At 72.1% G+C, this 57248-nt stretch carries 50 protein-coding genes and 1 pseudogene (2 of these 51 running past the window's edge); 34 read left to right on the top strand and 17 right to left on the bottom strand.

What is annotated here, in order from left to right; all coding sequences use genetic code 11:
- On the bottom strand, window positions 1-1282 hold the 5' portion of the coding sequence (locus NE235_RS08860; RefSeq protein ID WP_252800566.1) for a sugar ABC transporter ATP-binding protein. It extends 278 nt beyond the left edge of the window; only the first 1282 of its 1560 coding nucleotides appear in the window; it begins with the start codon at window positions 1280-1282; its stop codon lies beyond the left edge, outside the window.
- 466 nt (window positions 1283-1748) lie between these two features.
- Between NE235_RS08860 and NE235_RS08855 the strand changes: the two genes are divergently transcribed.
- Window positions 1749-2489 (top strand): DeoR/GlpR family DNA-binding transcription regulator, encoded by a 741-nt coding sequence (locus NE235_RS08855; protein ID WP_252800564.1) that lies wholly within the window; start codon window positions 1749-1751, stop codon window positions 2487-2489.
- 86 nt (window positions 2490-2575) lie between these two features.
- Here the strand turns inward: NE235_RS08855 and NE235_RS08850 are convergent, their stop codons facing one another.
- From NE235_RS08850 to NE235_RS08840, 3 genes are all read right to left on the bottom strand, one after another.
- Entirely contained in the window at window positions 2576-2800 is a 225-nt protein-coding gene (locus NE235_RS08850) for a nuclear transport factor 2 family protein (RefSeq protein ID WP_252800562.1), read from the bottom strand.
- Between the two features lie 189 nt (window positions 2801-2989).
- Window positions 2990-4438 carry a septation protein SepH gene (gene sepH, locus NE235_RS08845; protein WP_252800560.1) on the bottom strand — a complete coding sequence of 483 codons (1449 nt, stop codon included), beginning with the start codon at window positions 4436-4438 and terminating at the stop codon, window positions 2990-2992.
- A 397-nt stretch (window positions 4439-4835) separates the two neighbouring features.
- Window positions 4836-6146, bottom strand: coding sequence for a D-arabinono-1,4-lactone oxidase (locus tag NE235_RS08840; protein ID WP_252800558.1), 1311 nt, complete (start codon window positions 6144-6146; stop codon window positions 4836-4838).
- 145 nt (window positions 6147-6291) lie between these two features.
- Between NE235_RS08840 and NE235_RS08835 the strand changes: the two genes are divergently transcribed.
- The 3 genes from NE235_RS08835 to NE235_RS08825 are packed head-to-tail and all read left to right on the top strand — an operon-like array spanning window position 6292 to window position 9339.
- Window positions 6292-7449 (top strand): lytic transglycosylase domain-containing protein, encoded by a 1158-nt coding sequence (locus NE235_RS08835; RefSeq protein WP_252800556.1) that lies wholly within the window; start codon window positions 6292-6294, stop codon window positions 7447-7449.
- A 34-nt stretch (window positions 7450-7483) separates the two neighbouring features.
- Window positions 7484-8512, top strand: coding sequence for a ferrochelatase (locus NE235_RS08830; protein WP_252800555.1), 1029 nt, complete (start codon window positions 7484-7486; stop codon window positions 8510-8512).
- Between the two features lie 17 nt (window positions 8513-8529).
- Window positions 8530-9339 carry an inositol monophosphatase family protein gene (locus NE235_RS08825; protein WP_252800554.1) on the top strand — a complete coding sequence of 270 codons (810 nt, stop codon included), beginning with the start codon at window positions 8530-8532 and terminating at the stop codon, window positions 9337-9339.
- A gap of 91 nt (window positions 9340-9430) precedes the next feature.
- Here the strand turns inward: NE235_RS08825 and NE235_RS08820 are convergent, their stop codons facing one another.
- Window positions 9431-9601 (bottom strand): hypothetical protein, encoded by a 171-nt coding sequence (locus tag NE235_RS08820; RefSeq protein ID WP_252800552.1) that lies wholly within the window; start codon window positions 9599-9601, stop codon window positions 9431-9433.
- Between the two features lie 158 nt (window positions 9602-9759).
- On the opposite strand from NE235_RS08820, the gene NE235_RS08815 reads away from it, so the two are divergent.
- Both NE235_RS08815 and NE235_RS08810 read left to right on the top strand, forming a co-directional pair.
- Window positions 9760-10413: a response regulator transcription factor gene (locus tag NE235_RS08815; RefSeq protein WP_252800550.1), complete on the top strand. Its 654-nt coding sequence runs from the start codon at window positions 9760-9762 to the stop codon at window positions 10411-10413.
- Window positions 10410-11537: a sensor histidine kinase gene (locus NE235_RS08810; RefSeq protein WP_308206045.1), complete on the top strand. Its 1128-nt coding sequence runs from the start codon at window positions 10410-10412 to the stop codon at window positions 11535-11537. Before NE235_RS08815 ends, NE235_RS08810 begins: the two co-directional genes overlap by 4 nt.
- 16 nt (window positions 11538-11553) lie before the next feature.
- On the opposite strand, the gene NE235_RS08805 is transcribed toward NE235_RS08810, so the two are convergent.
- Together NE235_RS08805 and NE235_RS08800 are read right to left on the bottom strand one after the other, a co-directional pair.
- Window positions 11554-14361 (bottom strand): ABC transporter substrate-binding protein, encoded by a 2808-nt coding sequence (locus NE235_RS08805; RefSeq protein WP_252800548.1) that lies wholly within the window; start codon window positions 14359-14361, stop codon window positions 11554-11556.
- 45 nt (window positions 14362-14406) lie between these two features.
- Entirely contained in the window at window positions 14407-15990 is a 1584-nt protein-coding gene (locus NE235_RS08800) for a serine/threonine-protein kinase (protein WP_252800546.1), read from the bottom strand.
- 332 nt (window positions 15991-16322) lie between these two features.
- Between NE235_RS08800 and NE235_RS08795 the strand changes: the two genes are divergently transcribed.
- Both NE235_RS08795 and NE235_RS08790 read left to right on the top strand, forming a co-directional pair.
- Window positions 16323-16619: a DUF4193 domain-containing protein gene (locus NE235_RS08795; protein WP_252778476.1), complete on the top strand. Its 297-nt coding sequence runs from the start codon at window positions 16323-16325 to the stop codon at window positions 16617-16619.
- 72 nt (window positions 16620-16691) lie between these two features.
- Complete coding sequence (locus NE235_RS08790; RefSeq protein WP_252800889.1) at window positions 16692-17435, top strand: hypothetical protein; 744 nt, start codon at window positions 16692-16694, stop codon at window positions 17433-17435.
- 250 nt (window positions 17436-17685) lie between these two features.
- Here NE235_RS08790 and NE235_RS08785 read toward each other — a convergent pair whose 3' ends face one another.
- Window positions 17686-17994 (bottom strand): DUF4235 domain-containing protein, encoded by a 309-nt coding sequence (locus NE235_RS08785; protein ID WP_252800544.1) that lies wholly within the window; start codon window positions 17992-17994, stop codon window positions 17686-17688.
- A gap of 118 nt (window positions 17995-18112) precedes the next feature.
- On the opposite strand from NE235_RS08785, the gene valS reads away from it, so the two are divergent.
- On the top strand, window positions 18113-20641 hold the full coding sequence (gene valS, locus NE235_RS08780) for a valine--tRNA ligase (RefSeq protein ID WP_252800542.1): 2529 nt from the start codon (window positions 18113-18115) through the stop codon (window positions 20639-20641).
- A gap of 10 nt (window positions 20642-20651) precedes the next feature.
- On the opposite strand, the gene NE235_RS08775 is transcribed toward valS, so the two are convergent.
- From NE235_RS08775 to NE235_RS08750, 6 genes are read right to left on the bottom strand one after another with little or no spacing between them, the layout of a single operon-like run.
- A complete protein-coding gene (locus NE235_RS08775) occupies window positions 20652-21206 on the bottom strand; it encodes a hypothetical protein (RefSeq protein ID WP_252800540.1) in 555 nt (184 codons plus the stop codon).
- Window positions 21207-21224: 18 nt separating this feature from the next.
- Window positions 21225-21404, bottom strand: a complete 180-nt coding sequence (locus NE235_RS08770) for a hypothetical protein (RefSeq protein ID WP_252800538.1) — start codon at window positions 21402-21404, stop codon at window positions 21225-21227.
- Entirely contained in the window at window positions 21388-21939 is a 552-nt protein-coding gene (locus NE235_RS08765; RefSeq protein WP_252800536.1) for a hypothetical protein, read from the bottom strand. The genes NE235_RS08770 and NE235_RS08765 overlap by 17 nt, the downstream gene beginning before the upstream one ends.
- Window positions 21940-21961: 22 nt before the next feature.
- Window positions 21962-22510 carry a thioredoxin domain-containing protein gene (locus NE235_RS08760; RefSeq protein ID WP_252800535.1) on the bottom strand — a complete coding sequence of 183 codons (549 nt, stop codon included), beginning with the start codon at window positions 22508-22510 and terminating at the stop codon, window positions 21962-21964.
- On the bottom strand, window positions 22507-23052 hold the full coding sequence (locus NE235_RS08755) for a MauE/DoxX family redox-associated membrane protein (protein ID WP_252800534.1): 546 nt from the start codon (window positions 23050-23052) through the stop codon (window positions 22507-22509). Before NE235_RS08755 ends, NE235_RS08760 begins: the two co-directional genes overlap by 4 nt.
- Complete coding sequence (locus tag NE235_RS08750) at window positions 23052-23468, bottom strand: hypothetical protein (protein ID WP_252800531.1); 417 nt, start codon at window positions 23466-23468, stop codon at window positions 23052-23054. The genes NE235_RS08755 and NE235_RS08750 overlap by 1 nt, the downstream gene beginning before the upstream one ends.
- Before the next feature lie 495 nt (window positions 23469-23963).
- On the opposite strand from NE235_RS08750, the gene NE235_RS08745 reads away from it, so the two are divergent.
- The 6 genes and pseudogenes from NE235_RS08745 to NE235_RS08725 all read left to right on the top strand — a co-directional run bounded on the left by NE235_RS08745 (window position 23964) and on the right by NE235_RS08725 (window position 29677).
- Window positions 23964-25220: an AI-2E family transporter gene (locus NE235_RS08745; protein WP_252800528.1), complete on the top strand. Its 1257-nt coding sequence runs from the start codon at window positions 23964-23966 to the stop codon at window positions 25218-25220.
- A 256-nt stretch (window positions 25221-25476) separates the two neighbouring features.
- Window positions 25477-25974: a dUTP diphosphatase gene (dut, locus tag NE235_RS08740; protein ID WP_252800527.1), complete on the top strand. Its 498-nt coding sequence runs from the start codon at window positions 25477-25479 to the stop codon at window positions 25972-25974.
- Between the two features lie 3 nt (window positions 25975-25977).
- The gene (locus tag NE235_RS08735) at window positions 25978-26796 is read left to right on the top strand and encodes a DUF3710 domain-containing protein (protein ID WP_252800519.1); all 819 of its coding nucleotides are present in this window, start codon (window positions 25978-25980) and stop codon (window positions 26794-26796) included.
- 134 nt (window positions 26797-26930) lie between these two features.
- Window positions 26931-27197, top strand: a pseudogene (locus NE235_RS38635) (Uma2 family endonuclease); the annotation flags it as partial.
- Between the two features lie 208 nt (window positions 27198-27405).
- Window positions 27406-27861 carry a VOC family protein gene (locus NE235_RS08730; protein WP_252800517.1) on the top strand — a complete coding sequence of 152 codons (456 nt, stop codon included), beginning with the start codon at window positions 27406-27408 and terminating at the stop codon, window positions 27859-27861.
- A 100-nt stretch (window positions 27862-27961) separates the two neighbouring features.
- A complete protein-coding gene (locus NE235_RS08725; protein WP_252800515.1) occupies window positions 27962-29677 on the top strand; it encodes an IlvD/Edd family dehydratase in 1716 nt (571 codons plus the stop codon).
- A gap of 72 nt (window positions 29678-29749) precedes the next feature.
- On the opposite strand, the gene NE235_RS08720 is transcribed toward NE235_RS08725, so the two are convergent.
- A complete protein-coding gene (locus tag NE235_RS08720) occupies window positions 29750-30922 on the bottom strand; it encodes a YeiH family protein (RefSeq protein WP_252800513.1) in 1173 nt (390 codons plus the stop codon).
- Window positions 30923-30992: 70 nt separating this feature from the next.
- Between NE235_RS08720 and NE235_RS08715 the strand changes: the two genes are divergently transcribed.
- The 12 genes from NE235_RS08715 (at window position 30993) to NE235_RS08660 (ending at window position 48198) form a co-directional block, all read left to right on the top strand.
- Window positions 30993-31901, top strand: coding sequence for a LysR substrate-binding domain-containing protein (locus NE235_RS08715; protein ID WP_252800511.1), 909 nt, complete (start codon window positions 30993-30995; stop codon window positions 31899-31901).
- A gap of 284 nt (window positions 31902-32185) precedes the next feature.
- On the top strand, window positions 32186-32275 hold the full coding sequence (locus NE235_RS08710) for a potassium-transporting ATPase subunit F (RefSeq protein WP_252800509.1): 90 nt from the start codon (window positions 32186-32188) through the stop codon (window positions 32273-32275).
- Window positions 32275-33936: a potassium-transporting ATPase subunit KdpA gene (gene kdpA, locus NE235_RS08705; protein WP_252800500.1), complete on the top strand. Its 1662-nt coding sequence runs from the start codon at window positions 32275-32277 to the stop codon at window positions 33934-33936. The genes NE235_RS08710 and kdpA overlap by 1 nt, the downstream gene beginning before the upstream one ends.
- On the top strand, window positions 33936-36116 hold the full coding sequence (gene kdpB, locus NE235_RS08700; RefSeq protein ID WP_252800498.1) for a potassium-transporting ATPase subunit KdpB: 2181 nt from the start codon (window positions 33936-33938) through the stop codon (window positions 36114-36116). Before kdpA ends, kdpB begins: the two co-directional genes overlap by 1 nt.
- Window positions 36113-37036 (top strand): potassium-transporting ATPase subunit C, encoded by a 924-nt coding sequence (locus tag NE235_RS08695; RefSeq protein WP_308206049.1) that lies wholly within the window; start codon window positions 36113-36115, stop codon window positions 37034-37036. Before kdpB ends, NE235_RS08695 begins: the two co-directional genes overlap by 4 nt.
- 17 nt (window positions 37037-37053) lie before the next feature.
- The gene (locus tag NE235_RS08690) at window positions 37054-39669 is read left to right on the top strand and encodes a sensor histidine kinase (RefSeq protein WP_252800494.1); all 2616 of its coding nucleotides are present in this window, start codon (window positions 37054-37056) and stop codon (window positions 39667-39669) included.
- A 41-nt stretch (window positions 39670-39710) separates the two neighbouring features.
- Entirely contained in the window at window positions 39711-41582 is a 1872-nt protein-coding gene (locus NE235_RS08685; protein WP_252800492.1) for an APC family permease, read from the top strand.
- 85 nt (window positions 41583-41667) lie between these two features.
- Window positions 41668-44172 (top strand): DUF4118 domain-containing protein, encoded by a 2505-nt coding sequence (locus NE235_RS08680; protein WP_252800490.1) that lies wholly within the window; start codon window positions 41668-41670, stop codon window positions 44170-44172.
- Window positions 44169-44843, top strand: coding sequence for a response regulator (locus NE235_RS08675; protein ID WP_252800488.1), 675 nt, complete (start codon window positions 44169-44171; stop codon window positions 44841-44843). The genes NE235_RS08680 and NE235_RS08675 overlap by 4 nt, the downstream gene beginning before the upstream one ends.
- Before the next feature lie 205 nt (window positions 44844-45048).
- Window positions 45049-47037 carry an APC family permease gene (locus NE235_RS08670; RefSeq protein WP_252800486.1) on the top strand — a complete coding sequence of 663 codons (1989 nt, stop codon included), beginning with the start codon at window positions 45049-45051 and terminating at the stop codon, window positions 47035-47037.
- 55 nt (window positions 47038-47092) lie between these two features.
- Entirely contained in the window at window positions 47093-47500 is a 408-nt protein-coding gene (locus NE235_RS08665; protein ID WP_252800484.1) for an OB-fold nucleic acid binding domain-containing protein, read from the top strand.
- Entirely contained in the window at window positions 47497-48198 is a 702-nt protein-coding gene (locus tag NE235_RS08660; RefSeq protein WP_252800482.1) for a DUF3159 domain-containing protein, read from the top strand. Before NE235_RS08665 ends, NE235_RS08660 begins: the two co-directional genes overlap by 4 nt.
- Before the next feature lie 16 nt (window positions 48199-48214).
- Here the strand turns inward: NE235_RS08660 and NE235_RS08655 are convergent, their stop codons facing one another.
- Together NE235_RS08655 and NE235_RS08650 are read right to left on the bottom strand one after the other, a co-directional pair.
- On the bottom strand, window positions 48215-48874 hold the full coding sequence (locus NE235_RS08655; protein WP_252778446.1) for a potassium channel family protein: 660 nt from the start codon (window positions 48872-48874) through the stop codon (window positions 48215-48217).
- Window positions 48874-49542: a potassium channel family protein gene (locus NE235_RS08650; protein WP_252800480.1), complete on the bottom strand. Its 669-nt coding sequence runs from the start codon at window positions 49540-49542 to the stop codon at window positions 48874-48876. The genes NE235_RS08655 and NE235_RS08650 overlap by 1 nt, the downstream gene beginning before the upstream one ends.
- 171 nt (window positions 49543-49713) lie before the next feature.
- Here NE235_RS08650 and NE235_RS08645 point away from each other — a divergent pair, with 171 nt between their 5' ends.
- The 7 genes from NE235_RS08645 to NE235_RS08615 all read left to right on the top strand — a co-directional run.
- The gene (locus NE235_RS08645; protein ID WP_252800478.1) at window positions 49714-51753 is read left to right on the top strand and encodes an APC family permease; all 2040 of its coding nucleotides are present in this window, start codon (window positions 49714-49716) and stop codon (window positions 51751-51753) included.
- Window positions 51740-52993 (top strand): class I SAM-dependent RNA methyltransferase, encoded by a 1254-nt coding sequence (locus tag NE235_RS08640; protein WP_252800476.1) that lies wholly within the window; start codon window positions 51740-51742, stop codon window positions 52991-52993. The genes NE235_RS08645 and NE235_RS08640 overlap by 14 nt, the downstream gene beginning before the upstream one ends.
- A gap of 77 nt (window positions 52994-53070) precedes the next feature.
- Complete coding sequence (locus tag NE235_RS08635) at window positions 53071-53478, top strand: PaaI family thioesterase (protein ID WP_252800474.1); 408 nt, start codon at window positions 53071-53073, stop codon at window positions 53476-53478.
- A gap of 171 nt (window positions 53479-53649) precedes the next feature.
- A complete protein-coding gene (locus tag NE235_RS08630; RefSeq protein ID WP_252800471.1) occupies window positions 53650-54021 on the top strand; it encodes a hypothetical protein in 372 nt (123 codons plus the stop codon).
- A gap of 257 nt (window positions 54022-54278) precedes the next feature.
- Window positions 54279-56090, top strand: coding sequence for a hypothetical protein (locus NE235_RS08625; RefSeq protein WP_252800469.1), 1812 nt, complete (start codon window positions 54279-54281; stop codon window positions 56088-56090).
- A 45-nt stretch (window positions 56091-56135) separates the two neighbouring features.
- A complete protein-coding gene (locus NE235_RS08620) occupies window positions 56136-57065 on the top strand; it encodes an LLM class F420-dependent oxidoreductase (RefSeq protein ID WP_252800467.1) in 930 nt (309 codons plus the stop codon).
- 71 nt (window positions 57066-57136) lie between these two features.
- Window positions 57137-57248, top strand: the beginning of a protein-coding gene (locus tag NE235_RS08615) for a serine/threonine-protein kinase (protein ID WP_252800465.1). 1607 nt of this gene lie beyond the right edge of the window; 112 of the gene's 1719 nt are visible here — the first part of the coding sequence; its start codon is at window positions 57137-57139; the stop codon falls past the right edge of the window.

Below are 57248 nucleotides of genomic sequence, written 5' to 3'. Positions count from 1 at the left end.
CGACGCCGCGGGTGGGTTCGTCGAGAAGGAGTATGTTCACCGCGTCCGTCAACCAGCGTGCCAGGACCACCTTCTGCTGGTTGCCGCCGGAGAGCGTTCCGACCTGCTGCGACAGCCCCCGGCTCCGCAGCTTGACCGACTCCATCGCCTTGCCGACCGTTCGTGCACGTTCGCGTTGCCGCAACCATCCGGCCAGGGTGAAGCTCGAGAGCCGGGGCAGCGAGCCGTTGTCCAGCACGCTCATGGACAGCACGGCGCCGGATCCCTTGCGATCCTCTGGAACAAGGGCCATCCCATGACCGATCGAGTCGGCCGGGGAATTGCGCTTGGTGGCTTTTCCGGCGACGGTGATGGTGCCCGCGAGGCTCTTGCGGATGCCGAATATCGCTTCAAGGAGTTCTGTCCGACCCGCTCCCACGAGCCCGGCCAGGCCCAAGATCTCGCCGCGGCGGACCGTCAGCTCCACGGGCTGCTCATAGCCGTGAACGTGGAGCCCGCTGACCTGCAGGGCGACCTCGTCACCGGGCGGGTGAAGCACGGGGAAGAGATCCTCGAGCTCACGGCCGATCATCGCATGGACGATGTCGTCATCGCTGATGTCGGCGAGCGGCCGGTCCGTGACCAGCCGCCCGTCGCGCAGCACGACCACCCGGTCGGCGAGGGCGCGGATCTCTTCCATCTTGTGGGTGGTGTAGAGCATGGCGACGCCCTGCTCGCGGAGTTTGCCGACCACGGTGTACAGCCGTTCGACCTCGCGGTCGGAGATGGCGGAGCTCGGCTCGTCCAACAGCAGGACTTTTGCCCCGCCGCTGGTGCTCTTGGCGATCTCGACCAGTTGACGGAGTCCGACCGGCAGCATCCGCATCGTCGCCTGCGGATCGATCTCGACCTCGAAGACGTCGAGAATCTCGCGCGCCTTGCGTGCCATCGCGCGCCGGTCGAGAAGGCCGGCTCGACTGCGCAGCTCACGGCCGATGAAGAGGTTCTCGTAGACCTTCATGTCCATGATGGGCGCGAGTTCCTGGGGAATGATCGCAACACCCTGCCGGTGCGCTGCCCGGGGATCGGCCTGTGAGAGCGGCTCGCCAGCGATCAGGACCTGACCGTGGTCGGGTTTCACCTGGCCAGAGGCGATTTTCATCATCGTCGACTTGCCTGCGCCGTTCTCTCCTGCCAGCGCGGTCACGGAGCCGGCTTCGAGAGTGAGGGAGACGCCCTTCAGTACGGGCACGCCGCCGAAGGACTTGGCGAGGTCCCGACACTCCAAAGCAACATCTGCCACGACTGATCTCCAGACCCGGGCCTAGCGGCTCGGTGTGCGATATGTCCTGCTCCAAGGCCGGTGGCTTTGTGCGTGCGCAGCTCTGGACACGCGAAGCCAGGAGGTGAGAGTCGACGAGAAGACACCGGATCGGGAGACTCCTCGACGGCGCGCTCCGGTGGGCCGACCAGCACCCTCCGGGTCACCGAACCAGACCTCGTACCTGTTTGTTCGTGTGAACTTCACATGAACAAACATTCCCACGTCAAGGGTTCGTGACCTATTCGTTACATATCTCTTCGGTCGTGCGCGGGTGAGATCATGGCGACGTTGGCCTGGTCACCTGCTCAATGGGGGTGCTCGGGCTAGGGTGGCGGCCTGTCCCGGCATGTCTCGGTTTGGTTAAGGGAGTGTCCAGCCGAGATCGATTGTGTGATATTTGACAGGCTAAGACAGTGAACGGAGGCGTATGGTTGTCAGGAGCACCGTGGATCTAGAAAGCAGGCGGCAGGCGCTGGCCGACCTGTTGTCGTCCAACGGCAGTATGCGCATCGAGGATCTGGCCGCCCGTTTCGAGGTCAGTACCATGACGATCCGCCGGGATCTCCAGGCGCTGGAGGATGAGGGCCTGGTTCGCCGCGTTCGCGGCGGCGCGGTCAGCGGAGCGCAGCCGTTCGAGGCGCGCGAGCACCGGGCTGGACGGGCGAAGGAGCAGATCGCGCGCAAGCTGTCTGCTCTGGTGCCCTCCGGGGGGGTGGGGATCTGCATGGACGCCTCATCGACCCTCTGTGTCCTCGCCGGAGCGATGCCGGCAGCCGAAAACCTGTCGGTGGTCACCGACGGTATTGAGACGTTCCTTACGCTGAGTCGCGACCCGCGGATGCATGCCTACCTGACGGGCGGTCAGAAGGACCCGAACGCCGGTAGCCTCATCGGCCCGGTCGCCTCGTTCGCCCTGAGGCAGTTCTCATTCGCCCGAGCCTTCCTGTCCGCTGCGGCGGTCGATCCCCACTTCGGCACCAGCGAGTTCAGCGCTGAAGAATGCGAGATCAAAAGGCTCATGGCCGAGCTATCGGACCACGTCGTGATGGCTGTGGACTCACAAAAGCTTGGGACGGGGGCGGCCGCTCGCTGCCTACCGTGGGACAGCATCGACCTGCTGGTGACCGAACTCGACGTCATGGACGCGAGGCTTGACCCCTATCGAGACCACGTGGAACTCCTCTGACCGGCGTCCCGCTCGCTCGCGATCGTGAGGGACGCGGGCTCACCGGCCACCGGATCTAAGCGGGCGAGACAGTGATCGCTGACGACTCAGCCGCCCAGGGGAGACCTGCGGGCGAGCACCTTGCGGTGGCTGATCCGCCAGCCGTCCTTCACGCGCACGATCACGTCCTCATAGGTCATGCTTCCGCTGGTGCCGTTCGCGTAGATGCCGATTCCCTTCGACCGTGCGTGCACGCGGTCGTCGGCCTGCCCATCGAGGACCACGTTCGTGAGGTGGTGGCCGACTGGATCGCGCTCGCCGACCTTACCCATGCCACTACGCCGACGCCCCGGGCGGCTTGAAGCGGGCGCGCATCAGCGTCTCGATCGCCGGGATCATCGCCCGCGGAGCGGGCGTACCCGGCAGTGCGCGGAGTGGCTCAACGTGAGCTACCGCCATCACCCGCCCATGTCGGTGACCTCCGTGGCGGAAGCCGTGGGCGAACGGTGCTTCCCGCCTGGTTACTCGGGGCGGCGGGCGCCGAACATGATCTCGTCCCAGGACGGAACCGAGGCGCGCTTGCTCCGCGCCCGCTTCCGCGCCGGTGGGCGCTTCTCCTGAGCGGGCGGTGCGGCGGGTTTCGCCGTGGCGGCCGCCGCCGGACGGTCGGCGACCTTCTCCGCCGGCTTGTCGGCGGGCTTCTGCGCGGCCGGCTTGGCGGCCGGCTTGGCCGGGGCGGGCTTCGGAGCCGGAGCCGGCTTCGGCGGAGCGGGTTTCGGCACGGCGGGCTTGGCCGCGGCGGGCGGTTCGGCGGCGCGCGGCTTGGGCGCGGCGGGACTCTGCGCGGCCGGCTTCGAGGCGGCGGGCCGGGGAGCCGGCGGCTCGGCCGCGGCGGACTCCCGCTCGGTACGATCCGGCTGCTCGGGTCGCTTCGGCTCCTCCAGCCGCGTCGACGCGGCCGGTTCCGATTCGGCAGATTCGGCCGACTCGACCGACTCGGCCGCTGCCGGCTCGGCCGGGGGCTGTGCGGCAGGGGCCTGCTCCGCGGCGGGCGGGGCGGCAGGCTCGGGCTTCGCGGGCTCGGGGGCGGGAGCCGGGCGCTCGGCGGCCGGGGCGGGCCTCGGGACGGACAGTTCCTGCGGCCTGGCAACGACCTCCGGGCGGGCCTCACGGGGACGCGGGGCGAGCGCGGCCGGCTCGTCGGTGGCCGGCTTGGGGATGTCCCGGACGGCCGGCGGCTCGGCCGGCGGCTCTTCGCGCAGGTCCGGCATGGGAACCGGAGCGGGCGGGGGCGGCGGAGCCTGGCCGCGCGGCTCGTCGCGGACGGGGTCACCGACGACCTTCATGGCGCGGCGCGGCAGGAACGGGGTGACCGTGTCGTCGGAGGACTCCTCGACGTCGAGCGAGGACAGGCGCGCGGCCTCGTCGTTCACGGCCGAGAGGTGGCGGCGGCGCGGGTCGTAGGACCACTCCGCCGAGTAGGGACGGCCGTCGTAGTAGAAGGCGAGGCTGACCCGCCAGGTGGAGTCCTCGCACTTGCGGGAGTCCCACTCGACCTCTTCGAGGTCGATGCCGCGCCGGCCGAGGCGCTCCTCGACGATCTCGCCGAGGGCCGGGGCGGGCGAGGGCTCTCCGGGGCGGCGGATGGGCACGCGCTGCGCCTGCTGCGCCATGTACTCGCGCTCCTGGAGAACCGGTCCCTCGAACCAGCGGACGCGCTCTACTGGGATGCCGGCCGTCTCGGCGATCTCCTCCGCGGTCTCTCCAGCGCGGATGCGAGCCTGGATCTCCTTGGGACGCAAGGGACTCTCCACTTCGATCTCGTACTGGCCGAGGCGGGAGAAATGTCCACGGACCACAGCGCGCAGCCGATCATCGATAGGCAGCGTGAACCGGGTGCCCCGTCCCGCGGTGGCGAGGACGAGGTACGACCCGTCCTCGCTGACCGCGACGAGGCGCAGCTCCTGCATGCGTGTCCTTTCGTGCCCTGTCCGACGCGGCTCGGGGCGCATGCGTGCCCTTCCCCAGGTCCTACCAGTCTCGCGTCAGGACGCACCTGCCCGCCAGCACCGTACCCGGCATGTCCGAACATCGCCGCCCTCGCGACGTGATCCTTGTCAAGTTCCCGCAGTGTCGCCCCAGCTTGCCTGCTGGAAAGCCGCGGGGGCGTGGGGCTTAACGATTCTTGTGGATCCTTTGCCGCGTGATGCCGTCCCTCTTGCGTGGCTCACGCGGTCGCTGATCGGAGGAGGCGGCCGGGGGATCGGTGGATGCTGATGGTTCAGGAGGTCTGCGCGGTTACCGGTCGGAACGGAGTCGAGGAGCACGCCGCGCGAGCGGGATGCGACACCAGGGAGTCTACGGCCTTCACGCGCCGAGGACCTGGGTCAGGTAGCGATTGGCGAAGCGGCGTTCGGGGTCGAGCCGGTCGCGGAGCGCGAGGAAGTCGCCGAACCGGGGATACGCCCCTTCCAGGTACGACGCGTCGTGCGTGTGCAGCTTCCCCCAGTGCGGACGGCCGCCGAGCGGCGTGAGGATCTCCTCCACGCCGCGGAAGTACTCCTCGTGCGGGGCGGCGTGGTACACCTGGATCGAGATGAAGGCGCTGTCCCGCCCGTACGCCATGGACAGCCAGGCGTCCTCCGGCGGCAGCAGGCGTACCTCGATGGGGAAGGAGATCCGCCAGCTCCGGCGTTCGATGAGCGCCCGGACCTCGCGCAGCGCGCCGGCCAGCTCCTCGCGCGGGATCGCGTACTCCTGCTCCTTGAAGCGGACCCGGCGCGGGCTGGTGAAGACCTTGTACGACACGTCGGTGTACGTCCGGGCGCCGAGGGCCCGGGTGGACACGCCGTTGATCGTGGGGATGGTGGCGGGGAGGCGGTGCGCGACGCGGTTGGCGACCTCGAACACCGAGTTGGACAGGAACTCGTCGTCCAGCCAGTGTCGGAACCGCCCGAGCGGCTCGGCGGGGCCGGGCACCCGGTTGTTGCGCTTGGTCAGGCAGCCGTCGGTGTGCGGGAACCAGTAGAACTCGAAGTGCTCGTTGCCGACGGCGAACTCCTCGAGACGCCCCAAGACCTCGTCCCACCGCATCGGTGCCTCCCGCGCCTGAAGCAGGAACGCCGGTACCGTCTGCCAGGTGATCGCGGTGACGATCCCGAGCGCGCCGAGGCCGGCGCGCGCGGCGTCGAACAGCTCGGGCCGCTCCTCGCGGGAGCAGGTCACCAGGCTGCCGTCGGCGAGGACGAGTTCGAGCCCGGCGATCTGGGATACCAGGCCCGCGGCGTCGCGGCCGGTCCCGTGGGTGGCGGTCTGCGTCGCCCCGGCCAAGGTCTGCTCCTGGATGTCCCCCATGTTGGCGAGCGCGAGGCCGTGCGCGGCGAGCTGCTCGTTGAGCACCTTGAGCGGCATTCCCGCCTCGGCGGTGACGAGGCCGGTGGCGGTGTCGACCGACCGCAGCTCCGTGAGGCCCTCCGGCCGCAGCAGCAGGCCCTCGGTCGCGGCGGCGTCGGTGAACGAGTGCCCGGTGCCGGTCATCCGGACGGTGAGACCGGCGCCGGCGGCGGCCTCGACGGCGGTGACGACGTCCGCGGCCGACCGGGGCGTGACCACGCGGCGGGGCGTGGCTCGCTGGTTACCGGCCCAGTTTCGCCAGGTCTGAGGTGTTACGGGGGGCATAAGACGAGATTTACTCACGTTTCGCCGGGGTCCGGCAAGAGCGGCGACATGATTCTCATCCGCCGGCCCGCGCCTGTCGATCTTCTCCGAGTGATGGGTAACCACCGTCCGGGTCCAACCGTTAAGAGTAGCGATGAGACGTTTCATGCGCAGAGGACTCCCGGCCGCGGTGGCGGCCATCGCGCTGGCCGCCACCGCCACCGCCGCCGGCGGCGCGGTGTACGTCGTGACCGCCGCGCCCAGGACGCCGGCGCCGGAGGACGACGGCACGGCGGCCCCGGGGCACGGCGCGAAGGACGGGCCCGTCACCACGATCGTGCCGAGCACCGAGCAGCCCGCCGCGCTGAAGCGGGTCGTCGACCCGGACTTCCTCGTCGTCGCCGACGATCCCGTCACCGCGGCGAAGCTGCGCAAGGTCCGCCGGGTCGAACGCGTACGAGACGTGATCACCGCCGACGCCGGGGCGGTACAGCTGCAGGGCGGCCGGGTGAACATGTTCGCCGTCGACCCGTCGGCGTTCCGTGCCTGGACCCCGCCGGGCACCGCGAAGGACGACGGGCTCTGGAACGCCCTCGCCCAGGGCCGGTTCGTCGTCACCGACCAGGTCCAGCAGCAGTTCGGGCTCCGCGAGTCGATGCAGTACCCGGTGACCGGCCGCACGCAGCTGTTCGTCACCATGGGCGGCTCCGGCCCACTCGGGCTGCCCGGCATCAACGTGCTGGTCGGACGCGAGACGGGCGACAGGATCGGGCTGATCCACGACCTCGCCCTCCTCGTCAACGCGCCCGGCGCCGACCTCACGAGGCTCGGCTCGCGGCTGCGCAAGCTCGTCGGCGCGCACAGCCAGGTCATCGACCTGCACCAGTCCGCGACGCCGCAGAAGGGACAGCAGCCCGCGCAGCGGCCTCGGACCTCGGCCGGACGCCCCGGCACGTACCTCGCGCTGTACCAGCAGTCGGCCCATCTGTGCCCCGGCCTGTCGTGGACCGTGCTCGCCGCGATCGGGCAGATCGAGAGCGACCACGGGCGCAACACCGGCCCGTCGAGCGCCGGCGCGCTGGGCCCGATGCAGTTCATGCCGGCCACCTGGCGCAGCTACGGCGTCGATGGCGACGGCGACGGCAAGGCCGACATCATGAACCCCTACGACGCCGTACCCGCGGCGGCCAAGTACCTCTGCGCCGGCGGCGCGGGGCGCGGCGGCGCCGCCCTGTCCCGGGCGATCTGGGCGTACAACCACTCGCAGGCGTACGTGAACAACGTCCTGTCCCTGTCCCAGGCGTACGCCCGGCGTTATTCGTAAGGGGCGTGCCGGGCGGCGTCGTACGGCTGGTTGGATGGTGGACATGCCGTACGACGCGCTGCTGTTGCTGTCCTTCGGTGGGCCGGAGAGGCCCGAGGACGTCATGCCGTTCCTGGAGAACGTCACGCGGGGCCGGGGAGTCCCGCGGGCCCGCCTCGAGAGCGTGGCCGAGCACTACCACCACTTCGGCGGCGCCAGCCCCATCAACCAGCAGTGCCGCGACCTCAAGGCCGCCATCGAGGCCGACTTCGCCGCGAACGGCGTCGACCTGCCGGTCTACTGGGGGAACCGGAACTGGCACCCGTTCCTCGCGGACACGCTGCGCCGGATGAAGGCCGACGGTGTACGCCGGGCGGCGGCGTTCGTGACCTCCGCCTACAGCGGCTACTCCTGCTGCCGGCAGTACCTCGAGGACATCGACCGGGCCCGCGCCGAGGTCGAGGACGCCCCTGAGGTGGACAAGCTCCGCATCTACTACAACCACCCAGGCTTCGTCGAGCCGGTGATCGAGAACACCCGGGCCGCCCTCGGCCGGCTGCCCGCCGACCTGCGCGACGACGCACGCCTGGTCTTCACCGCGCACAGCGTGCCGCTGGCCCAGCCAGGCCGCGAGGACTACGTCGCGGAGCTGAACGACATCTCCGCCCTCGTCGCGGAGACGCTGGGGGCGGGCCGTCCCTGGGACCTGGTGTACCAGAGCCGCAGCGGCCCGCCCAGCGTGCCGTGGCTGGAGCCGGACGTCCTCGACCACCTCACCGAGCTCCACGGCGAGGGCGTCCGCGCGGCGGTCATCGTGCCGGTCGGTTTCGTCTCCGACCACATGGAGGTCAAGTACGACCTGGACGTCGAGGCGGCCGAGCTCGCCGGCCGCCTGGGCCTGCGGATCGAGCGGGCGGCCACGCCGGGCACCCATCCCCGCTTCGTCGCGATGGTCCGTGAGCTGCTCCTCGAACGCGACGGCGCCGAACGCCCCGCGCTGGGCGGCCTCGGACCGCGCCCGGACCACTGCGCGGCGGGCCACTGCCGCCGCGCCGAAGAGGCCGTACGCGGCCGCACGAGCTGAAACAGCGAGGGGGGAACGTGCAGGACCCGCAGGACCTGTTGGAACTGGCGATCAGCACGGCGGAGGTCGCCGGCGTCATGCTCGTCGACCGGCGACCGGCCGATCTCGGCGTGGCATACACCAAGAGCAGCTCCACCGACGTCGTCACCGAGATGGACAAGGCGTCCGAGCGGCTGATCGTCGACCGCATCCGGGCCGCCCGGCCGGGTGACGCCTTCCTCGGCGAGGAGGGCGGTGAGACCGGCGGGACCAGCGGCGTCCGCTGGATCGTCGACCCGATCGACGGCACGGTCAACTACCTGTACGACCTGCCCGACTGGGCCGTCAGCATCGCCGCCGAGGTCGACGGCGAGGTCGTGGTCGGGGTCGTCGCCGTCCCCGCCCGCGGCGAGCTGTACACCGCCGCGCGGGGCCGGGGCTCCCACCTCATGCGGGCGGACGGCTCGACCCGGCCGCTGCGGTGCAACACCGGCGTCTCCCTGGACCACGCGCTGGTCGCGACCGGCTTCGGGTACGCCGCCGAGCGCCGCGCCCGCCAGGCCGAGTCCCTGCGCCGGATCCTGCCCCGTGTCCGCGACATCCGGCGCGGCGGCTCGGCGGCCGTGGACCTGTGCTCCGTGGCCGCGGGCCGTGTCGACGCCTACTACGAGCAGGGACCCCAGATCTGGGACTTCGCCGCCGGCGCGCTGATCGTCCAGGAGGCCGGCGGGGCGGTCGGCGGTCTGAACGGCCGCCCGCCGAGCGCCCACCTCACGATCGCCGCCGCGCCCGACCTGTTCGGCCCGCTGCACGACCTCCTCGACGAGTCCGGCGCCGCCGGCGGCTGACGGAGGACTCCTTCGCACCGCGTACGCGAGGCCCCGCACCGATCGGTGCGGGGCCCCCGTACGTCTGCTGAATTCGCCTGCGCCGGGACGGTCAGTCGCAGCGCGGGAGGTCGATCCCGTGGTCCGCGGCCGTACGCCGCAGGTCGTCGATCTCGGCCTGTTGGGCGTCGACAAGGAGATCGTCGCCCGTGTCGCGGGCTGTCCGGAGCGAAACGTACGCATCGGACAGGCGCTGGTGGATCGTGGCCGTCAACTCGCCCACGCGGTCTCCTTTCAATGGGTCGCCAGGCACCCCTACCCATGGCGGTGTTCGCGGTAAACCTCCGAATATCCTGGACGTGGCTTATCGGGGACTTACACGCGCTGTGACATAACTGGATCCGCCGGTCCAGCGCGTGGCCTTCCAGGGGGTGGAAACAGGTGAGAGTCCTGGTCGTCGAGGACGAGCGCGTACTCGCCGACACCATCGCCACCGGGCTACGGCGCGAGGCGATGGCCGTCGACGTCGCGTACGACGGCGCCAGCGCGCTGGAGCGGACCAGCGTCAACGACTACGACGTGGTCGTACTGGACCGCGACCTGCCGCGGGTCCACGGCGACGAGGTCTGCCGGAGCCTCGTCGCCGACGGGGCCACGGCGCGGGTCCTCATGCTGACCGCGGCCGGTGAGCTGGACGACAAGGTCGAGGGGCTGTCGATCGGCGCCGACGACTACCTCGCCACGCCGTTCGCCTTCGCCGAGCTGATCGCGCGGATCCGCGCGCTGAGCCGGCGTTCCGCACCGCCGCTGCCGCCCGTGCTCGAGCGCGCCGGCGTCCGGCTGGACCCCGCGCGCCGCTCCGTCACCCGGGACGGCCGCCCGGTCGACCTGACGCCCAAGGAGTTCGCCGTCCTGGAGGTGCTGATGCGGGCCCAGGGCACCGTCGTCAGCGCCGAGCACCTGCTGGAGAAGGCCTGGGACGAGAACATCGACCCGTTCACCAACGTGGTGCGGGTGACGATGATGACGCTGCGCAAGAAGCTCGGTGAGCCCCAGGTCATCGAGACCGTTCCGGGCGCGGGGTATCGTCTTTGATCCCTTCGCCGGGCTCGCTGCCGCGCCGCATGACCGTGCGGCTGCGGCTCACGCTGCTGTACGGCGGGCTGTTCTTCGCCGCGGGCTTCCTGCTGCTGACCGTCGCGTACGTCCTGGTCACCAACATCCTGGAGAACCTGCCGTTCAGCGTGCAGTCGGCCGAGCCGGGGCTGACGCAGCAGCAGGCGGACGCGATCCGGCGGGCCTTCATCGACGAGGTGCAGCACCGGCTGATCGTGCAGTCGGCGTTCGCGCTGCTCGGCGTCGGGCTGATCGCGCTGGCCCTCGGCTGGTTCGTCGCCGACCGGGCGCTCGCGCCGCTGCAGAAGGTCACGGCCACCGCGCGCAAGCTCTCCGAGAGCACCCTGCACCAGCGGATCGCCCTGCAGGGCCCCGAGGACGAGATCAAGGAGCTGGCCGACACGTTCGACGCCATGCTCGACCGCCTCAGCCAGGCGTTCGACACGCAGCGCCGGTTCGTCAGCAACGCCTCGCACGAACTGCGCACGCCGCTCGCCATCAACCGGACGCTCCTGGAGGTCGCGGTCACCGACCCCGAGGCGTCGGAGGACATGAAGACGGTCGGCAAGACGCTCCTGGCGAACAACGCCCGCCACGAGCGCCTGATCGAGGGACTGCTCCTCCTCGCCCGCAGCGAGCGCGAGCTGACGACCCGCACCCAGGTGGACCTGGGCGAGGTCGCCTCCACGGTCCTCAAGACGGGCGGCCGGGCGGACCGGCCGGACATCGACATCAAGCCGGAGCTCACCGAGGCGCCGACGGTGGGGGACCCGGTGCTGCTCGAGCACCTGGTCTCGAACCTCGTCGACAACGCGATCCGGCACAACGTCGACGACGGGATGGTCGTCGTCCGCACCGGAGTCCTGGACGGCTGGGCGACCTGCCAGGTGGAGAACACCGGGCCGGTGGTGCCCGCCTACGAGGTGCAGAGCCTGTTCGAGCCGTTCCGCCGGCTCAACACCGACCGGATCGAGTCGTCCAAGGGCGCGGGCCTGGGCCTGTCGATCGTGCGCTCGGTGGTCGGCGCGCACGGCGGAACGGTCATTGCCACGCCGCGCGAGGACGGTGGCCTCATCGTGACCGTGCGGCTGCCGCTCGCCTGACTCCCCGGCGGCGCGCTCACACGTGCGCGGTCGTGGTGAGCACCGGGAAGCCGGTGTAGTCCAGGTCCATGCCGACGAAGGACGCGGTGTCGGCGACCCGGTACACCGGATGCGAGCACAGGGGGATCATGGCCATGTCGTCGAGCGCGATCTTCTCGGCCGCGTGGAGTCGCTCGGTCCGCTGGGTCTGGTCCTGGGTGGCGCGGGCGGCGTTCATGGCGGCGTCGAACGCCGGGTTGCGGTAGCGCGCGTAGTTCGAGCCGCTGGTGGAACCGTCGCCCTTGCGCTGGATGGCGTCGCTGGACAGCAGTGAGTCGAGGACGTTCGCGGCCGACGGGTAGTCGGCGGCCCAGGAGAGCCGGTACAGGCCCTGCGGGTTCTTGCCGGACATGTCCTCGTAGAAGTCGCCGGTCCTCAGGCGCCGCACCTGGACGTCCCAGCCCAGCACCGCCTTCAGCTGGTTCTGCACCAGCGTCATGACCTTGATCGCGGCGGGGAGGTCGGCGGTGGTGAGCGTCACTTTCGTGCCCGCCCCCATGCCCGCCCGCGTCGCGAGCGACCGTGCCTGGGCGGCGTCGAACGCGCAGGCGGTGCAGCCGCCCACGTACGCGCCGGGCACCGCGGGCGCCACCAGGGAGGTGGCCGGCGTGTAGCCCGGGCCGAGCGCCGTGGCCAGGTCCTTGCGGTTCAGCGCGTAGGAGACGGCGAGCCGCGCCTCCTTGGACTTCATCGGCCCCTGATCCGTGATCGGCGTCAGGTACGTCATGGTGGTCGAGGCGACCTGGATGAGCTTGTGGTCCGTGGTGTGGCGGGCGAGGGCGCTCGCGATCGTCGCCGCCCCGTCGACCTGGACCCAGTCGTACCGGCGGCCGTCGAAGCCCGCCAGCGCCTGGTCGAGGTCGGAGACGAAGGCGACGTCGACCGTGTCGAGCTTCGGCCGGGCGAAGGCGTAGGAGTCGTTCCGGACCAGGCTCAGCTGCCGGCTGGCGGTGTACCCGCCGATCTTGAACGGGCCATTGCCGATCGGCCGGTCGTTGAACGCGGTGTTGCCCGGGTCGCCCGCGGACGGCGGGACCGGCGCGAACGGCGGGGTGGCCGCCCTCATGGCGAAGTCGCAGTCGGGCTTGGCCAGGGTGACCCGCAACCCGGTGGAGCCCTCGGCCACCACCCCCGACATCGTGGCGCGCCTTCCCGCGGCGACGTCGGCGTAGCCCTGGATGCCGGTCATCAGGTAGCCCATGCCCTTGCCACGCGCGGCGCGATTCCAGCCGCGGACGAACGCGGCGGCGTCGACGGCGTTCCCGTCGGTGAAGGTCGTGCCCTGCCTGATCGTGAAGTGCCACTGCGTGCAGCCGGCGCCGGGGGTCATCTCCGTCGCCAGCGCCTTGGCGAGCGAGCCGTCGGGCTTGATCCTGGTCAGTCCGGTGAAGAGGTTCTCGGCCACGAACACGTCCGAGGTGAGCACGGCGTTGGACGGGTCGATGGCCTCCGGGGCGTACATCGCCATCCGGAAGCCGCCGCCCACCCGGCCCACCGGGCCGTGCGTCGGGCCGGGACCCGAGTGCGTGCGGTAGCCGTCGATCGCCCGGTACACCCCCATCGCGCTGGTGGCGATCATCACCACCGCACCCGCGGCGATGGCGGCGACGACGCGGGGGCGGATCCGCCGCTGGGCGGCCCCGGCCGGCGGATACGGCACGGTCCCCAGGCCTCCGCCGGGCCGATGGGGAGCGTACGGCGACGGTGGGCCGTAGGGCCCGGGGTCCGGCCAGCGACCGTACGGTGTCGCGCCGGGCCCAGGCAGGCCGCGGGGCGGAGTGTCGCCCGCCGGCGCGGACGGCCCGGGGGGCGGAGTGTCACCGCCCGCCGCGTACGGGCCGGGTGGCGGGACGTCGCCCGCCGGTGCGGAGGACCCAGGGGAGACCCACCCACCGGACGGCGCCCCCTCGGCCGCGACCTGCGCGCCTTCCTGCAGCATGGTCGTGGGCGCCGGCGCGCCCGTACCCGGCAGGACGACCCCTTCGTGGCTGAGCAGGCGCAGCAGGATCTGCTGAGTCGTGGGCCGCCGGCCGGGCTCCTTCGCCAGGCAGGCCGCGACGATCTCCCGGAGCGGGCCGGTGAGCATCCCGAGGTACGGCTCCTGGTGCAGGACCCGGTTCATCACGGCGGGGATGGAGTCCTGCCCGAACGCGGGCGAACCCGTGGCGGCGAAGACGATCGTGCACGCCCAGGCGAACACGTCCGTCGCCGGGCCGACGACCTGCCCGGAGATCTGCTCGGGCGACATGTACGACGGTGTGCCCACCGCCGTGCTGGACAGGGTGCCGGTGGCGTCGAGGGCACGGGCGATCCCGAAGTCGATCACCCGCGGGCCGTCGGAGGCGAGCAGCACGTTCGAGGGCTTGAAATCACGGTGGACGATGCCCGCCTCATGGATCGCCGCCAGCGCGGTGACCGTGCCGATCGCCAGGCGCTGCAGGGACTCGCCCCACCGGGGGCCCTCCGCGTCGACGACCTCCCGCAGCGACGGCCCGTCGATGAACTCGCTGACGAGGTACGGCGTGTCGCCCTCGACGTCGGCGTCGAGGATCCGGGCCGTGCAGAACGGCGCGACCCGCTTGGCGCTGGTGAGCTCCCCGGCGAACCGGGCCCGTACCTTCGCGTCGCCGCTGAACTGCGCGTGCAGGAGCTTGACCGCGACCTGCCCGCCGTCGGGCGCCGTACCGAGGTAGACCACCCCCTGCCCGCCCTCGCCCAGACGGCCGGTGAGGGCGTACGCCCCCACGCGCTCGGGGTCGCCGGCCCGCAACGGGCTTCCGGGCATGGGCGTCCTCCCTGGGACTGGTTCAGGGACCCTTCTTCGAGGGGTCTACTGCTTGGTGAGGGTTCCGCTGGCGATCGGGACGCCGCCGGCGGTCTGGCTCATCTGCCAGGTCATCGACGAGCCGTCCAGGATCAGCGTCACGTACGAGGGGGACAGGCACCGGTCGGATCCCCACGAGGTGAGGCTCTGCTGGAACGTCACCTGCTTGTCGTCGTCGGAGACCTGGGGGTTGCTCAGGCTGCCCGAACAGGTCTCGTACTGGACGTTGCCCGACTTGATGAGGCGGTAGAGCGTGAGGTCGACCTTCGCGGACTTGCTGGTGCCGAACGCGAGGTTGCTCGTCGGCCTGGCGTTGCCGGTCCACTCGCCGTCGAAGCCCGACGGCAGCCCGTTCGTGCCGACCCGGTGCATGAAACCCGCGCCGATCGCGATCGGCACGCCGATGACGAGGAGGAGCGCGACGACGCAGCCGACACCGACGAAGAGCGGGGCGTTGCTCTTCTTCTGCGGAGGCGGCGGGACGTACTGCCCGCCCTGCGGGTACGTGGGCCGGCCCTGACCCTGCTGCCACGGCGGGGGCGTCTGCGGGCCCGGCCGCATCATCGGGTTCGGCGTCACCGGGCCGGGGTGCATCATCGGCGGCGGCGTCGACGGGCCGGGGTGCATCGGCGGCGGCGTGGAGGGGCCGGGGCCGATGGGCGGCAGCGCGGGCGGCGGGGTCACGATCGGCGGAGGCGGCGGTAGCTGCGCGGCGATCTGGGTGCCCTTGTCGAGCAGGTCGTTGCGGTCGGCGGCCGGGCCGGGCGCCGCGCCGACCTGGCCGAGCAGGCGCAGCAGGAGCTGGTGCGCGGCCGGGCGGCGGCGCGAGTTCTTGTCCAGGGCGGCGGCGACCAGCTCGCGCATGGTGCCGTGCAGCCGAGACAGGTCCGGCTCCTCGTTGAGGATCCGGTTGATGATGATCGGAAGCGTCTCGGCCTCGAACGGCGACCGCCCGGTCGCCGCGAAGACCATCGTGGCGCCCCAGGCGAAGATGTCCACGGCCGGCGTCAGCGGCTCACCGGTGAGCTGCTCCGGGGCGAGGTATCCGGGCGTGCCGACGACCATGCCCGTCGCGGTCACCGAACTCTGCTGGGAGTCCACCGACCGGGCGATGCCGAAGTCGACCACCCGCGGGCCGTCGGAGGCCAGCAGAACATTGTTCGGTTTGAAATCGCGGTGGACGATGCCGGCCTCGTGAATGGCCGCGAGCGCGGTCGCCGTGCCGATCGCCAGGCGCTCGAGCGCCGCCCCCTCGAAAGGACCCTCCTGAAGGACCACGTCGTACAGCGGGGGTCCGTCGATGAACTCGCTGATGATGTAGGGCGGCCGGCCGGTCAGGTCGTAGTCCAGGACCCGCGCCGTGCAGAAGGCCGACACCTTCTGGGCGGCCTCGGCCTCGCGCGCGAACCGCGTCCGGGCGGAGGAGTCGGTGTTCATCTGCTCGTGCAGCAGCTTGATCGCCACTGGGTCCCCCGATGGGGACCGGCCGAGGAAGACCGCGCCCTGGCCGCCCTCTCCGAGCCTTCCGACTACCCGGTACTGCCCCAGCGCGGCCGGATCGCCCGGCTCCAGGGGAGCGGCATCCGGCATGTGTGACCCCTTCCGACAACCCTTATCCTGTGCACCCGCCAGGTCCGTACAGGCGGGAAACCATATCGCGTTACCTGTGACGTTCGCCGTCATCATCCGGTTCGGGCGGAGGATGGTCACCGCTTCGCCATGCACCGTGTGATTTGCGCCACATCGGACAACTTGGGAGCGCGGTGAGAGGAGTCACGGAGTGATACGACGCGCCTTGCGTGTTCGGGGTCAAATCCCGTGACAGAATTTCCCGCCCGGATCGGGCACAAGATGGGCCCCCCGAGCGTTAGACCCGCGCGACGGGGCGCATAACTAAGGACCGAGGGGGATGGAGACAGAAGATGGCCACCGACTACGACAGCCCACGCAAGACTGACGACGACCTCAGCGAGGACAGCCTGCAGGAGCTGCAGGCGCGCCGGGCGGACAAGAGCACGGGTGTCATCGACGAGGACCTGGACGCCGGTGAGGTCACCGAACTGCCGGGCGCGGACCTGTCGAACGAGGAGCTCAGCCTCCGCGTTCTGCCGCGCCAGGCGGACGAGTTCACCTGCGCCCGTTGCTTCCTCGTGCACCACCGCAGCCAGCTGGCGGAGGAGAAGAACGGCCAGCTGATCTGCCGCGAGTGCGCCGCCTGACGCCGGGGTTCACCCGTGTCCGAGGGAGAGCTCGCCCGCCCGGAGAACGGTGACGACCGGCTCGGCCAGGAGATGGCGGAGCTGATCGGCCGGTTGTCGGACGATGAGATCGACAGTGAGACCCGCGGCCGCCTGCTCGGCCGGCTCGCCCGCCTGCTGGCGGCGAGCGCGCGCCGGGCGAGGGCCGCGGGTCTCGCGCGAGGACGCTGGCTGACGGACGTCGTCGCGGAGATCGGCCCGCGCATTCCCGTACGGGACCTGGGAACTCTCCGCGCCCACCACCACGGGCTCACCGGGGAGCGGCTGGCCGACTCGCTCGTGCGCTCCACGCAGCGCGCGACGACCGCGGTCGGCGCGGCCGGAGGCGCGCTGGCGGCGGTGGAGTTCGTCGCGCCGCCGCTCCTGCTGTCCGCGCCCGCCCAGATCGTGGCGGAGACCGTCGCGGTCGCCGCGATCGAGATCAAGCTGCTCGCCGAGCTGCACGAGGTCTACGGCGTGCAGGTGCCCGGCACCGGCACCGCCCGTGGCGCGGTGTTCCTGCAGCTCTGGGCCCAGCAGCGGGGGTTCGACCCGCTGCAGCCCGGCAGCGTCACCGCCGCGCTCGGCCTGGCGGCCAAGACCGGCCTGCGCAAGCGGCTGATGCGCACGCTCGGCCGGCACCTCACCACGATGGGCCCCTTCCTGACCGGCGCCGTCGCCGGTGGCACGCTCAACCGCACGGCCACCAGGCGGCTGGCCGACACAGTGCGCAAGGACCTCCGCCGCGCGATCGGCGCCCCCGCGCCCCGCCCGGCCGTCGACGACGACCCGGCCTGATCCGCCGCTCCGTCCCTCACGTCGTCGTCCTCCGGCAGCGCGGCCGCCTCCTCACTCCGGGGCGGGAGTCCGCGGGCGAACGTCACCGGGTCGGCCGTCGGTCGGCCCCCGCCCGATGAGAACGGCGCCCCCCCGGGCCGCCCGATGAGAACGGCGCCCCCCGGGCCGCCGGATGAGAACGGCGCCCCCCGGGCCGCCGGATGAGAACGGCGCCCCCGGGTCGTCCGTGGGGCGCCGGACACGACCCCGGTCAGGCGACGCTCTTGGCCTTGTCGACCGCCGTGCGCAGCGCGGTGGGCAGCTCGCCCGTGCTCTTGTGCCAGCGGTTCGCGGCGGCGCGGGTGGCCAGCAGCCGCGCGACCTCCATGCCGACGCCCACGACGACGGCCCAGGCGATCGCCTCCCTCAGCTCGACCTCCGGCGACTCCGGGTTGGTCGGGGGCTCCTTGCCCATGGTCCGCTTCCACCCGAAAGTGATCGCCTTCCGGGCCGCGAACCCGGCGCCGAAGGCCGCCGCGCCGGCCACCAGCCGCCAGCCCAGCTCTCCCTTGTCCGGCATGCGTTCTCCCTCTTCGCGTTACCAGTGTGGTTTCCGGCTCTGTTGGTGATCCGACCCTCTCACAGGCGATCACCTGCCGAGGACCGACTCCGCCGTCGGCGCCAATACCATTGGCGCCATGACAGACAAGCCGCGCCCGCCGGAGAAGCCCACCCTCGACGGTCTCGAGGAGAAGTGGGCCGTACTCTGGGACGAGCGCGGCACCTACCGCTTCGACCGGTCGAAGGCGCGCTCGGAGATCTACTCGATCGACACGCCGCCGCCCACGGTCAGCGGCTCCCTGCACGTCGGTCACGTCTTCTCCTACACCCACACCGACACGATCGCCCGTTTCCAGCGGATGCGCGGCCGCGAGGTCTTCTACCCGATCGGCTGGGACGACAACGGCCTGCCCACCGAGCGCCGGGTGCAGAACTACTTCGGCGTCCGCTGTGACCCGTCCCTGCCCTACGATCCGGAGTTCGAACCTCCGGAGAAGGCGGGCCGGCAGATCCCGGTGTCCCGGCGCAACTTCGTCGAGCTGTGCGACCGGCTGACCCGGATCGACGAGAAGGCCTTCGAAGACGTCTGGCGGCGCGTGGGGCTGTCGGTGGACTGGTCCCTGCTCTACACGACGATCGGCGCGCCCGCCCGCGCCGCCGCCCAGCGGGCGTTCCTGCGCAACCTGGCCCGCGGCGAGGCGTACGTCTCCGAGGCGCCGACGCTGTGGGACGTGACGTTCCGCACCGCGGTCGCCCAGGCCGAGCTGGAGGACCGCGAGCAGCCCGGCGCGTTCCACCGGATCCGCTTCCACGGGTCCGGGGGACGCCCGATCTATATCGAGACCACCCGGCCGGAGCTGCTGCCCGCCTGCGTGGCGCTGGTGGCCCACCCGGACGACGAGCGCTACCGCGAACTGTTCGGCACCACGGCGCGCACGCCGGTGTTCGGCGTCGAGGTGCCGATCGTCGCGCACCGCCTCGCCGAGCCGGACAAGGGCTCCGGCATCGCGATGATCTGCACGTTCGGCGACCTGACCGACGTGATCTGGTGGCGGGAGCTGGACCTGCCGACGCGCGCGATCCTCGACTGGAACGGCCGGATCCTGCCCGAGCCGCCCGCCGGCGTCGCCGCGGAGCCGTACACCGAGCTGGCCGGGCTCACCGCCCAGGCGGCCCGTGAGCGCGTCGTCGAGCTGCTGCGCGCCTCCGGCGACCTCGACGGCGAGCCGCGGCCGATCACCCGGCCGGTCAAGTTCTACGAGAAGGGCACCAAGCCGCTCGAGATCGTCACCACCCGCCAGTGGTACATCCGCAACGGCGGTCGCGACCCGGAGCTGCGCGACCGGCTGCTGGCGCGGGGCGCCGAGCTGGCCTGGCACCCGGCGTACATGAAGGGGCGGTACGACAACTGGGTCGAGGGGTTGGCCGGCGACTGGCTGATCTCCCGGCAGCGGTTCTTCGGCGTGCCGATCCCGGTCTGGTACCCCCTCGACGCCGACGGCGAGCCCGTGTACGACCGGCCGATCACGCCGCCGGAGGACGCCCTGCCCGTCGACCCCTCCTCCGACGTCCCGCCGGGCTTCACCGAGGACCAGCGCGGCAAGCCGCACGGTTTCATGGCCGACCCGGACGTCATGGACACCTGGGCGACCTCGTCGCTGACGCCGCAGATCGCCGGCGGCTGGGAGCGGGACCCGGACCTCTTCGGCCGGGTCTTCCCGTACGACCTGCGGCCCCAGGCGCACGACATCATCCGCACCTGGCTGTTCTCCACCGTCGTGCGGGCGCACCTGGAGCACGACTCGCTGCCCTGGACCGGCACCGCGCTGTCCGGCTGGATCCTCGACCCGGACCGCAAGAAGATGTCCAAGTCCAAGGGCAACGTCGTCACCCCGATGGACCTCCTCGTCCAGCACGGCGCCGACGCGGTGCGCTACTGGGCCGCCAGCGGGCGGCTCGGCACGGACACGGCGTTCGACACGGGCCAGATCAAGATCGGCCGCCGGCTGGCCATCAAGATCCTCAACGCGTCGAAGTTCGTGCTCGGCCTCGGCGAGGTCCCGGCGGACGCGACGGTGACCGAGCCGCTGGACCTGGCGATGCTGGCCGCCCTGGCCGAGACCGTCCGCGAGGCCACGGCCGCCTTCGAGGCGTACGACTACACCCGCGCGCTGGAGCGCACCGAGCGGTTCTTCTGGGATCTGTGCGACGACTACCTGGAGCTGGTCAAGGCCCGCGCCTACGGCGCGCCGGAGGGCGAGCCCGGCCAGGGGGCACTCTCGGCCCGGGCCGCGCTGCGCGAGGCGCTGTCGGTGGTCCTGCGCTTGTTCGCGCCCGTCCTGCCGTACGTCACCGAAGAGGTCTGGTCGTGGTGGCGGGACGGCTCCGTGCACCAGGCGGCCTGGCCGGTCCTCGAGGCCCCGGCGGGCGGTGACGCGGCCGTCCTAGCCGCCACCGCGGACGTGCTCCGGCAGGTCCGTAAGGCCAAGTCGACGGCGAAGGTCTCCATGCGCGCCGACGTCGAGCGGGCCGTGGTGAGCGGCGCGAACGTCTCCCGTCTCGCCGTGGCCGACCTGCGGGCCGCCGGCCGGATCGCCGACCTGACGCTCGACCCGGCACCCGGGGAGGGCTTCACCGTCGACGTGACCCTCGCGGCCCAGGCCTGACCCCGGCGGCTCAGAGGTAGAGCAGGCCCAGGGCGAGCAGGACGGCCACGCCGATCGCGTTGGTCAGGATCGGCATCCGGGTGACGCGGCGGTCGTCCCACTCGTCGTTCCGGCTGGCGTACCGCGCGGACGCGGTGAGCGCCCGGCCGGCGCCGAACCCGGTGCCGGTCAGGATCGTCGCGAGCGGCCCCTGGTGCGCCAGCACGAGCCCGAGCGCGACGACGTACGGCGCGCTCGCCGAGACGTACGTCCGCACGCCGGTGCCCAGCTCGAAGCCGAACTGCAGGGCACCGCGCCGGACCCGGTACTGCAGCACCTCGCGGGGGATCTGCCGGGCGTTCTGGGGGAGTGGCACGCGGATCCAGCCCGCCTCGCGGACGACACCCGCCACCGCGATGGCCAGGAGCGCCCCGATCCGTGCGGCCCGGGGCAGCGGCGCCGCGAACCCTGACAGCAGCCACAGCACGGTGGCGCTGAGCGTGCCCCCGAGGAACAGCCCGAGGGAGAAGACGGCCAGGACCTCGCCCTGCCGTACGTGAGCCCGCCAACCTGGCGAGAACAGCACGAAATCGCTGTTACGCGTTCAAACGGATCCGGACAGGGAGTACCCGGCCAGTGCTCCCACCGACGCCCAGCACAGCACCGTCTGCTGCGCGGCCGCCGCCGCGACGGCCAGCAGGGCCAGCACGGCGAACGGCAGCAGCGGCTCGGTCAGCCCCCGGCGCAGGCGGCCGGCCGGCAGGGTCTCACGTGGCGCAGGCAAGGGCCCACCGGCAGACGGTCTTGTACCAGTGCCCCGCCGCGCTCTTCTTCCAGCCGTCGTGGCAGCGCCAGGTCACCGACTTGGTGCACTTACCGCACTTGTGGGCGTACGCCCAGAGCCAGCCGTCGTACTTGCCCGCGTAGCACTGGTTGGGCCGGAGCTTGAAGCGGCCCGGGTCGGAGACGCCGGAGCGGTGGTACCCCTTGTACTTGCCGCTCGTCCGGCACGCGCTCGACAGGACGGTGCTCGGCCCGCACCCGGGAGAGCAGTCGAAGGGCGCGGCGTACGCCGGGCACTTGCCGTAGATGTCGTAGTAGCCCGGCGTCAGGCTGTAACCCGCCGCGAGCGCCTTGCGCGCCGGGGCGAACACGCCGAGCGCGGACAGGCCGACGGTGGTACCGGCGGCCAGCGCCCCGCCCAGCATCGACCGGCGCGCCACCCCCTCGGCCGTCGCGTGCGGGACCCGCCGGGCGGCCCGCCGGGCCCCCTCGGGCCGTGGGCCGGTCAGCATGGGAATGTCATCGAGTTCGAGCATCGGGCATCCTCCCCGTCTCTTCTCACACGGTCGCCGTGTCCGCGTCGGTGATCGTCGACGTCGGCTCGCCGGGCTCCCGGGAGTCGACGACCCGGCCGCCGGCCTGCACGATGAGCGCGTGCAGCGCGCGGACCGAGCCGACCGGCTCGGCCATCCGGATGCGCCCGTCCGCGCCGACGAGCACGGCGTACGGCGTGGCGGGCACCTGGTAGGTCTGGAACAGATCGCCCTGATCCGCCAGGACCAGCATGTTGTCCGGCGGGGTGACGTCGAGGGCGTCGTCGAAGAACAGCGCGCGCGTCGGCGGGCCCTCGGTCTGGCCCAGCGCCTCCTCGAACACGTCGTGGCAGGCGGGGCACTCCGCGCCGAGGAACAGCAGGAGCGTCGGACGGCCCGGCTCGGGGGCGAGCCGGTCGAGGCCCGGCGCGGGCATGCCCGTGGTCAGGCCGACGTCGGGCGTGCGCGGCGCCCTGGTCAGGTGGTGCACCTGCCGGACCAGCCCGGCCACCACGAGGGCGAGCAGGACGATGGCCACCCAGGTCACCAGCAGGGCCGTGGTCTCGAAGCTCATCGAGCGACGCTCCTCTCGGGGTCGGTCATGGCCGGCGGCAGCGACCACAGCAGCACCGCGAAGGCCACGGACGACAGGCCCACGATCACGACGTGCACACCGCGGGAGGCGGTGGCCGAACCCGCCCCGGCCGATGCCGTCACCGACGCCAGCGCGAGCGCCGCGGCCCGCCCGGCCACCCAGCCGCTCATCGGGGTATCGTCGGCCGAGCAGCCGCAGGGTACGGTTCCGACGCTCGGCCGGGTGCGCAGGACGTACAGCCCGTACAGCGCGTAGGCCGCGAACAGCAGGGCGCTGCCGGTCGCCCCCAGCGCCAGCGCGTGCGGCCGATCGGCCAGCAGCGCGTAGCCGGTGACCGCCCCGAGCAGGCCTTCCAGGGCACCGACCGCGACGGCCACCGGCCAGATCAACGGCGCGGGCACCGTGCGATGCGCCGTCAGCGCCGCGGGCAGGACCCGCGGATGCAGCAGATGCCCAGCGAAGCCCGCCAGCAGGATCAGCGCGACCGTCCCGGCCGACACGCCGGTCAGCATCGCCGCCATCAGGCGACGGTCTCGACGCGCAGCCCGCCGATCCGGTTCGCCACCGCCGTGGCCTGGCGGGACTCGTGCGGCAGCACGGTGACCATCGCGGACGACGTGGCGAGCAGGAAGTACGTCGAGTCGTCGTCGAGCGTGTCACGGAACAACTCACCGCTCGGCACCCGCGCGCCCGACCACGCCGGCAGCCTCCGAGCGGTCGTCCGGTTCAGCGCGGTGATCTCCAGCAGGCCGATCTGCGGGATCTCCTTGGCCACCTCGGCCGGCTCGGCGATGCCCGCGCGCTTGGGATCGCGGGAGGCGACCGTGATGCCGTCCTGGTGCTCGGTGACCCGCAGAAGCTGGAAAAGACGGACGGCGTCGGCGGCCTGAGCGCTGTACATCGGGATGAACAGCGAATAATTCCGCCCCTGCCACATCACGGCGAGAAGATGGTCCTCCAGACCGACACGTTGGTCATAATGGGTTACCCGAGCGGTCCGAAGTCGGCCGCCTTGAACGGAGAATTCGTCGTCGAAGTGGCGGATGCCGAGGTCCTCGGCCCACGCGGACGCCGCTTGGCGGTCGCCGGAGGTCAGCTCATGGATTCGGCCGTCCACGGCGTACCGCGTCACGGAGGTGAAAGGGAGGGTCAGATCATGATCGCCGGAAATCTGGAATCGGTAGCCGTCCAATGCCCGATGAACCACCCGGTGCGCCATGACGCAGCCCTTCCCCGTTCGACCGACTCGTCTCGCCCAAAGTCGTGGTTAGCACAAGGTAAGAGCATTTGCGGCCGTTGGCCAGATACCGGCGCGGCGATGCCCGAATGTGGCCAATCACTCTTCGGGGCACACCCGCCGGGTCATGAAGACGTCGGTTCGGTGGCGAGTCGGTGACGGTGGTGCGGGTAGGGCGTCGTCCGGAGGAGGACAGTGAGCGATCGGGATCCGGGAGTGCCGCGGACGCTGGCGACCGTGGCCGCGTTCTGCTGGCGGCTGATCGTCATCGGGATCGTGATCTACGCGATCGTCCGCATCGTCGACAAACTGCGCATCGTCGTGCTGCCGTGCGCGATCGCACTGCTGCTGTGCGCCCTGCTGTACCCCGTCACCGCCCGGCTGGCGCGGCGGATGCCACCGCTCGCCGCGACCTGGCTGACGATGCTCCTGGCCCTCGGCGTGCTCGGCGGCGTGGGCACCTTCGTCGGAATCCAGGCCAATGACCAGTTCCCGCACCTGGTCAACCGGATACAGCGGACGGCGACCGACGTCCAGCACTGGCTGGTCACCGGGCCGCTGCACCTGAAGAACTCCCAGTTGCAGTCGGCCGTGGACCAGCTGCTCAACCAGATCCAGCAGCAGCGCGGGAAACTGGTCAGCACGGCCTTCACCGGCGCCACCGTCGCCGGCGAGCTGCTCGCGGCGATGGTCTTCATGTTCTTCGTGACGTTCTTCCTGCTGAAGGACGGGCCGGGGATCTGGCGCTGGCTCATCAGCGGGTCGGGACGGCACCACGACCGCATCGACCGGGCCGGCCGCGCCGCCTGGGAGACCCTGTCGCAGTACGTCCACGGCACGGTGATCGTCGCGCTCATCCACGCGATCGTCATCGCCGTGACGCTCATGATCATGGGGGTGCCGCTCGTGGCGCCGCTCGCCGTGATCGTGTTCTTCGGGAGCTTCATCCCGATCGTCGGCATCCTGGTCGCCGGGGCGCTCGCGGTCCTCGTCGTCTTCAGCTTCAAGGGCTTCGTCGCCGCGCTGGTCTTCCTCGGCATCCTGATCCTCGAACAGCAGCTCGAGGGCCACGTCCTGCAGCCGCTCGTCGTCGGCCGCTGGGTGCGCTTCCACCCACTGGCGATCATCATCGCCATCTCCGTCGGCGCCGTCGTCGGCGGCATCCCCGGCGCCGCCGTCGCGGTCCCCACGGCGGCGGTCCTCTACCGGGCCTGGCCCGCGCTGCGCGGCGAGGATCAGGCGGCGCCGGCCGACCGGAACGCCCGCGCCGGTCTCCTCACCGGGCGGCGGAAGGGCGCCAAGGAAGCCCCGAACGCCCCGGATGCCGAGCACGCCCCGGACGGCGCCCCGGCCGGTGACCCGCCGGCGGGCGGCCGGGCCGCCGCCGAGGACGGGCCCGCCGATCCGCCCGCGGACCGGGAGGCGGACGACCGGTCCACGGACGCCTCCTGAACGCGGCGAGATCCAGCTCGACGCCGCCGCCCGGCTCCGCCCGAGTGCCGTGACGCGATTCCGTGTGAGCGCCGTGACGCGGTTCCGTGTGAGCACGGCGGCGCGGATCCGCCACGCACCGGCGCCGGACTCCGCTCGGCGGAGCCGTGACCGGCCGTGCCGCGCTCACCGGCGCAGGGGCGCGCAGGCGGTAGTGTCACGGCCTGTGACGCGCGCCGAGGCGAGCGCCGCCATCAGATCGTGACGAGGTGGAGCCTTGACTGTGGACGTTCTCATCCAGCGGCTGGATCCCGGCCTGCCCGCGCCGTCGTACGCCCACCCGGGCGACGCGGGAGCCGACCTGGTCACCACCGTGGACGTCGAACTGCCGCCCGGGGCCCGCGCACTCGTGCCGACCGGGATCGCGATCGCCCTCCCCGACGGCTACGCCGCCTTCGTGCACCCGCGTTCCGGACTGGCGGCTAAATTGGGAGTGACGATCGTGAACGCGCCCGGCACCATCGACGCGGGCTACCGGGGAGAGATCAAGGTCACCCTGCTGAACACCGACACCGAGCACACCGTGCGGCTCACGCGCGGCGACCGCATCGCGCAACTGGTCATCCAGCGCGTCGAGCGGGCCGTCTTCCATGAGGTCCAGGTCCTGCCGGGATCGGCGCGCGGAGACGGTGGTTTCGGATCCACGGGCGGGTACGCAGGAGCCGTGGGGAGCCGCGCCGCGGACGCGGCCGTACATCACAACGAAGGAGCGTGAGTCGTGTTTCGACGCCGTCGTCGGGACGAGGAGCCCGAGAAGAACCTCGAGCCGACCGACGAGGAGACCGTCGCGGCCGAGGAATCCGGAGCCGATGAGCCCGGAGAGCAGGAGAGCGCGGCTGTGTCCCACGGCGGCCCCTGGGACGCCGGAGCCGACTCGATCCCCGAGATGGAGCGCGTCGACTTCGGCGCGATCCAGGTGCCCATCGCCGAGGGGATCGAGCATCAGCTGAACATCGAGGACGCCGAGCAGGACGCCCAGGGCAACCTCGTCGGCGGTAACTTCGTCGCAGTCACCGTCGTGACCGGGGAGAGCGGCCTGCAGCTCCAGGCCTTCGCCGCGCCGAAGAAGAGCGGGCTGTGGGACGAGCTCCGCGAGGAGATCGCCGAGGAGATCAAGCAGGCGCAGGGGGAGACCCAGGAGGCCGAGGGGCCGTTCGGCACCGAGCTGCACGCCATGGTCCCCGTCGCCATCCCGGAGGAGCTCAAGGACCAGGTCCCGCCGGAGGTCGCGGAGCAGGGCTTCGGCTGGCAGCCGGTCCGCTTCCTCGGCGTCGACGGCCCGCGCTGGTTCCTGCGCGGCGTCGTGCAGGGCGCCGCCCTGCAGGACCCGGAGCAGGCACGGGCCGTCGAGGAGATCTTCGCGAACGTCGTGGTCGTCCGTGGCGACGACCCGATGCCGCCGCGCGAGCTCCTGGCGCTGTCCCTCCCGGCCGGCGCCCAGCAGGCGATGGGCGAGCCGGGACAGGAGGACGGCGAGGACGGCGGGTCCCCGTTCAACCCTTTTGAGCGCGGTCCGGAGATCACCGAGGTCCGCTGACCCGAACCCCGAATCCCGCCCCCGGCACCTGGCCGGGGACGGGATTTCGCTTGTTCGGAAACTGTGGCCATGTGGATGCGCACAGTGATTATCCGGCGTGCGAGACTGGCGACGTGTACGGAGGTGATCCACCGATGACGGAGGCGTTTGCCATGCCGCCCGATCATCACCGCACGAGCTGGACGATCGAGGAGGTGCTGGCCCTGCCGGAGAACGGCATGCGCCAGGAGCTCTTCGAAGGAAGACTGGTGGAATCCCCCGTGCCTCCCCCCTCGCACCAGAACGCCGGACAGCGGCTGATTCGGCTGCTCTATCCGGCGGTCCCTCCCGACTACGAAGTCACGCCCGAAACGAACATACGGATCGGTCCGGACCTGTTCATCCCGGGTCTACAAGCTTCGCGGGACCGGTTACGTCGAGATGGCCGACGCGCACGCGGGGGAGACGCTGAAGCTGGCCGAGCCGTTCGAGCTGAGCTTCGACCCGGCCGAGCTCGTCGGGCTGCGCCGCTGAGGGTCCGCTGAGGGGCCGCTTCTCCGTGGACCGGGGACGGCCGGGTTCGTAGCCTGGGAGGACGGCCAGGTCCGCGACGGCGCTCGGGAGGACTCCATGGGGACGGCTCTGACGCAGGCCCGCTGGACGCACGTCGCGCTGCCGACCGGAGACCTCGACCGGGCGATCGAGTTCTACACGACGCTGACGCCCCTGGTGGTCGTCGAGCGGTTCCAGGACGCCGCCGGTGAGAGCGCGTGGCTGTCCAACGACAGGCAGGTCGAGACGCCGTTCGTGCTGGTCCTCGTGTCGTTCGCCGAGGACAGGGGCGGGCGGCTGGGGCTGCTGGCCCCGTTCGCGCACCTGGGCGTCGAGGTGCCGCGGCGGGAGGACGTCGACGCGCTCGCCGACCGTGCCCGGGAGCTCGGATGCCTGCACTGGGAGCCGCGCGACATGCCCGGCCCGGTCGGCTACATCTGCGCCCTGAAGGACCCGGACGGCAACGTCGTCGAGATCTCCCACGGCCAGAAGGTCTTCGAGACCGTACGCCGCCTGTGGGGCGAGGGCTCTTGACCGTCCGGTCCCGCCGGCCCGGGGACGATGCGTACCACGCGTGACGCCGAGCGGCCCCATGTGCTTCCATGCCATGGGTCACCGTTCGAAGGGATGGAACATGTCGGGTCTGCGCAGCTCTCAGTGGTACTCGGGCCAGGACCGCAACGCGTACATCCACCGGGCATGGATGCGCCGGGGCCTGCCCGGTCATGCCTTCGACGGGCGTCCGCAGATCGCCATCGCGAACACCGCGTCCGACCTGACGCCCTGCAACAGTCACCTCGACGAGGTGGCGGAGAGTGTCAAGCAGGGGGTGTGGGAGGCCGGGGGCGTGCCGTTGAACCTGCCCGTCGTGTCCCTCGGCGAGACGCAGTTGCGCCCGACCGCGATGCTGTGGCGGAACATGGCCGCGATGGCGACCGAGGAGATGCTGCGCGGCAATCCGGTCGACGGTGTCGTCCTGCTCGGCGGCTGTGACAAGACGATCCCGTCCCTGCTGATGGCGGCGGCCTCGGTCGACCTGCCCGCCGTCGTGGTGCCGGGCGGGCCGATGCTGTCCGGCACGTTCCGCGGGGTGCCGCTCGGCTGCGGCACCGACGTGTGGCGCCTCAGCGAGGAGGTGCGCGCCGGCGAGCTGTCCGAGCGCGACTTCCTCGAGTCGGAGTCGTGCATGATCCGCAGCCGGGGCCACTGCAACACGATGGGCACGGCCTCCACGATGGGCCTGCTCGCCGAGGCGCTCGGCACGACGCTGCCCGGCACGGCGGGGCTGCCCGCGCCGGACAGCCGCCTGCTCGCCCGGGCGCACGAGACCGGCCGGCTGGCCGTCGAGATGGTGCAAGAGGGACGCAGGCCCAGCGACGTGCTGTCGGTTGGATCGTTCCGGAACGCGATCGTGGCGCTCGCCGCGATCGGCGGCTCGACCAACGCGGTCGTCCACCTCCTCGCCATCGCCGGCCGCCTCGGCGTCCCTCTCACCCTCGACGACTTCGACCGGATCGGCGCGGACGTCCCGCTGCTCGTGGACCTGCAGCCCGCTGGGCGCCACCTGATGGAGGACCTCCACCGCGCGGGCGGCCTGCACGCCGTGCTCCGCCAGGTCCAGGACCTGCTCGACCCGTCGGCGCTCACCGTCACCGGGCGGCCCCTCGTGGATCATCTCGGGGACGCGGAGATCTGGGACCCGGAGGTCATCCGCACCCGTGAGGCGCCGTTGCTGCCCGCCGCCGGGATCGCCGTGCTGCGCGGCAACCTCGCGCCCGACGGCGCGATCATCAAGCCCGCCGCGGCCTCCCCGCACCTGATGCGCCACCGGGGCCGCGCCGTGGTGTTCGACTCGATCGAGGACCTCCACGCCCGCCTGGACGACCCGGACCTCGACGTCGACGAGGACTCCGTGCTCGTCCTGCGCGGCTGCGGTCCGAAGGGCTACCCGGGCATGCCGGAGGTCTCGAACATGCCGCTGCCCGAGAAGCTCCTCAAGAGGGGCGTTCGCGACATGGTCCGGGTCTGCGACGGCCGCATGAGCGGCACCGCGTACGGCACCGTGGTCCTGCACGTCTCGCCCGAGGCCGCGGCGGGCGGCCCGCTGGACCGGGTCCGGACCGGCGACCCGATCATCCTGGACGTGGAGAACCGCCGGATCGACGTGGACATCCCGCAGGAGGAACTCGACGCCCGGGAGCCCTCACCGGCCCTGCTGGAGAGCGTGGCCCGCCCCCGGCGCGGCTGGGAGCGGCTGTACGTCGAGACGGTCATGGGCGCGGACACCGGCGCCGACCTGGACTTCCTCGTCGGCTCCTCGGGCGACGCGGTGGCCCGCGAGTCGCACTGACCCGCCGCCCGATCCGATCTCCCGGCCACGGCGGGCCGGGACCCGGCCGGGAGGCCGGGTCGGCGGGGCCGCTCAGCGGGCGGTGAGCAGGACGCCCGCGTACGCGACGCCGGCGATCAGCACCCAGGAGGTCAGCCCGAGGAGGAGGGCGCGGTGGCCGGTCCGCGCCAGCTCCGGCAGGCGGACGGCGGCGCCCAGGCCGAACAGGGCCGCAGCGAACAGCACGTCCCGTACCGTGCTCGCAGCGGCCAGCGCGCCTGAGGGGACGGCCACCGCCGAGCGCAGCGCCATCGTCGCCAGGAAGCCGAGGACGAACAGCGGCAGCAGCGTGGGACGGTGCCGTCCCGCGCCCCGGCGGGTCCGCAGCGCGACACCGGCCGTGATCGGCGCGAGCATGACGACCCGTACGAGCTTCACCGCGATCGCCGGTACGAGCGCCGCCGTACCGGCGAGGGTGGCCGTCGCGACGACCTGGCCCACGTCGTGCACGCTCGCCCCGATCCAGCGCCCCACGTCGTACGGCGACAGCCCGAGCAGCCGGCCGACGGGCGGCAGCACGGCGATGGCCAGGCTGCCGCAGAGCGTGACGAGGCCGATCGCGGTCGCGGTCTCGCGTTCGGCCTCCGCGTCGCCCGGCCGCGGCCCGAGCGCGCCGTCGACCGCCGCGACCGCGGACGCCCCGCAGATGGAGAAGCCCGCGGCGACCAGCAGGGAAAGCCGGTCGGACAGGCCGAATCTGCGGCCCAGCCACCGCGTGCCGGTGAAGGTCACGGCCAGGACCGTCAGCGTCATGAGGATCGTCCGCGCGCCGAGGGCGAGGATGTCGCCGAAGGAGACCTGCAGTCCCAGCAGCACCACGCCCGCCCGCATGAACCTGGTGCCGGAGAAGCGCAGGCCCGGCCGGGTCGCGGCGGGCAGCAGCCGGAGGTTCGCGGCGAGCACGCCGAGGACCAGCGCGGCGGTGAGCATGGGCACCGCGCCGGCCGCGCGGTGCGCGGCGTACGACACCGGGACGGCCAGGGCGCAGGCGGCGACGCCCGGCGCGAGTCCCCAGCGGCGCCGGGCCACGCCCGGTACGGGCGCCGCGCCGGCGGCGTCCGGCGCGGCGGACGCGGGGGCCGGCGGCCGCGCGCCGTCCGCGTCCCGTACGGCGCGTGGGCCGGAGGTCGGCGTGGGCGGGTGTTCGGTGGTCGGTGTTCCGGGGTGGGCTCGTGCGTGCCGGGACGGCGTTGTCCAGATCGACATGATCCCAGCATCGGGCCCGCGCGGGGCCCGCAGTAGCAGGCGTTTCCCTGGCAGGTCATAGAGTTCGCCTATGACCTCCCGGCTTCCTGTGAGCTCCCGGCTCCCCGATCTCGAGGCTCTGGAGCTCCTGGTGGCCGTCGCCGAGACGGGCAGCCTGGGTCAGGCCGCCGGCCGTCTGGGCATCAGCCAGCCCTCGGCCAGCGCGCGGATGCGCACGCTGGAACGCCGGCTCGGCGTGCGGCTGCTCGACCGCTCGACCAGCGGTTCCCGGCTCACGGCGGCCGGCTCGGTGGTCACCGACTGGGCGCGAGCCGTCCTCGTCCAGGCGAACGCGCTGGTGGAGGGCGTCGCGGCGCTGCGTTCGCGGCAGGAGGACCGGCTCCGGGTGTCGGCGAGCCTGACCGTCGCCGAGCACCTCGTCCCAGGCTGGCTCGTGGCCCTGCGCGAGGCCGCGCCCGGCGTCCACGTCGAGCTGAACGTCACCAACAGCACCCACGTGATCGAGCGGGTGCGGGCGGACGAGGCGGACCTGGGGTTCATCGAGGGCCGCGGGGCGCCGCGCGACCTGCACAGCCGCGCCGTGGGCCGGGACCGCCTGGTGGTCGTCGTCGCGCCGGGCCATCCCTGGACGCGCCGGCGGCGGCCGCTGCGCCCGGTCGAGCTGGCGGCCACACCGCTGCTCCTGCGCGAGGCCGGATCGGGCACGCGGGAGACGTTCGAGGCCGCGCTCGCGCCGTACGGGGGCCCGGCCGAGCCGGCGCTGGAGCTGGGCGCGACCGCCCCACTGCGCGCCGCCGCCGTCGCGGGCTCGGCGCCGGCCGTGCTCAGCGCGCTCGTCGTCGCCGACGAGATCGCCGCGGGACGGCTCGTCGAGGTGCCGAGCGAGCTGCGCCTGGAGCGGGTGCTGAGGGCGGTGTGGCCGCGCGGCCGAGAACTCCCCGAGCCCGCGCTGCACCTCCTCCGCGTCGCCCGCTCCTGACCCGCGCCGGCGGGCGGCCGTTAGGAGGGTGTTAAGGCGCCGACGGTCGGCGCTAAGGATTCGTCAATAGCGGCGATAGCCGCCTATTTCGGGCGTTGACTTCAGGCGTGACCTCCTGATCGGAGGTCGGGCAACGCCGGAGGCGGACGCGATGACACGCCTGGAACCCTCCGCGTGGTTCGCGAACGACGGAGGAACGGAGCGATGGCGGATCTGGTGTACGTGCTGCTGACGGTGGCGGTCTTCGCCCTGTTCGGCCTGGTCGTCAAGGCGGTCGAGCGCCTGTGAGCCCGGAGAACCTGGTCGGGCTGATCCTGGCCGTGCTGGTGTCCGTTCTCCTCGTGGCCGCCCTGCTGTTCCCGGAGCGCTTCTGATGAGTACGACGGTCGCGGGAGTCCTGTTCACGGGCTCTCTCGTGTTCGCTCTCGCCGTGGTCCACCGGCCGCTGGGGGACTACATGTACCGGGTGTACACCGGTACGCGGCACGCGCGGGTCGAGCGGGTGATCTACCGGTTGGTGGGAGCGCACCCGGAGACCGAGCAGACCTGGGCGTCGTACGCCCGCAGCGTGCTGGCGTTCTCGGCGGTCTCGGTGCTCTTCCTGTACGGCCTGCAGCGCCTGCAGAACCACCTGCTGCTGAGCCTGGGGTTCAAGCCGGTGATGACACACCAGGCGTGGAACACCGCGATCAGCTTCGTGACCAACACGAACTGGCAGTCCTACTCCGGTGAGTCGACCATGGGCCACCTGGTGCAGATGGCGGGCCTGGCGGTGCAGAACTTCGTCTCCGCCGCCGTCGGCATGGCCGTGGCCATCGCCCTCGTGCGCGGGTTCGCCCGTAAGGGGACCGACCATCTCGGTAACTTCTGGGTGGACCTGGTCCGCGGGACCCTGCGGATCCTGCTGCCCATCGCCTTCGTCGGCGCGATCATCCTGATGGTCGGCGGTGCGGTGCAGAACTTCCACGACCCGCACACGGCCCAGACGCTCGCCGGCGCGAAGCAGGCGATCACCGGGGGCCCGGTCGCGAGCCAGGAGGCCATCAAGGAGCTCGGTACCAACGGCGGGGGTTTCTACAACGCCAACTCCGCCCACCCGTTCGAGAACCCCACGGCGTGGACGAACTGGCTGGAGCTCTTCCTGCTGCTGATGATCGCCTTCAGCCTGCCCCGGACGTTCGGGCGGATGGTCGGCAACGCCAGGCAGGGGCACGCGATCGTCGCGGTGATGGCCGTGCTCGCCGTCACTAGCGTCACGCTGCTCTCGTTCTTCCAGCTGGCCCACCACGGCACGGTGCCGACCGCGATCGGCTCCTCGATGGAGGGCGTGGAGACGCGGTTCGGAGTGGCGAACTCGGCGACGTTCGCGGACGCCACCACGCTTACCTCGACGGGCGCGGTGAACTCCTTCCACGATTCCTACACGAGCCTCGGCGGCATGATGACGATGTTCAACATGATGCTGGGCGAGGTCGTGCCCGGCGGGACGGGCTCGGGCCTGTACGGCATGTTGATCCTGGCGGTGGTCACCGTGTTCGTCGCGGGGCTGATGGTCGGTCGCACCCCCGAGTACCTCGGCAAGAAGATCGGCAGCCGGGAGATCAAGTTCGCGGCCGCGTACTTCCTCATCACGCCGGTCTGCGTCCTGGTCGGCACCGCGGTGGCGATGGCCGGCACCTGGGGCCGCGGGGGCATGCTGAACCGCGGCGCGCACGGGCTGTCGGAGGTGCTGTACGCGTTCACCTCCGCATCGAACAACAACGGGTCGGCGTTCGCGGGTCTCACGGCGAGCACCCCCTTCTACGACACCGCGCTGGGCCTGGCGATGGCCTTCGGGCGCTTCCTGCCGATGATCTTCGTCCTCGCGCTGGCCGGTTCCCTCGCGCGCCAGGGCCGTACCCCCGTGTCGGAGGGCACGCTCCCCACTCATCGCCCGCAGTTCGTCGGCATGGTCGCCGGAGTGACGGTCGTCCTCGTCGCCCTGACCTACCTCCCCGCACTCGCCCTCGGACCGCTGGCCGAAGGAGTCCGCTGATGTCCGTACGACTCGCCGAAGCACCCCGGACGACTCCGGAGACGCCGGCGCCCCCTGGCGGCCGCCGGGTCCAGGGCGGTCTGCTCGACCCCGGACAACTGCTCCGGTCACTGCCGGACGCGGTCCGGAAGCTGAACCCGCGCAGGATGTGGCGCAACCCCGTCATGTTCATCGTCGAGATCGGCGCGGTGTGGAGCACCGTGCTCGCCGTGGGCCGGCCGAGCTGGTTCTCCTGGCTGATCGTCGCGTGGCTCTGGCTGACGGTGACCTTCGCCAACCTGGCCGAGGCGGTGGCCGAGGGCAGGGGGAAGGCCCAGGCCGACTCGCTCCGCCGCGCCAAGACCGACACGACGGCCCGCCGCCTGGTCGACTGGGCGCCCGGTGGGCCGGTGCGGGAGGAGCCGGTTCCGGCCCCCGCGCTGCGGCAGGGCGATCACGTGATCGTCGAGGCCGGGCAGATCGTTCCCGGCGACGGAGACGTCGTCGAGGGGATCGCCAGCCTCGACGAGTCGGCGATCACGGGTGAGTCGGCGCCGGTCATCCGCGAGTCCGGCGGCGACCGGTCCGCGGTCACCGGCGGCACGAAGGTGCTGTCCGACCGGATCATCGTCAGGATCACCCAGCGGCCCGGCGAGAGCTTCATCGACAAGATGATCGCCCTGGTCGAGGGCGCGAACCGGCAGAAGACCCCGAATGAGATCGCCCTCAACATCCTGCTGGCCTCGCTGACGATCATCTTCGTGATGGCCGTCGCCACCCTGCAACCGCTGGCGATCTTCTCCAAGGCGAATGAACCGGGTGTACCGGACTCGCTCGCGCTGAACGCCCACGGCGTCGCCGGCATCGTCATGGTCTCGCTCCTGGTCTGCCTCATCCCCACGACGATCGGCGCCCTGCTGTCCGCGATCGGCATCGCCGGCATGGACCGCCTCGTTCAGCGCAACGTCCTCGCGATGAGCGGCCGCGCGGTCGAGGCGGCCGGTGACGTCGACACCCTGCTGCTGGACAAGACCGGCACCATCACGCTCGGTGACCGGCAGGCCGCGGAGTTCATCCCGTTGGCCGGCGTGACCGAGCAGGAGCTCGCGGACGCGGCGCAACTGGCCAGCCTCGCCGACGAGACCCCGGAGGGCCGCTCGATCGTGGTCTTCGCCAAGACCGCGTACGGCCTGCGGGAACGTTCGCCCGGGGAGCTGGCGCACGCGACATGGATCGAGTTCACCGCCCAGACCCGCATGTCCGGCGTCGACCTCGACGACGACCCCGGCGGCACGCGTCACCTGCGCAAAGGCGCGGCGGCGGCCGTCCTCACCTGGGTACTCGACCACGGCGGTCATCCGGAGACGGAGGCCGCCGGCATCGTGGACGGCATCTCCGCCGCCGGCGGCACGCCTCTGGTCGTCGGCGAGGTCGTCCGGGGCACCGGGACGGACGGCGCCCGGCTGCTCGGCGTGATCCACCTGAAGGACGTCGTCAAGGCGGGCATGCGCGAGCGGTTCGCCGAGATGCGCCGCATGGGCATCCGCACCGTCATGATCACCGGCGACAATCCGCTGACCGCCAGGGCCATCGCGGACGAGGCCGGCGTCGACGACTTCCTCGCCGAGGCCAGGCCCGAGGACAAGATGGCGCTGATCAAGAGGGAACAGGAGGGCGGCCGGCTCGTCGCGATGACCGGAGACGGGACGAACGACGCGCCGGCGCTCGCCCAGGCCGACGTCGGGGTCGCCATGAACACCGGCACCTCCGCCGCCAAGGAGGCCGGCAACATGGTCGACCTGGATTCCAACCCGACGAAGCTCATCGAGATCGTCGAGATCGGGAAGCAACTGCTGATCACCCGCGGCGCGCTGACGACCTTCTCGATCGCCAACGACATCGCCAAGTACTTCGCGATCATCCCCGCGATGTTCGCGGCGCTCTACCCGGGCCTGGACCGGCTCAACGTCATGCGGCTGCACAGCCCGCAGTCGGCGATCCTGTCCGCCGTCATCTTCAACGCCGTCATCATCGTCGCGCTGATCCCCCTTGCCCTGCGCGGCGTGAAGTACCGCCCCTCCAGCGCCTCCAGACTGCTGTCCCGCAACCTCTACGTCTATGGGCTCGGGGGCGTCGTCGCGCCGTTCATCGGCATCAAGCTCGTCGACCTGGTCGTTCAGTTCCTCCCGGGGATGTCCTGATGCGCCTGCCAAGCCTCATCCGCCGCCACCTCGCCGCGGTCCGCGCCCTCCTGGTCCTGACCGTGATCACCGGTGTCGTCTACCCGCTCGCGGTCTGGGCCGTCGCGCTCCTCCCCGGCCTGCACGGCCGGGCCGAGGGCTCCCGGATCGAACGCGACGGGAAGGCGGTCGGGAGCCGCCTCATCGGCCAGGCGTTCACGGATCCGCGCGGGAACCCGCTGCGCCAGTACGTCCAGAGCCGTCCCTCCAACGCCGGATCCGGCTACGACCCGGCGTCCACCGGCGCGAGCAACCTCGGTCCCGAGGACGTGGTGGACACCCTCCCGCGGAACCCGGCCGACAAGGCGAGGGAGATCGCGGCCAGGACCGCGCGCGACTCGCTGCTGACCCAGGTCTGCGCCCGCAGCAGGGCGGTCGGCGCGCTCGAGGGGGTCAGCGGGGCCCGCCCGTTCTGCACGCCCGGCGGCGTCGGCGCGGTCCTGTCGGTCATCGGCCCGCGCGACCGGGAGGGCCACGTGACGCGGCCCACCCGCGTCGTCAGCGTCAACGAGCAGTGCGGCGTCGTGTCCCGGCCGTTCGTCACCGCGTACAAGGGCGTGCGCGTCGAGTGCGCCAGGGCCGGCGAGGACTACGCGATGGGCGAGATGGTCCCGGTACGGGGCGGCGCCCCGGCCCGGCCGGCGGTGCCCGCGGACGCCGTGACCGGCAGCGGCAGCGGTCTGGACCCGGACATCTCCCCGGCGTACGCCCGCCTGCAGGCTCCCCGGGTCGCCCGGGCGCGCGGCGTCTCCACGGCCCGGGTTCTCGCCGCGATCGAGGACAACGAGGACGGCCGGGTTCTGGGCTTCATCGGCGAACCTCGGGTGAACGTCCTGCGGCTCAACCTGGAACTCGACCGGAAGTACCCGTACCGCGGATGAGGAGGGAGGTGACGGGCATGGCACGCGGCCGGCTGCGCGTCTATCTCGGCGCGGCCCCGGGGGTCGGCAAGACGTACGCCATGCTCGGCGAGGGCCGGCGGCGGAAGGCGCGGGGGACCGACGTGGTGGTCGGCTTCGTCGAGTGCCACGGCCGGCCCCGCACGGTCGAGCTCCTCGACGGCCTGGAGATCGTCCCCCGCCGGACGCTGGAGTACCGGGGGACGACCTTCACCGAGCTGGACACCGACGCGGTCATCGCCCGTGCCCCGAAGGTCGCACTGATCGATGAACTCGCGCACACCAATGTGCCCGGCACCCGGAACGCCAAGCGCTGGCAGGACGTCGAGGAGATCCTCGAGGCCGGCATCGACGTGGTCACGACGGTGAACATCCAGCACCTCGACTCGGTCAACGACGTCGTCGAGCAGATCACCGGAGTGCCGCAGCGGGAGACCCTGCCCGACGAGGTCGTCCGGCGCGCCGACCAGGTCGAGCTGGTCGACATGACGGCCGAGGCGCTGCGCCGCCGGATGGCGCACGGCAACGTCTATGCCCCCGACAGGATCGACGCGGCGCTGGGCAACTACTTCCGCGTCGGCAACCTCACCGCGCTGCGCGAGCTGGCGCTGCTGTGGCTGGCCGACAAGGTGGACGACCAGCTCGACCGGTACCGCGCCGACCATGGCATCCACGCGACGTGGGAGGCGCGCGAACGGGTCGTCGTCGCCCTGACCGGCGGTCCCGAGGGTGACACGCTCATCCGCCGCGCGGCGCGGATCGCCGACCGGGCCAGGGGCGCGGACCTGTTCGCCGTGCACGTCACGACCGGCGACGGGCTGACGGGCGCCGGCCCCGGGCACCTGGCCCGCCAGCGGGCCCTGGTCGAGAGTCTGGGCGGCACCTACCACCAGGTCGTCGGCGACGACGTTCCACAGTCCCTGCTGGACTTCGCCCGCGGGGTGAACGCCACGCAGCTCGTCCTCGGGGCCTCGCGGCGGGGCCGGTTCGCCCAGCTGCTGTCCCGGGGCGTCGGCGTCACGACCACGGCGCTGTCCGGGCCGATCGACGTTCACATGGTCACCCACGAGGAGGTGAACCGGCCCCGCCCGGGAGGGCGCCGCGCGGCGGGGCTGTCCCCGCGCCGCCGCGCCATCGGAGCCCTCCTGGCCGCGGCGACCCTGCCCCTGCTGACGCTGCTGCTGGCGAACCTGCGCCATCAGCTCTCCCTGCCCAGTGACATCCTCGTCTTCCTCGTCGCGGTGGTCACGGTGGCGCTCGTCGGAGGCGTCTACCCCGCGCTGTTCGCCGCGGTGATCGGCTCGCTGCTGCTGAACTACTACTTCACCCCGCCGCTGCACCGCTTCACGATCGCCGAGCACGAGAACGTCCTCGCCCTCGCCTGTTACGTCCTCGTGGGGATCGCGGTCAGCGTCGTGGTCGAGATCGCCGCCCGGCGCACCCGGGACGCCGCCCGTTCCCACGCCGACGCCGAACTGCTGTCCGACCTGGCGGGCAGTGTGCTCCGCGGCTGGGGCGGCGCCCGCGTGGACGCGCTGGGCCTACTGCTGGAGCGCCTGCGCGTGACGTTCGCCCTCACGTCGGTCACCCTGCTGGAGCGCCGGCCGGAGGCCCCGCTGACCCCGATCCGGCAGCACGACCCGGAGTGCTGGCGGGTGATCGCGGCGGTCGGCGGCGAACCGGCGTGCAGCCCAGACGACGGCGACGCGGACGTTCCCGTCGAGGACGACCTGGCCCTCGTCCTGCGGGGCCGCATCCCCTCGGCGTCGGACCGGCGCGTTCTCGAGGCGTTCGCGGCGCAGGCGGCCGTCGCGCTCCGGCAGGAGCGCCTCGCCGAGGAGGCCGAGCAGGCCCGCCCGCTCGCGGAGGCGGACCGGCTACGGACCGCGCTGCTCACGGCGGTCGGCCACGATCTGCGATCCCCGCTGGCGTCCGCCAAGGCCGCCGTGGAGAGCCTGCGCACCGACGACGTCACCTGGTCCGACGAGGAACGCACCGAGCTCCTGGCGACCGCCGACGAGTCCCTCGTACGGCTCGACCACCTCGTCGCCAACCTCCTCGACATGAGCCGCCTGCAGTCCGGGGCGCTCGGCGTCCACCGGGAGCCCGTCGCCGTACGGGAGATCGTCCCGTACGCGATCGACGAGCTCGGCGCGCCCGGCGTCCGGCAACGGGCGCCCGACGAGCTGCCGGAGCTGCTGGCCGACCCGGTCCTGCTCGAACGCGTGCTGGTCAACCTGCTGTCGAACGCGGTGCACCACAGCCCTCCGGGCGAGCCCGTGCTGGTCACGGCCAGCGCTCACGCGGGCCAGGTCGAGCTGCGGGTGATCGACCGCGGGCCCGGCGTGCCCGAGGCCGACCGCGACCGGATCTTCGAGCCCTTCCAGCGCGCCGGCGACCGCGGCGCCGGCACGGGCGCGGGGCTCGGTCTCGGCCTCGCCCTGTCGCGTGGGCTGGTCGAGGCCATGGGCGGCACCCTCGTGCCCGAGGACACCCCGGGTGGCGGCCTGACCATGATCGTTTCGCTGCCCGCGTGCCCGCCCGACCTGGTCGAGCCGGCCGACCCGGCGTTGACGGCGCACGTCGACGCCGTACGGGAGAGGCGGTCCACATGACCCGCGGCAGAGGGTTCACAGGACTCGTGCGCGGCGGTCCCATGACAGGCGACGGAGCCGGCGGATCGCGGGTTCCGGCCATGGGCGGTGACGAGCAGGACCGGCTCTCGGTCGCGGGCGGGCTCGCCGCGCTCTCGCTCGACGCCATGTCCTCAGTGGCGTACGGCCCTGAGGCGATCGTCATCGTGCTGGCCGCCGCGGGCGGGGCGGCCCTCGGCTACACCCTGCCGGTGACGCTGGTGATCGCCGGGCTGCTGGCCGTGCTCACGGTCTCCTACCGCCAGGTCATCGCAGCCTTCCCCCAGGGCGGCGGGGCGTACGGCGTGTCGAAGGCGTACCTCGGCCGGCGAACGTCCCTCGTCGCGGGCGCGTCCCTGATCGTCGACTACGTCCTCAACGTCGCCGTGTCGACCGCGGCCGGGGTGGCGGCGCTGACCTCGGCCTTCCCGGCGCTGCACCCGTACACGCCCGGGCTCTGCCTCGCCGTCCTGGGCGCGATCACGGCGGTCAACCTGCGCGGGATCGCGCACAGCGCCCGGCTCCTGATCGCGCCCACCGCGGTGTTCGTCCTGTCGATCGCCGCCGTGATCATCGTCGGCCTGTTCCGTGACCACCCCGCCGCGGTCGCGCCCGCCGGCCCGCAGGACGGCACGCTGAGGACCGTGGGGGCGTTCCTCCTGCTGCGCGCGTTCGCGAACGGCTGCGCCGCGCTGACGGGCGTCGAGGCGATCGCCAACGCGGTGCCGGCCTTCCGCAGGCCGCGGGTGGGGCGGGCCCAGCGTGCGGAGATGGCCCTCGGCGCGACCCTCGGCCTCATGCTGATCGGCGTCGCCGTCCTGATCGGCCGGTTCCACATCCGCCCCGTCCACGGCGTCACGATCCTGTCGCAGGTCACCGCCGGGTCGTTCGGCCACGGCGTCGGGTACTACGTCGTGCAGTTCGCGACCGTCCTGCTGCTGGCCCTGGCCGCCAACACCTCCTTCGGCGGCATGCCGGTCCTGGCGCGCCTCCTGGCCAGGGACAACAACCTGCCGCACCTGTTCGCCCTGCGCGCCGAGCGGCAGGTCCACCGGTACGGCATCCTCTTCCTCGCGGGGACGGCCGGGCTCCTGCTGGCCGGGACCGCCGGCGCGATGAACACGCTGGTACCGCTCTTCGCGATCGGGGTGTTCGTCGGGTTCACGCTGTCCCAGGCGGGGATGGTCCGGCACTGGTGGCTCGACCGGCCCCGCGGCTGGCGGCCGCGCGCCGCCCTCAACGGGCTCGGTGCCCTGCTCACCGGGATCGCGGCGCTCGTCGTGGCCGCGACGAAGTTCGCCGAGGGCGGCTGGCTGATCGTCGCCGCCCTGCCGCTCATCGTGCTGCTCATGTCGCGTGTCCACCGCGCGTACGGCCGGATCGGGGAGCGCCTGGAACTGCAGCGGACGCCCGCCCGGCCCCGCCGCCGTCGCGCGGTGGTCATCGTCCCGGTGGAGGGCGTCGACCGGCTGACGTACGAGGCGCTGTCGGCGGCGTTCTCCCTCGGCGAGCGTGTCGTCGCCGTGCACGTCGCCCATCCCGACGAACCCGGGGACACGATGCGCTTCGTCGAGGCGTGGCATCGCTGGGCGCCGGACGCCGACCTCGTCCTGTTGAACGACCCGCACCGGCGTCTCGTCGAGCCGATCGTCGACTATGTCAGCGGAGTCGGCGAACCGCACGTGTTCGTCCTGATCCCCGAGGTCGAGCCGGCGCACATGTGGCAGCGGGTCCTGCAGAACCAGCGCGGCGCTGTGCTGGCCCACGCGCTGCGCCGCGACACCGACGTCGTCGTCTGCCGGCTGCGCTTCCGGCTCAGGCCCCGGCACGCGCACGACCGGGTGGAGGCGGCCCCCGGGACGGTCCGGGTGCCGGCCACGCGGGCGCGCGGCTGAGCGCGGACGGAAGCGGAGCGGAACCCGAGTGCCGCGTCTCATGCCCCGGCATACGGGACACAATGCAGGAAGGGGGTCGATCGGTATGGCGACGCGGGGCAGGCTCAAGATCTACCTCGGTGCCGCGCCCGGAGTGGGCAAGACCTACGCCATGCTCGACGAGGCGCACCGGCGGCTGGAGCGCGGCGCGGACGTCGTCGTAGGGTACGCCGAGACGTACGGCCGGCCCCGCACGGCGGCGCTGCTCGAGGGACTGGAGACCGTGCCCGTCCGCAGGGGCGCCGGCACGGAATGCGAGATGGACGTCGACGCCGTCCTCGCGCGCCGCCCCGACGTCGTCCTGGTCGACGAGCTCGCGCACGCCAACCTCCCCGGATCCCGCAACGACACGCGCCGGCGGGACGTCGAGGAGCTCCTCGACGCGGGCGTCGACGTGGTGTCCACCGTCGACGTCCAGCACCTGGAGTCGCTGACCGACGTCGTCGAGCGCATCACGGGCGTACGGCCCCGCGAGACCGTGCCCGACGAGGTCGTCCGGCGGGCCGACCAGATTCAACTCGTCGACATGGCGCCGGAGTCGCTGCGGCGCCGCCTCGCCCACGGCAACGTGTACGCGGCCGAGCGGGTCGACGCGGCGATGGCCGGCTACTTCCGCGTTGGGAACCTCACCGCGCTGCGCGAACTCGCCCTGCTCTGGCTCGCCGACCGGGTCGATGACGCGCTCGCCCGCTACCGGGACGAGAAGGGCATCACCGAGACGTGGGAGGCGCGGGAGCGGATCGTCGTGGCGCTGACCGGCGGTCCGGAGGGCGACGCGCTGATCCGCCGCGCCGCCCGCGTCGCGGCCCGCGCCGGCCGCGCCGACCTGATCGCCGTGCACGTCGCACGGGCCGAGGGTCTCGCCGGCGGATCGCCCGCCGCCCTCGCCCGCCAGCGCGCGCTCGTCGAGGGCCTGGGCGGCTCCTACCACCAGGTCACCGGTGGCGATGTGCCGAAGGCGCTGATCGACTTCGCCCGGGCCGCGAACGCCACGCAGATCGTGCTCGGGTCGAGCCGCCGCAGCGGCTGGCAGTACGTCTTCGGGCCCGGTGTCGGCGCGACCGTCGCCCGGGCGTCCGGCGAGGTGGACGTGCACATCGTCCCCCACGACTACGCCGGTAAGGGCCGGGGATGGGCGGCCGTGCCGGCGACGTCGCTCGGCCGCCGCCGGCGGGCGGCCGGGTGGCTGCTCGCGCTGCTCGGCCCCCCGGCGCTCACCGGCCTGCTGTCGTCCGGCGGGCACTTCGGGCTCCCCACCGAAGTGCTGTTCTTCCTCAGCGCCGCCGTCGGTGTGGCCCTGGTCGGCGGGCTGTGGCCGGCGATCGTGGCCGCCGTCGCCGGCTTCCTCCTGCTCAACTGGTTCTTCACGCCCCCCGTGCACACCCTCACCGTGGCCCGCCTGGAGAACGCCCTGGCCCTCCTGGTGTTCGTCGCCGTGGCCGTGGCGGTCTCCACCGTCGTGGACCTCGCGGCCCGGCGCAGCGCCCAGGCCGTGCGGGCGCGTTCGGAGGCGACGACGCTGAGCATGCTCGCCACCAGCGTGCTCCGCGGCGAGGACGCCCTTCCCCAGCTGCTCGAACGCGTCCGGGAGACGTTCGGGCTGTCGTCGGTGGGCCTCCTCGAACGCACCGGTGACGGCTGGGCGTGCGCGGCCTTCGCCGGCCGTGAACCGTGCGCCCGGCCGTCCGACGCCGACGTCGCCGTCCAGGTCAGCGACACCCTTATCCTCGCGCTGGACGGCCGGGTCCTGCCGGCCGCCGATCGCCGCATCCTCGCCGCCTTCGCCTACCAGGCGGCGGCCGCCCTCGACCGGCGGCGCCTGGCGGAGGAGGCCAGGGAGGCCCGGCGGCTCGCCGAGGGCAACCGGATCCGCACCGCACTCCTCGCCGCCGTGTCCCACGACCTGCGCACGCCGCTGGCCTCGATCAAGGCCAGCGTCGGCAGCCTCCGCTCGCCCGACGTGCGCTGGGACCCCGAGGACGAGGCCGAGTTCCTCGCCACCATCGAGGAGTCGGCCGACCGCCTGGACCGCCTGGTCGCCAACCTCCTCGACATGAGCCGGTTGCAGACCGGCGTCGTCAACCCGCTCACCCGGCCGGTCACCCTCGACGAGGTGATCCAGCCGGCGCTGGCGAACGTCCCCGCCGACCAGGTCAAGGTCGAGGTGCCGGAGGACCTGCCGCCGGTCGTCGCAGACCCGGGGCTCCTGGAGCGGTCCCTGGCCAACGTCGTGGAGAACGCCGTACGGCACGGCGGCCCGGAGCCCGTCCGCGTGACCGCGGGCGAACATGACGACATGCTCGAAGTGCGGGTCGCCGACCGCGGGCCGGGCGTCCCCGACTCCGCCAAGCCGCGTATGTTCGAGCCGTTCCAGCGCCTCGGCGACCGGCCGCGCGGCAGCGGGGTCGGCCTGGGCCTCGCGGTGGCGCGCGGCTTCGCCGAGGCCGTCGGCGGCGAGCTGCGCGCCGAGGACACGCCGGGCGGCGGCCTGACGATGGTGTTCTCGCTGCCGGCCGACCGTACGGCACGAACCGGCGAGGGGGAGACGTGACCCGCGTACTCGTGGTGGACGACGAGCCGCAGCTCGTCCGCGCGCTGCGGATCAACCTGCGGGCCCGGGGCTACGAGGTCGACGCCGCGCCCGACGGGCGTACCGCGCTGGACCTGGCCGCTCGCCGCCGTCCCGACGTCGTCGTCCTCGACCTCGGCCTGCCCGACATGGAGGGCGCGGAGGTGATCAGGGGCCTGCGTGGCTGGACGAGCGTGCCGATCATCGTGCTGTCCGCGCGGCACGCGTCCGAGGAGAAGGTCGAGACGCTCGACGTCGGCGCGGACGACTACGTGACCAAGCCGTTCGGCATGGACGAGCTGCTGGCCCGGCTGCGCGCCGCCGTGCGCCGGGCCGCCCCGGCCGAGGAGACCGCCGTCGTCGTCACCGATGACTTCACCGTCGACCTGGCCGCCAAGAAGGTCGGCCGCGATGGCGCGGACATCCGCCTCACCCCGACCGAGTGGCATGTCCTGGAGGTGCTGGTGCGCAACGCGGGACGCCTGGTCGGCCGGCAGCAACTGCTCCGCGAGGTCTGGGGTCCCGCGTACGAGACCGAGACCGGCTACCTGCGCGTCTACCTCGCCCAGCTCCGCCGCAAACTCGAACCCGACCCCTCACACCCCCGCCACCTCATCACCGAACCCGGCATGGGCTACCGCTTCGAACCCTGACCGTGACGGTCCTCAGAGCAGTGTCCGACACCGGCCACCACTCTCAGGTCCCGCGCCGGTGGCCCATCCCATGATCCGGGTTCCCGCCTGACCGGGTGGTGGGGCGGGCGGGGCTGTTAGGGGGGCGTTAAGAAGTAGGCTGGGCGTGTAAGGAGCCCGTTAGGGAGCGGGGTTTCACCGCTCTCCGGCCGGTTTGCTGGCGATTGTGAAGCAAGCCGTGTTGCAGATGCCCAAGCGCTTCCTCGTCGGCCGGCCGCTGCGGACCGGGCAGATGGGGGAGACGCTCCTGCCCAAGAAGCTGGCGCTCCCCGTCTTCTGCAGCGACCCCCTCTCGTCCGTCGCGTACGCGACGGAGGAGATCCTGCTCGCGCTGAGCCTCGGCGGCCTGGCGATGCTCACGCTGTCCTGGTCGGTGGGGGCGGGCGTCGTCGTCCTCCTCCTGGTGGTCGTCGCGTCGTACCGGCAGACCTGCCACGCCTACCCCAACGGCGGCGGGGCGTACGCGGTGAGCCGGGCCAACCTCGGGGAGAACGCCGCCCTCGTCGCGGCCAGCGCGCTGCTGATCGACTACGTCATGACGGTCGCGGTGTCGGTCGCGGCCGGTGTGGCCAACGTCACCTCCGCGTTCCCGGTACTCGGCCCGCACGCGGTCGCGATCTCCCTGGCGCTGATCGCGGTGCTCGCCGTGATGAACCTGCGTGGCGTCAAGGAGTCGGGGACGGCGTTCGCGATCCCGACGTACGGGTTCGTGGCGAGCATCCTCCTCCTGCTGGTCGTCGGCCTGTTCCGCGTGGCGACCGGGCATCCGCCGACCGCGGAGTCGGCCGCCGTCGGGGTGCGCGCCGTGCACGGCACGGTGGGCGCGGCGGCCGTCCTGCTCGTCCTGCGCGGCTTCGCCCAGGGGTGCACGGCGCTGACCGGCGTCGAGGCGGTGAGCAACGGCGTGCCGAACTTCAGGCCGCCCAAGAGCCGCAACGCCGCCGCCACTCTGACGATCATGGGCCTGCTGGCCATGGTCATGTTCGGCGGCATCACGGTCCTCGCCCGCGCCGCACGGGTGCACCTGGCCGCCGATCCCGCGCAGCTCATCGGCGCGCCGCACGGCTACACGCAGAGGACGGTCATCGCCCAGCTCGGCGCGGCCGTCTTCGGGCACGGGTCGATCCTGTTCTTCCTGGTTCAGGCGTTCACGGCGGCGATCCTCGTGCTGGCGGCCAACACCGCGTTCAACGGGTTCCCGATCCTGGCCTCGATCCTGGGCGGCGACGGGTACCTGCCGCGGCAGTTCGCGCGACGCGGTGACCGGCTGGTGTTCAGCAACGGCATCGTGATCCTGTCGCTGCTGGCGGGGGCGCTGATCTGGGCGTTCCACGCCAGCACCACCAGGCTCATCCAGCTCTACATCATCGGCGTGTTCGTCTCGTTCACCCTGAGCCAGAGCGGCATGGTCCGGCACTGGGGTGATGAGCTGCGCCGTCTCGCCGACCCGGCGGCACGGCGCTCCGTCCACCGCGCCCGCCTGATCAACCTGGTCGGGGCCGTGATCACCGGGCTGGTCCTGCTCATCGTGCTGTTCACCAAGTTCGGGCACGGGGCGTGGATCGTCGTGGTGACGATGCCGCTGGTCTTCCTGATGATGAAGGGGATCCAGCGGCACTACCGGCGGGTGGCGGCCGAACTGGAGCCGGGGGAGGAGGGTGTGCCGATGCCCAGCCGGATCCACGCCGTCGTGCTGGTGTCCCGGGTGCACACCCCGACCCTGCGGGCGCTGGCGTTCGCCCGCGCGACGCGGCCGCACACGCTGACGGCGCTGAGTGTGGCGACGAGTCCGGAGGAGGCCGACCGGCTCGAGCGTGACTGGGCGGAACGTGACATCCCCGTACCCCTGACGATCCTCGATTCTCCCTACCGTGACATCACCGGGCCGGTGCTCGACTACGTCACCCGGATCCGTGTCCGGAGCCCGCGCGACGTCGTGTGCGTCTTCATCCCGGAGTACGTCGTCGGCCGCTGGTGGGAGCACCTCCTGCACAACCACAGCGCCCTGCGCCTCAAGGCGCGTCTGCTGTTCCGGCCCGGCGTGATGATGACCAGCGTCCCCTGGCAGCTCGGCTCGGCCGAGGCGGCCCTCGCGCGGCATATCGAAGGAACGGAATTCGCCGCGCGTACACGGGTTCGTACCGGTACGTCCTGATCCAAACCCTAAGTAGTGGTCTGTTCCGTCAGGGGATGGCCTACTCTTGCGAATCATGGAGGAAGTGCCTGCCGGTACGGCGCAGGAGAGCGCACAGGGCGCCCGGGGCCTGCGCGGCTTCCTGCGCCGCCTGACGTCGAGCAAGGCGGAGCTCGAGGCCGAGGAGCTGCAGAAGACCACCGGCGAGGAGGGCGCGACTCCGATTCGGAAGTGCGCCGTCCGCCGGCGCGCCTGCGTGGCGGGTACGCTACGTACCGTGACTCTCCGACCGCGTGGCGGGGCGCCCGCCCTGGAGGCCGAGCTGTACGACGGCTCGGACGCCATCAGCCTGGTGTGGCTCGGCCGGCGGCGCATCGCCGGGATCGAGCCCGGCCGGCTGGTGCGCGCGGAGGGCCTGGTGAGCGTCCAGGACGGCCGTAAGGTGATGTTCAACCCGCGGTACGAACTGCGGGGAGGGGCATGAGCGAGCACGGAGTCCACGACGAGGCTCCCGGCGAGGCGCGCGAGGCGCGCCTGGCCGCGTACGACACCGTCGAGGAGGCCGTCCGCAAGCAGCTCTCCAAGGCGCTCGGCGGCCCGCGCGGCGTCGTGGAGGCGGCGATCCCGACGATCGGCTTCACGGTCTCCTGGATCGTGAGCCACCAGCTCCGGGCGTCCTTGATCATCGGCGCGGGGCTCGCCGTCGTCCTGCTGGCCGTGCGCCTGGTTCAGCGCTCGACGGTCCAGTTCGTGCTCAACAGCGTGTTCGGCATCGTGATCGCGGCGTTCTTCGCGCTGCGCTCGGGCAAGGCCGCCGACGCCTTCCTGCCCGGCATCATCTACAACGCGGGCTACGCCGCGGCGATGCTCCTGTCGATCGTCGTCCGCTGGCCCGTCGTCGGATTCCTGATCGGGTCGGTCACCGGCGACCCGACCGCCTGGCACCGCGACCGCGACATCGTCCGGCTCTGCTCCCGGCTCACCTGGCTGCTGCTGATCCCGTGCCTGGTGCGTGTCGCCGTGCAGTACCCCCTCTACCTCGCGGGGCACGTCGGCTGGCTCGGCGCGGCCAAGGTCGTGATGGGCTGGCCGCTCCAGGTGGCGGCGCTGGCCGCCATGGTGTGGCTGCTGGCCCGTGGCCGTACCCCGATGGAGACGGCCACGGGCGCTTCGGAGTCCTGACTGCCTCAGGCGGTGGTCAGTGCGCCGACAGCAGGTCGCCGAGCTCGTCCTCGACGTCCTGGCTGGCCACGAACATCAGCTCGTCCCCGGCCTCGAGGGTGTCGTCCGGGCTGGGCACCAGCACCCGGCCCTCCCGCAGGATCGCCACGAGCGCGGTGTCGCGCGGCCAGGTCACCGAGCCGACCAGCTGACCGGCGAGGGGGGCGTCCTCGGGCAGGGTCAGCTCGACGAGGTTCGCCTCGCCCTGCCGGAAGGTCATCAGCCGGACCAGGTCGCCGACGCTGACGGCCTCCTCGACCAGCGCGGACAGCAGGCGGGGCGTGGAGACCGCGACGTCGACGCCCCAGGACTCGTTGAAGAGCCATTCGTTCTTGGGGTGGTTGATCCGCGCGACGACGCGGGGGACGCCGTACTCGGTCTTGGCGAGCAGCGAGACGACCAGGTTGACCTTGTCGTCGCCGCTCGCCGCCACCACGACATGACAGCGCTCCAGCCCCGCGTCGTCGAGGGAGGCGATCTCGCAGGCGTCCGCGAGCAGCCACTCGGCGCGCGGCACCGCCTCCACCTTGATCGACCGGGGGTTCTTGTCGATGAGCAGGACCTCGTGACCGTTCTCGAGGAGCTCCTGGGCGATGGAGCGGCCCACGGCGCCCGCTCCGGCGATGGCGACCCGCATTACTCCACCCTCTGCTCGGGCCGCTGGGACACGGCGTCGTTGATGCGTTCTATGTCGGAGGACGCCGCCATCACGTGGATGACGTCGCCGTCCTGGATGACGGTGTCGCCCGTGGGCACCAGCGCCTCACCCATGCGGGACAGGAACGCGACGCGCGTCTTGGCGGCCTCCTCCAGCGCCGCGACCTTGGTGCCGATCCACTTCGGGTCCGACTGCACCTCGGCGAGCACCACCTCGCCGGTCGGGTCGCGCCACAGTGAGGACACGCCCTCGGGCAGCAGCCGCCGGACCATCTGGTCGGCGGTCCAGCGGACGGTCGCGACGGTCGGGATGCCGAGCCGCTGGTAGACCTCGGCCCGCCGGGGGTCGTAGATGCGCGCCACGACGTTCTCCACGCCGAAGGTCTCGCGGGCGACCCGGGCCGAGATGATGTTGGAGTTGTCGCCGCTGCTGACGGCGACGAAAGCGGAGGCCTGCTCGATCCCGGCCTCGACGAGCACGTCGCGGTCGAAACCGAACCCGGTGATCCGGCGCCCCTTGAAGCCGCCGCGCAGCCGGCGGAACGCCTCGGGGCTCTGATCGATGATGGCCACGGTATGGCCTTTGTCCTCCAGGATGTGGGCGAGGGTGGACCCCACTCGCCCGCAGCCCATGATCACGATATGCACGGTCGTCCTTCCCGGCGCCGGTGCCGTCCGCTTGGCTCCGCTTGACCTGATGAAACCTACACAGCCCGGGGCGCGCGGAGCACTTCCTGACCCGTCTCAGGGGCGGCACTTGCATTCATCCCCCAGGCGCGGTGGATCTCACAGTCGGAGGAACGACTAGCCTTACCTGTCGTGTCGAAGGCTCCAGACCTCGTCAAGAGGCTCCTGCTCGGCCGGGCGCTCCGCAGCGCCCAGCAGCACGAGCAGACACTCCCCAAGACGATCGCCCTCCCGGTGTTCGCCAGTGACGCGCTGTCGTCGGTGGCGTACGCCCCTCAGGAGATCCTGATCGCCCTCGGCCTCGCGGGGCTCGCGACGTACCACTTCACGCCCTGGGTGGCCGGGGCGGTCGTCGTGATCCTGCTCACCGTGGTGGCCTCCTACCGGCAGAACGTCCGCGCCTACACCAGCGGCGGCGGCGACTTCGAGGTCGCCACGACCAACCTCGGCAACAACTCGGGCATCGTGGTGGCCAGCGCGCTGCTGGTCGACTACGTCCTGACGGTCGCGGTCTCGGTGTCCTCGGGCATCGAGAACCTCGGCGCGCTGCTGCACTTCCTCCAGCCGCACCAGGTGCTCGCGGCGATCACGATGGTCGCCATCTTGACGATCATGAATCTGCGCGGCATCCGTGAGTCCGGCGTCGCCTTCGCCATCCCGACGTACCTGTTCATGTTCGGCGTCTTCGTCATGCTGCTCTGGGGCTTCACGCGGCTGGCGTTCGGCGCGGACCTGCACGCCGAGACCGCCCACCTGACGGTCAAGGGCCCCGAGATGGGCGTCAGCGGGTTCGCGCTGGTCTTCCTGCTGCTGCGCGCCTTCTCCTCCGGCTGCGCCGCGCTGACCGGCGTCGAGGCGATCAGCAACGGCGTGCCGGCGTTCCGCCCGCCCAAGGGGAAGAACGCCGCGACCACCCTGCTGCTGCTCGGCAGCGTCGCCGCCTCGATGTTCGCCGGGATCGTCGCGCTGGCCTACATCACCAAGGCCAAGTTCGCCGACCCGGCCATGGGCACCCACCTCATCAACGCCGCCGGCCGGGACGTCTCCGACCAGGACCCGGTGGTCGCCCAGGTCGCCCACGCCGTGTTCAGCAACTTCACGCCCGGCTTCGCGTACGTCACGGTCATGACCGCGCTGATCCTGACGCTGGCGGCGAACACGGCGTTCAACGGCTTCCCGGTGCTCGGGTCGGTGCTGGCCCAGAACCGCTACCTGCCACGCCAGCTGCACACCCGCGGCGACCGGCTCGCGTTCAGCAACGGCATCATCATCCTCGGCGCGATGGCGGGCCTGCTGATCTACGTCTACGACGCCTCGGTCACCTCGCTGATCCAGCTGTACATCGTCGGCGTGTTCGTGTCCTTCACGGTCAGCCAGATCGGCATGGTGCGCCACTGGAACCGCCTGCTGCGGACCGAGACCGACTCGGCCGCCCGCCGCCGCATGAAGACCTCCCGGGCGATCAACTCCTTCGGCGGCGTGGTCACCGGCGTCGTCCTCGTCGTGGTCCTCATCACGAAGTTCCTGCTCGGCGCGTGGATCGCCTGCGTCGCGATGGTCGTGCTGTTCCTCATGATGCGCGGCATCCGGCGGCACTACGACCGGGTCGCCGCCGAGCTCGCGGTCACCGGCGAGGACGTCGCTCTGCCCTCCCGGAACCACGCCATCGTCCTCGTCTCCAAACTGCACCGCCCCACGATGCGGGCCCTGGCGTACGCGCGGGCCACCCGCCCGTCCACGCTCGAGGCCATCACCGTGGCGGTCGACCCCGAGGAGTCGCAGAAGCTCCAGGAGGAGTGGGACGCGCGCGAGCTGCCCGTCCCGCTGAAGATCCTCGACTCGCCGTACCGCGAGATCACCCGGCCGATCCTGGAGTACGTCAAGAGCGTCCGGCGCCGCAGCCCCCGCGACGTGGTCACCGTGTTCCTGCCCGAGTACGTCGTGGGACGCTGGTGGGAGCACCTGCTGCACAACCAGAGCGCGCTGCGCCTCAAGACGCGCCTGCTGTTCCAGCCCGGTGTGATGGTCGTGAGCGTGCCCTGGCAGCTCGCCTCGTCCGACCGTCTCAAGGGCCGGCACGAGCCGCCGGCCCCCGGTTCCGTACGCCGCCCGTACGGCCCAGAGCAAGAAGTCGAATCGGGAGGAACCCGTGCCGCCGGTGGAATCGTCTGAGCTGATCGAACTCCAGATCGGAGCGGTCGCCAACGGCGGCTGGTGCGTGGCCCGGCACGAAGGCCGTGTCGTCTTCGTCCGGCACACCCTGCCGGGCGAGCGCGTACGGGCCCGGGTCACCCAGGAGACCAAGCACTTCCTGCGCGCCGACGCCGTGGAGATCATCGAGGCGTCGCCCGACCGGGTCCAGGCGCCGTGCCCGTTCGCCGGCCCGGGCCGTTGCGGCGGCTGCGACTGGCAGCACGCCTCCCTGCCCGCCCAGCGGCGGCTGAAGGCCGAAGTCGTCCAGGAGCAGCTTCGCCGCCTGGCCGGCGTCGAGCGCGACGTCGTCGTCGAGGAGGTGCCGGGCGCGCCGGACGGCCTCGGCTGGCGCACGCGCGTGCAGTTCGCGGTCCGTCGCGACGGCGTGATCGGCCTGCGCAAGCACCGCTCGCACCAGATCGAGCCGATCGACGAGTGCCTGATCGCGCATCCGCAGGTCGAGGCGCTCGGTATCGAGCGCAAGCGCTGGCCCGGCGCGACCGGCGTCGAGGCCATCGCGTCGGCGGGTACGGGCGACCGCCTGGCCGTCCTGTCCAGCCGGGGCCGGGCCCGCGTCCCCCGCATGGACGCGCCCGTACGCCTCGTCAGCGGCAAACGGGAGGACAAGCCGCCGTTCGTCCGTGAGGAGGCCGCCGGGCGGCTGTGGCAGGTCAGCGGGAGCGGGTTCTGGCAGGTCCACCCCGGCGCCGCCGAGACGCTCGCCGCGGCCGTCCTGGACACTCTGCAGCCCCGGAAGGGTGACATCGCCGTCGACCTGTACTGCGGCGCCGGCCTTTTCGCCGGCGTGCTCGGCGAGGCGGTCGGCCCGGACGGCCTCGTCGTCGGGATCGAGTCGGAGGGGCAGGCCGTCCGCGACGCCCGCTTCAACCTTCGCGACCTGCCGCACGTGTCCGTGGAGCGCGGCGAGGTCGAAAAGGTCCTCGACGAGATCCAGTTCGGCCGCGGCAAGTCCACCCTGAACCACGCCGACCTCGTCGTCCTCGACCCGCCGCGCACCGGTGCCGGCCGGGACGTCGTCAAGCGTGTCGCGGAGCTCGCCGGCCGCCGGATCGCGTACGTCTCCTGCGACCCGGCCACCCTCGCCCGCGACCTGGCGTTCTTCTCGGAGTACGGCTGGACGCTGTCCGCGCTGCGCGCGTTCGACGCCTTCCCGATGACCCAGCACGTGGAGTGCGTCGCGACCCTGGTCAAGGGCTGACTCCGGTCCCCCGTCAGGGCGCGTGTGCGCGCCCTGACGGGGCTTCCTCGCGGCTCCCGTTCGGGGATGATGGCGGCATGACGCTGAGCGCCGCCGACGGCAACGCGATCCTGAAGGAGAACTTCTCGCCCTGGGTGCAGGACCTGGGCCTGGTCGTCGAGGAGGTCGGGGACCGGGTCGCGGTGCTGCGCCTGCCCTGGTCGCCGCGGCTGGCCAGGGAGGGCGGGGCGCTGTCCGGTCAGGCCCTGATGGCCGCCGCCGACACCGCCACGGTGATCGCCGTGTCGGCGGCCCGCGGCGCGTACGTGCCGATGACGACGGTGCAGCAGTCCAGCGCCTTCCAGCGCCCGGTCGTGGACGCCGACGTGGTCGTCACGGCGCGGATCACCAAGATCGGCCGGACGCTGGCCTTCGCGGACATCGAGCTGGCCGCCGGCGGAGCCGTCGCCGCGCACGCGACGACCGTCTACGCCCTGCTTGCCTAGCCGGCTTTTCCCGTCCGGGGTGATTCGCGCGTTTCCGAAGGTGGGCTACCTCGGAGAAACGGCGGTGCCGCCGCTCCCGGTGGAGGAAGCTGGCAGGTGAGGGTCCGGTCCTGGTCGATCCGGCACCGTACCGGCGGCCGGCGGACCGGGTGGCCGTGAAGGGGGGCGCGCGTGAGTGACGAGACCATCGGGGACGGGGCGTTCCAGGGGATCGTGATGCCGTGCCAGATGTGCATCGGCAGTGGCGAGCTGGTCACCATCCAGAAGGATCCCGCCCTGCTGCGGCTGGGGGACTGCCCGCAGTGCGAGGGGACGGGCCACATCCGCATCCGGTGCACGCGCGACGAGGTGGACGAGGTCATCCGCGGCCTGCCGCCCAGCCGGCTCCTGATCGCCGTACGGCAGGCGCTATCAGGCGTCGGTCTGTGCCCGGTGTGCTTCGGCTGTGGGGTCCTGGCGTCGATGGAGTGGAACGAGGAGCAGCTCCCCGTGCGCTACGTCGAAGCCTCCTGCCCGGCCTGTGAGGACCGTATGGGCCTGTGAAGGCCGATCGTATCCCCACGGTGGACTTTCCGCAGGTCGCGCCCCTGGTGACCTTTTCAGGGGCACGGTCGGCTCCTGAACCGGCGTGACCGAAACTGGCGCCGTGTGTCCGGGCGCGTTCGGATCTCGGCATGATCGCCTAGGTTTTTACCATCACACATTGTGACGACACGCTGACACGCTGCTAGGTGGCCATCCGGAGGTCCGTTACAACGGGGCGTTGTCGAAAGCATCCGAGCACGTCACGGGGGACAAAGATGATCGACTTCTCGGGCCGCGCCACGCGTGCCGGAACCCGGGGCATCGCGGCGGCGGCGGCCGTTTCGTGCTTCACGATTCCGCCGCTCGCGTCGCACGATCCCGCGCGTGCCGACGGGCCGGCGGGTCCGTCGGCACGCGCGCACGACCACCGGCCCGCCGGGCGGGAGCACGCGCCCGGCGGTTCCGAGCACGGGTTCGCGGACGGGGAGCACGGCCCCGCCGCCGGGCGGCATGAGGACCGTTCGGCACGCCCGGAACGAGACCGCGACGCCACGGAACGGGATCGTCGGCCGACGCGGGGCACGCACGACCGGAAGGGATGGAACGAGCACCTTCCACCACGTCCGAGGATCATCCTCGACACCCGGGCGCCGCACGGCGCCGTCGTGCCCGGCAGGACCTACACCTGGCCCTACTCGGTGCGGAACACCGGCTCGGCTCCGGTGCGGAACGTCACGCTCACGACGACGCCCAACCGCGATCTGAAGATCATCACCATGCCGCCGAAGTGTGGATGGCACGGCCGTGATCTCGTCTGCCGGATCGGCCTCCTCCCGGCCCGGCAGGCCAGGAACGGCGGCTTCACCGCGCGAGTGGACCCGAGGACGCCGACCGGGCGGACCCTGTCCAGCCCGGCCAGGGTCTCCTGGGACGGCCGGCCGGGGTCCGCGGCGCGGGAGATGGCCTTTCCTCCGGTCACGGCGTCGCAGCCGACCGACCTGGCGGTCACCGGGGACGACCTTCCGGAGACCGTACGCCCCGGGGGAGAGGTCCCCTACGAGATCACCGTGACCAACGCGGGCCCGGTGACCGCGGAGGCGGTCGTCGTCCGCAGCTCGGTGGCGGATGAGCCGGGCGCGTGGCCGAACGACTCGGCGCCCGCCGTCCCGCCGTGCGCGGCGGCTCAGGCCCAGCAGGCCGCGGCTCCCCGCTGCGGCGCCGAGGAAGGGCGTCCGGCGTGCGACGCGTGCGCGGTGCGGCGGCCGGACGAGACGGGCGCGACCGCGGATCGGCAGGAGGCGCCGCGTCCTGCGGCGGGTGCCCCGGCGGCCGGGCAGGCGTGCGGCGCGTGCGCGGTGCGGCAGCCGGTGACGGGAGGCGCCACGGCGGACCGGCAGGACGCGCGCCCGCCCGCGGCGGACACCCCGGCGGCCGGGACGGCGTGCGACGCCTGCGCGGGACGGCAGAGCGCCCAGGCGTGCGGTGCCTGCGCGGGACGCCAGGACGCTCCGGCGTGCGGCTCCGTGACGGACGGCGCGGGAGCTCTCACCGGCCGGCCGGCGGTGCCGACGTGCGCTTCGTCCCCCGCCCGCGTCGCGGCCGCGCCCGGCAAGGAGGCCCCGGCCGGTAGCGGCATCCATCGCGACGGTCCGGCCGAGGCGCCGATCGGGCCCGGGATCGCACCGGAGCGGCCCGCCCCGAGCGGGGACACGCCGATCGTGATCGGCAAGGACCACCACTGCCTGACCCAGGGATCGGGATTCGTCTGCCCCCTCGGCGCGATCCCCCCGGGCAGGACCCGCAAACTCCGGCTGACCGTGCGGGCCCGGCCGCACGCACGCCCTGGCAGGCTCCGCTGCCTCAACACCGTCACGTCGGGGACGCCGGACGAGAACCCGGCCAACAACAGTGTCGCCTGCCACACCCGGAACGCCCGGCCGATGCCTGCGCGGCCGGTCCCGGGCGTCCGCCGCCTGCCGCACACCGGCTTCCCGTACGGGACGGTCGCGCTGGCGGGGCTCGGATTCGCCGCCCTCGGCCTCCTTCTGGTGTGGATCGGCCGCGCACGGCGCGGCGAAGAGGTCTAGACCAAATAGTGCATTGGACGGCCCCGGGGTAGGAGGATGGGAGCCATGCTTCTGCGGATCTTCACAGAGCCCCAGCAGGGGGCGAGCTACGACACTCTGCTCCGGGTCGCCCAGGCCACCGAGGAGTGCGGCTTCGACGCGTTCTTCCGCTCTGACCATTACCTGAAGATGGGGGACGTCAGTGGTCTGCCGGGCCCGTCCGACGCCTGGATCACCCTGGCCGGGCTGGCCCGGGAGACGCGGCGGATCCGTCTCGGCACGCTGGTGACCGCCGCGACCTTCCGGTCGCCCGGTCCGCTCGCCATCGCCGTGGCGAACGTCGACCAGATGAGCGGAGGACGCGTCGAGCTCGGGCTGGGCACGGGGTGGTTCGAGGAGGAGCACACCGCGTACGGCATTCCGTTCCCGAGCCTGCGGGAGCGCTTCGACCGGCTGGAGGAGCAGCTGCAGATCGTCACGGGGCTGTGGGAGAAGCCGATCGGCAAGGCGTTCTCGTTCGACGGCGAGTACTACCAGGTGGCGGACTCGCCCGCCCTGCCGAAGCCCGCGCAGCAGCCCCGGCCGCCGGTGATCATCGGGGGTGTCGGCGCGAAGCGGACGCCCCGGCTGGCCGCGCGGTACGCCGACGAGTACAACGTGCCGTTCAACGGGCTGCCGGAGACCGAGGCCGCGTACGAGCGCGTGCGCGCCGCCTGTGAGCAGGGCGGCCGGGCCTGCCAGTCGATGACCTTCTCGGCCGCGCAGGTCGTGTGCTGTGGCCGGGACGAGGCGGAGATCGCGCGCCGGGCGGCCGCGATCGGCCGGAAGGTCGACGAGCTCCGCCTGAACGGTCTGGCCGGAACGCCGGCCGAGGTGGTGGAGAAGATCGGGCGGTTCCGCGAGATCGGCGCCGAACGGATGTACCTCCAGGTGCTCGACCTCGACGATCTCGACCATCTCGAGCTCATCGCGAGTGAGGTCCTTCCCCAGATGTAACGGTATGACCCGTTGATCGCCCGGCATGTCGGCTATGCCGGGCGATCACCTTTTTGAGGCACAATCCCGCCATGCCTTCTCTGCAGCCGCTGACCGCCCAGGACCCCACGGAGGTCGGCGGCCACCGCCTGCTCGGCCGTCTGGGGGAGGGCGGCCAGGGCGTCGTCTGCCTCGGCGAGTCGC

This window comes from Actinoallomurus spadix, assembly GCF_024055725.1.
Classification (GTDB): domain Bacteria; phylum Actinomycetota; class Actinomycetes; order Streptosporangiales; family Streptosporangiaceae; genus Actinoallomurus; species Actinoallomurus spadix.
Note: the sequence above shows the minus strand (reverse complement) of the source record. Positions and strands in the feature narration are given on the sequence as shown.

What these genes read in the sequence shown, in the direction of transcription:
- NE235_RS08850 (WP_252800562.1), bottom strand. Translation starts at nt 2,800, where the DNA reads ATGGGTAAGGTCGGCGAGCGCGATCCAGTCGGCCACCACCTCACGAAC.
- sepH (WP_252800560.1), bottom strand. Translation starts at nt 4,438, where the DNA reads ATGCAGGAGCTGCGCCTCGTCGCGGTCAGCGAGGACGGGTCGTACCTC.
- NE235_RS08840 (WP_252800558.1), bottom strand. Translation starts at nt 6,146, where the DNA reads ATGCCCCCCGTAACACCTCAGACCTGGCGAAACTGGGCCGGTAACCAG.
- NE235_RS08835 (WP_252800556.1), top strand. Translation starts at nt 6,292, where the DNA reads ATGCGCAGAGGACTCCCGGCCGCGGTGGCGGCCATCGCGCTGGCCGCC.
- NE235_RS08830 (WP_252800555.1), top strand. Translation starts at nt 7,484, where the DNA reads ATGGTGGACATGCCGTACGACGCGCTGCTGTTGCTGTCCTTCGGTGGG.
- NE235_RS08805 (WP_252800548.1), bottom strand. Translation starts at nt 14,361, where the DNA reads ATGCCCGGAAGCCCGTTGCGGGCCGGCGACCCCGAGCGCGTGGGGGCG.
- NE235_RS08800 (WP_252800546.1), bottom strand. Translation starts at nt 15,990, where the DNA reads ATGCCGGATGCCGCTCCCCTGGAGCCGGGCGATCCGGCCGCGCTGGGG.
- NE235_RS08795 (WP_252778476.1), top strand. Translation starts at nt 16,323, where the DNA reads ATGGCCACCGACTACGACAGCCCACGCAAGACTGACGACGACCTCAGC.
- NE235_RS08790 (WP_252800889.1), top strand. Translation starts at nt 16,692, where the DNA reads ATGGCGGAGCTGATCGGCCGGTTGTCGGACGATGAGATCGACAGTGAG.
- NE235_RS08785 (WP_252800544.1), bottom strand. Translation starts at nt 17,994, where the DNA reads ATGCCGGACAAGGGAGAGCTGGGCTGGCGGCTGGTGGCCGGCGCGGCG.
- valS (WP_252800542.1), top strand. Translation starts at nt 18,113, where the DNA reads ATGACAGACAAGCCGCGCCCGCCGGAGAAGCCCACCCTCGACGGTCTC.
- NE235_RS08765 (WP_252800536.1), bottom strand. Translation starts at nt 21,939, where the DNA reads ATGCTCGAACTCGATGACATTCCCATGCTGACCGGCCCACGGCCCGAG.
- NE235_RS08760 (WP_252800535.1), bottom strand. Translation starts at nt 22,510, where the DNA reads ATGAGCTTCGAGACCACGGCCCTGCTGGTGACCTGGGTGGCCATCGTC.
- NE235_RS08755 (WP_252800534.1), bottom strand. Translation starts at nt 23,052, where the DNA reads ATGGCGGCGATGCTGACCGGCGTGTCGGCCGGGACGGTCGCGCTGATC.
- NE235_RS08750 (WP_252800531.1), bottom strand. Translation starts at nt 23,468, where the DNA reads ATGTGGCAGGGGCGGAATTATTCGCTGTTCATCCCGATGTACAGCGCT.
- NE235_RS08730 (WP_252800517.1), top strand. Translation starts at nt 27,406, where the DNA reads ATGGGGACGGCTCTGACGCAGGCCCGCTGGACGCACGTCGCGCTGCCG.
- NE235_RS08725 (WP_252800515.1), top strand. Translation starts at nt 27,962, where the DNA reads ATGTCGGGTCTGCGCAGCTCTCAGTGGTACTCGGGCCAGGACCGCAAC.
- NE235_RS08720 (WP_252800513.1), bottom strand. Translation starts at nt 30,922, where the DNA reads ATGTCGATCTGGACAACGCCGTCCCGGCACGCACGAGCCCACCCCGGA.
- NE235_RS08715 (WP_252800511.1), top strand. Translation starts at nt 30,993, where the DNA reads ATGACCTCCCGGCTTCCTGTGAGCTCCCGGCTCCCCGATCTCGAGGCT.
- kdpA (WP_252800500.1), top strand. Translation starts at nt 32,275, where the DNA reads ATGAGTACGACGGTCGCGGGAGTCCTGTTCACGGGCTCTCTCGTGTTC.
- kdpB (WP_252800498.1), top strand. Translation starts at nt 33,936, where the DNA reads ATGTCCGTACGACTCGCCGAAGCACCCCGGACGACTCCGGAGACGCCG.
- NE235_RS08690 (WP_252800494.1), top strand. Translation starts at nt 37,054, where the DNA reads ATGGCACGCGGCCGGCTGCGCGTCTATCTCGGCGCGGCCCCGGGGGTC.
- NE235_RS08685 (WP_252800492.1), top strand. Translation starts at nt 39,711, where the DNA reads ATGACAGGCGACGGAGCCGGCGGATCGCGGGTTCCGGCCATGGGCGGT.
- NE235_RS08680 (WP_252800490.1), top strand. Translation starts at nt 41,668, where the DNA reads ATGGCGACGCGGGGCAGGCTCAAGATCTACCTCGGTGCCGCGCCCGGA.
- NE235_RS08665 (WP_252800484.1), top strand. Translation starts at nt 47,093, where the DNA reads ATGGAGGAAGTGCCTGCCGGTACGGCGCAGGAGAGCGCACAGGGCGCC.
- NE235_RS08660 (WP_252800482.1), top strand. Translation starts at nt 47,497, where the DNA reads ATGAGCGAGCACGGAGTCCACGACGAGGCTCCCGGCGAGGCGCGCGAG.
- NE235_RS08655 (WP_252778446.1), bottom strand. Translation starts at nt 48,874, where the DNA reads ATGCGGGTCGCCATCGCCGGAGCGGGCGCCGTGGGCCGCTCCATCGCC.
- NE235_RS08635 (WP_252800474.1), top strand. Translation starts at nt 53,071, where the DNA reads ATGACGCTGAGCGCCGCCGACGGCAACGCGATCCTGAAGGAGAACTTC.
- NE235_RS08625 (WP_252800469.1), top strand. Translation starts at nt 54,279, where the DNA reads ATGATCGACTTCTCGGGCCGCGCCACGCGTGCCGGAACCCGGGGCATC.
- NE235_RS08620 (WP_252800467.1), top strand. Translation starts at nt 56,136, where the DNA reads ATGCTTCTGCGGATCTTCACAGAGCCCCAGCAGGGGGCGAGCTACGAC.